The 57671-nt window shown below is 70.8% G+C and carries 45 protein-coding genes and 3 pseudogenes (1 of these 48 running past the window's edge); 27 read left to right on the top strand and 21 right to left on the bottom strand.

Annotated features, from left to right (window positions below; all coding sequences use genetic code 11):
- Positions 1 to 832: the beginning of a WD40 repeat domain-containing protein gene (locus tag ACWDUZ_RS27640; protein WP_451634516.1), read on the bottom strand. 1505 nt of this gene lie to the left of the window's left edge; 832 of the gene's 2337 nt are visible here — the first part of the coding sequence; it begins with the start codon at positions 830 to 832; the stop codon falls past the left edge of the window.
- 230 nt (positions 833 to 1062) lie between these two features.
- Here ACWDUZ_RS27640 and ACWDUZ_RS27635 point away from each other — a divergent pair, with 230 nt between their 5' ends.
- From ACWDUZ_RS27635 to ACWDUZ_RS27625, 3 genes are all read left to right on the top strand, one after another.
- Positions 1063 to 1248: a hypothetical protein gene (locus ACWDUZ_RS27635; RefSeq protein WP_451634515.1), complete on the top strand. Its 186-nt coding sequence runs from the start codon at positions 1063 to 1065 to the stop codon at positions 1246 to 1248.
- 52 nt (positions 1249 to 1300) lie between these two features.
- A complete protein-coding gene (locus tag ACWDUZ_RS27630; protein ID WP_451634514.1) occupies positions 1301 to 1450 on the top strand; it encodes a hypothetical protein in 150 nt (49 codons plus the stop codon).
- 94 nt (positions 1451 to 1544) lie between these two features.
- A complete protein-coding gene (locus tag ACWDUZ_RS27625; protein ID WP_451634513.1) occupies positions 1545 to 2132 on the top strand; it encodes a hypothetical protein in 588 nt (195 codons plus the stop codon).
- Here the strand turns inward: ACWDUZ_RS27625 and ACWDUZ_RS27620 are convergent.
- Complete coding sequence (locus ACWDUZ_RS27620; protein WP_451634512.1) at positions 2080 to 2550, bottom strand: universal stress protein; 471 nt, start codon at positions 2548 to 2550, stop codon at positions 2080 to 2082. The genes ACWDUZ_RS27625 and ACWDUZ_RS27620 overlap by 53 nt on opposite strands.
- 287 nt (positions 2551 to 2837) lie before the next feature.
- On the opposite strand from ACWDUZ_RS27620, the gene ACWDUZ_RS27615 reads away from it, so the two are divergent.
- The gene (locus ACWDUZ_RS27615; protein ID WP_451634511.1) at positions 2838 to 3521 is read left to right on the top strand and encodes a CBS domain-containing protein; all 684 of its coding nucleotides are present in this window, start codon (positions 2838 to 2840) and stop codon (positions 3519 to 3521) included.
- Positions 3522 to 3625: 104 nt separating this feature from the next.
- Here the strand turns inward: ACWDUZ_RS27615 and ACWDUZ_RS27610 are convergent, their stop codons facing one another.
- From ACWDUZ_RS27610 to ACWDUZ_RS27600, 3 genes are all read right to left on the bottom strand, one after another.
- Positions 3626 to 3787 (bottom strand): helix-turn-helix domain-containing protein, encoded by a 162-nt coding sequence (locus tag ACWDUZ_RS27610; RefSeq protein WP_451634510.1) that lies wholly within the window; start codon positions 3785 to 3787, stop codon positions 3626 to 3628.
- A complete protein-coding gene (locus ACWDUZ_RS27605; RefSeq protein ID WP_451634509.1) occupies positions 3778 to 4026 on the bottom strand; it encodes a hypothetical protein in 249 nt (82 codons plus the stop codon). The genes ACWDUZ_RS27610 and ACWDUZ_RS27605 overlap by 10 nt, the downstream gene beginning before the upstream one ends.
- A 487-nt stretch (positions 4027 to 4513) precedes the next feature.
- Positions 4514 to 5125: a TetR/AcrR family transcriptional regulator gene (locus tag ACWDUZ_RS27600; RefSeq protein WP_451634508.1), complete on the bottom strand. Its 612-nt coding sequence runs from the start codon at positions 5123 to 5125 to the stop codon at positions 4514 to 4516.
- Positions 5126 to 5282: 157 nt separating this feature from the next.
- Between ACWDUZ_RS27600 and ACWDUZ_RS27595 the strand changes: the two genes are divergently transcribed.
- From ACWDUZ_RS27595 to ACWDUZ_RS27570, 6 genes and pseudogenes are all read left to right on the top strand, one after another.
- Positions 5283 to 5870, top strand: a complete 588-nt coding sequence (locus tag ACWDUZ_RS27595) for an ester cyclase (protein ID WP_451634507.1) — start codon at positions 5283 to 5285, stop codon at positions 5868 to 5870.
- A gap of 80 nt (positions 5871 to 5950) precedes the next feature.
- Positions 5951 to 6892 carry a LysR family transcriptional regulator gene (locus ACWDUZ_RS27590; protein WP_451634506.1) on the top strand — a complete coding sequence of 314 codons (942 nt, stop codon included), beginning with the start codon at positions 5951 to 5953 and terminating at the stop codon, positions 6890 to 6892.
- 130 nt (positions 6893 to 7022) lie between these two features.
- On the top strand, positions 7023 to 7736 hold the full coding sequence (locus tag ACWDUZ_RS27585; RefSeq protein WP_451634505.1) for an SDR family NAD(P)-dependent oxidoreductase: 714 nt from the start codon (positions 7023 to 7025) through the stop codon (positions 7734 to 7736).
- A 32-nt stretch (positions 7737 to 7768) separates the two neighbouring features.
- Complete coding sequence (locus ACWDUZ_RS27580; RefSeq protein ID WP_451634504.1) at positions 7769 to 8098, top strand: nuclear transport factor 2 family protein; 330 nt, start codon at positions 7769 to 7771, stop codon at positions 8096 to 8098.
- A 27-nt stretch (positions 8099 to 8125) separates the two neighbouring features.
- Positions 8126 to 8947 (top strand): annotated as a pseudogene (locus tag ACWDUZ_RS27575) (IS5 family transposase).
- Between the two features lie 170 nt (positions 8948 to 9117).
- Positions 9118 to 10773: an N-6 DNA methylase gene (locus ACWDUZ_RS27570; protein ID WP_451634503.1), complete on the top strand. Its 1656-nt coding sequence runs from the start codon at positions 9118 to 9120 to the stop codon at positions 10771 to 10773.
- Between the two features lie 22 nt (positions 10774 to 10795).
- Here the strand turns inward: ACWDUZ_RS27570 and ACWDUZ_RS27565 are convergent, their stop codons facing one another.
- The 5 genes from ACWDUZ_RS27565 to ACWDUZ_RS27545 form a co-directional block, all read right to left on the bottom strand.
- A complete protein-coding gene (locus tag ACWDUZ_RS27565; RefSeq protein ID WP_451634502.1) occupies positions 10796 to 12931 on the bottom strand; it encodes a UvrD-helicase domain-containing protein in 2136 nt (711 codons plus the stop codon).
- 36 nt (positions 12932 to 12967) lie between these two features.
- On the bottom strand, positions 12968 to 14221 hold the full coding sequence (locus tag ACWDUZ_RS27560) for an McrC family protein (protein WP_451634501.1): 1254 nt from the start codon (positions 14219 to 14221) through the stop codon (positions 12968 to 12970).
- The gene (locus ACWDUZ_RS27555) at positions 14218 to 16032 is read right to left on the bottom strand and encodes a DUF4357 domain-containing protein (RefSeq protein WP_451634500.1); all 1815 of its coding nucleotides are present in this window, start codon (positions 16030 to 16032) and stop codon (positions 14218 to 14220) included. The genes ACWDUZ_RS27560 and ACWDUZ_RS27555 overlap by 4 nt, the downstream gene beginning before the upstream one ends.
- Positions 16033 to 16110: 78 nt before the next feature.
- On the bottom strand, positions 16111 to 18210 hold the full coding sequence (locus ACWDUZ_RS27550; protein WP_451634499.1) for a GmrSD restriction endonuclease domain-containing protein: 2100 nt from the start codon (positions 18208 to 18210) through the stop codon (positions 16111 to 16113).
- A 367-nt stretch (positions 18211 to 18577) separates the two neighbouring features.
- Positions 18578 to 19384: a hypothetical protein gene (locus ACWDUZ_RS27545; protein WP_451634498.1), complete on the bottom strand. Its 807-nt coding sequence runs from the start codon at positions 19382 to 19384 to the stop codon at positions 18578 to 18580.
- A gap of 355 nt (positions 19385 to 19739) precedes the next feature.
- Between ACWDUZ_RS27545 and ACWDUZ_RS27540 the strand changes: the two genes are divergently transcribed.
- Both ACWDUZ_RS27540 and ACWDUZ_RS27535 read left to right on the top strand, forming a co-directional pair.
- A complete protein-coding gene (locus ACWDUZ_RS27540) occupies positions 19740 to 21050 on the top strand; it encodes a hypothetical protein (protein ID WP_451634497.1) in 1311 nt (436 codons plus the stop codon).
- Positions 21051 to 21213: 163 nt separating this feature from the next.
- On the top strand, positions 21214 to 22311 hold the full coding sequence (locus tag ACWDUZ_RS27535; RefSeq protein ID WP_451634496.1) for a hypothetical protein: 1098 nt from the start codon (positions 21214 to 21216) through the stop codon (positions 22309 to 22311).
- An 83-nt stretch (positions 22312 to 22394) separates the two neighbouring features.
- On the opposite strand, the gene ACWDUZ_RS27530 is transcribed toward ACWDUZ_RS27535, so the two are convergent.
- From ACWDUZ_RS27530 to ACWDUZ_RS27520, 3 genes are all read right to left on the bottom strand, one after another.
- Positions 22395 to 22835, bottom strand: coding sequence for an ATP-binding protein (locus tag ACWDUZ_RS27530; RefSeq protein ID WP_451634495.1), 441 nt, complete (start codon positions 22833 to 22835; stop codon positions 22395 to 22397).
- 88 nt (positions 22836 to 22923) lie between these two features.
- Positions 22924 to 23391 carry a hypothetical protein gene (locus ACWDUZ_RS27525; protein WP_451634494.1) on the bottom strand — a complete coding sequence of 156 codons (468 nt, stop codon included), beginning with the start codon at positions 23389 to 23391 and terminating at the stop codon, positions 22924 to 22926.
- 84 nt (positions 23392 to 23475) lie between these two features.
- Positions 23476 to 23700 (bottom strand): DUF397 domain-containing protein, encoded by a 225-nt coding sequence (locus tag ACWDUZ_RS27520; protein ID WP_451634493.1) that lies wholly within the window; start codon positions 23698 to 23700, stop codon positions 23476 to 23478.
- 319 nt (positions 23701 to 24019) lie between these two features.
- Between ACWDUZ_RS27520 and ACWDUZ_RS27515 the strand changes: the two genes are divergently transcribed.
- Together ACWDUZ_RS27515 and ACWDUZ_RS27510 are read left to right on the top strand one after the other, a co-directional pair.
- Entirely contained in the window at positions 24020 to 24910 is an 891-nt protein-coding gene (locus ACWDUZ_RS27515) for a helix-turn-helix domain-containing protein (protein ID WP_451634492.1), read from the top strand.
- An 8-nt stretch (positions 24911 to 24918) separates the two neighbouring features.
- Complete coding sequence (locus ACWDUZ_RS27510) at positions 24919 to 25110, top strand: DUF397 domain-containing protein (protein WP_451634491.1); 192 nt, start codon at positions 24919 to 24921, stop codon at positions 25108 to 25110.
- Positions 25111 to 25155: 45 nt separating this feature from the next.
- Here the strand turns inward: ACWDUZ_RS27510 and ACWDUZ_RS27505 are convergent, their stop codons facing one another.
- From ACWDUZ_RS27505 to ACWDUZ_RS27490, 4 genes are all read right to left on the bottom strand, one after another.
- Positions 25156 to 25599 (bottom strand): hypothetical protein, encoded by a 444-nt coding sequence (locus ACWDUZ_RS27505; RefSeq protein WP_451634490.1) that lies wholly within the window; start codon positions 25597 to 25599, stop codon positions 25156 to 25158.
- A 184-nt stretch (positions 25600 to 25783) separates the two neighbouring features.
- Complete coding sequence (locus tag ACWDUZ_RS27500) at positions 25784 to 29893, bottom strand: Eco57I restriction-modification methylase domain-containing protein (protein WP_451634489.1); 4110 nt, start codon at positions 29891 to 29893, stop codon at positions 25784 to 25786.
- Entirely contained in the window at positions 29893 to 32847 is a 2955-nt protein-coding gene (locus ACWDUZ_RS27495) for a helicase-related protein (protein ID WP_451634488.1), read from the bottom strand. Before ACWDUZ_RS27495 ends, ACWDUZ_RS27500 begins: the two co-directional genes overlap by 1 nt.
- A gap of 58 nt (positions 32848 to 32905) precedes the next feature.
- On the bottom strand, positions 32906 to 39322 hold the full coding sequence (locus ACWDUZ_RS27490) for a protein kinase domain-containing protein (RefSeq protein WP_451634487.1): 6417 nt from the start codon (positions 39320 to 39322) through the stop codon (positions 32906 to 32908).
- A gap of 451 nt (positions 39323 to 39773) precedes the next feature.
- On the opposite strand from ACWDUZ_RS27490, the pseudogene ACWDUZ_RS27485 reads away from it, so the two are divergent.
- The 4 genes and pseudogenes from ACWDUZ_RS27485 to ACWDUZ_RS27470 form a co-directional block, all read left to right on the top strand.
- Positions 39774 to 39972, top strand: a pseudogene (locus tag ACWDUZ_RS27485) (nucleotidyl transferase AbiEii/AbiGii toxin family protein); the annotation flags it as partial.
- Positions 39973 to 40368: 396 nt separating this feature from the next.
- The gene (gene panD / locus ACWDUZ_RS27480; protein ID WP_189902425.1) at positions 40369 to 40788 is read left to right on the top strand and encodes an aspartate 1-decarboxylase; all 420 of its coding nucleotides are present in this window, start codon (positions 40369 to 40371) and stop codon (positions 40786 to 40788) included.
- A 36-nt stretch (positions 40789 to 40824) separates the two neighbouring features.
- Entirely contained in the window at positions 40825 to 41169 is a 345-nt protein-coding gene (locus ACWDUZ_RS27475) for a GNAT family N-acetyltransferase (protein WP_451634486.1), read from the top strand.
- Between the two features lie 5 nt (positions 41170 to 41174).
- Positions 41175 to 41876 carry an aspartate/glutamate racemase family protein gene (locus ACWDUZ_RS27470; protein ID WP_451634485.1) on the top strand — a complete coding sequence of 234 codons (702 nt, stop codon included), beginning with the start codon at positions 41175 to 41177 and terminating at the stop codon, positions 41874 to 41876.
- A gap of 743 nt (positions 41877 to 42619) precedes the next feature.
- Here the strand turns inward: ACWDUZ_RS27470 and gndA are convergent.
- Positions 42620 to 44059 (bottom strand): NADP-dependent phosphogluconate dehydrogenase, encoded by a 1440-nt coding sequence (gene gndA, locus ACWDUZ_RS27465; protein ID WP_451634484.1) that lies wholly within the window; start codon positions 44057 to 44059, stop codon positions 42620 to 42622.
- Positions 44060 to 44375: 316 nt separating this feature from the next.
- Between gndA and ACWDUZ_RS27460 the strand changes: the two genes are divergently transcribed.
- A complete protein-coding gene (locus ACWDUZ_RS27460) occupies positions 44376 to 45680 on the top strand; it encodes a transglycosylase family protein (protein WP_451634483.1) in 1305 nt (434 codons plus the stop codon).
- On the opposite strand, the gene ACWDUZ_RS27455 is transcribed toward ACWDUZ_RS27460, so the two are convergent.
- Entirely contained in the window at positions 45670 to 46983 is a 1314-nt protein-coding gene (locus ACWDUZ_RS27455) for a DMT family transporter (protein WP_451634482.1), read from the bottom strand. The two genes, ACWDUZ_RS27460 and ACWDUZ_RS27455, sit on opposite strands and share 11 nt — an antisense overlap.
- A gap of 229 nt (positions 46984 to 47212) precedes the next feature.
- Here ACWDUZ_RS27455 and ACWDUZ_RS27450 point away from each other — a divergent pair, with 229 nt between their 5' ends.
- The 3 genes from ACWDUZ_RS27450 (at position 47213) to glgC (ending at position 50565) form a co-directional block, all read left to right on the top strand.
- A complete protein-coding gene (locus ACWDUZ_RS27450; RefSeq protein ID WP_451634481.1) occupies positions 47213 to 47950 on the top strand; it encodes a (2Fe-2S)-binding protein in 738 nt (245 codons plus the stop codon).
- 180 nt (positions 47951 to 48130) lie between these two features.
- Positions 48131 to 49294: a glycogen synthase gene (glgA, locus tag ACWDUZ_RS27445; RefSeq protein WP_451634480.1), complete on the top strand. Its 1164-nt coding sequence runs from the start codon at positions 48131 to 48133 to the stop codon at positions 49292 to 49294.
- A 50-nt stretch (positions 49295 to 49344) separates the two neighbouring features.
- The gene (glgC, locus tag ACWDUZ_RS27440; protein ID WP_451634479.1) at positions 49345 to 50565 is read left to right on the top strand and encodes a glucose-1-phosphate adenylyltransferase; all 1221 of its coding nucleotides are present in this window, start codon (positions 49345 to 49347) and stop codon (positions 50563 to 50565) included.
- Positions 50566 to 50654: 89 nt separating this feature from the next.
- Here the strand turns inward: glgC and ACWDUZ_RS27435 are convergent, their stop codons facing one another.
- A complete protein-coding gene (locus ACWDUZ_RS27435) occupies positions 50655 to 50825 on the bottom strand; it encodes a hypothetical protein (protein WP_451634478.1) in 171 nt (56 codons plus the stop codon).
- A gap of 303 nt (positions 50826 to 51128) precedes the next feature.
- Between ACWDUZ_RS27435 and ACWDUZ_RS27430 the strand changes: the two genes are divergently transcribed.
- Positions 51129 to 53744 carry a PA14 domain-containing protein gene (locus ACWDUZ_RS27430; RefSeq protein ID WP_451634477.1) on the top strand — a complete coding sequence of 872 codons (2616 nt, stop codon included), beginning with the start codon at positions 51129 to 51131 and terminating at the stop codon, positions 53742 to 53744.
- Positions 53745 to 54125: 381 nt separating this feature from the next.
- Complete coding sequence (locus tag ACWDUZ_RS27425) at positions 54126 to 55511, top strand: wax ester/triacylglycerol synthase family O-acyltransferase (RefSeq protein WP_451634476.1); 1386 nt, start codon at positions 54126 to 54128, stop codon at positions 55509 to 55511.
- Positions 55512 to 55625: 114 nt separating this feature from the next.
- Here the strand turns inward: ACWDUZ_RS27425 and ACWDUZ_RS27420 are convergent.
- Positions 55626 to 55727 (bottom strand): annotated as a pseudogene (locus ACWDUZ_RS27420) (AraC family transcriptional regulator); the annotation flags it as partial.
- A gap of 136 nt (positions 55728 to 55863) precedes the next feature.
- Here ACWDUZ_RS27420 and ACWDUZ_RS27415 point away from each other — a divergent pair.
- The 3 genes from ACWDUZ_RS27415 to ACWDUZ_RS27405 all read left to right on the top strand — a co-directional run.
- A complete protein-coding gene (locus tag ACWDUZ_RS27415; protein ID WP_451634475.1) occupies positions 55864 to 56073 on the top strand; it encodes a hypothetical protein in 210 nt (69 codons plus the stop codon).
- Positions 56074 to 56218: 145 nt separating this feature from the next.
- Positions 56219 to 57109, top strand: coding sequence for an RNA polymerase sigma factor SigJ (gene sigJ / locus ACWDUZ_RS27410; RefSeq protein ID WP_451634474.1), 891 nt, complete (start codon positions 56219 to 56221; stop codon positions 57107 to 57109).
- 182 nt (positions 57110 to 57291) lie between these two features.
- Positions 57292 to 57671: alcohol dehydrogenase catalytic domain-containing protein (locus tag ACWDUZ_RS27405; protein ID WP_451634473.1), on the top strand; the 380-nt coding region annotated here is incomplete at its 3' end.

Raw genomic sequence — 57671 nt, 5'->3', positions numbered from 1 at the left:
CCCTGACCGGGGTGTGCGTGGCGGTGTCCCACAGCCGGACGGTCTCGTCCGTGCTCGCGGTGGCCAGGAGCCGCCCGTCCGGGGAGAACGCCACCGACCAGACCTCGTCGGTGTGGCCGCTGAGGGGGTCGCCGACAGGAGCACCGGACACTGTGTCCCACACGCGCACCGTGTGATCGGCGCTCGCGGTGGCCAGCAGCCGCCCGTCGGGCGAGAACGCCACCGACGCCACCCCTTCGGTGTGACCGGCGAGTGGCTCCCCGGCCGGAGTGCCCGAACGGGAGTTCCACAGACGTACGGTGGCGTCCGCGCTGCCGGTGGCGAGCAGCCGCCCGTCCGGGGAGAACGCCGCCGACACGACCGGACCCGTGTGCACCAAGGGCGCGTAGGCGAGGTCGTAGCGGGGGGAGGACGCTTCCGTGGTCGAGATCTCCGGTGGCGCGATCGTTGGTTCCCGCCGCCCGGCAGGAGTCCGCCGCCGGGCCGGCCGTGCCGACGCGACGGCGACCCACCTGGCACGCCAGGGCTCCAGCACGGGGGATCTACGGTCGGGCGGTGTACACTCCTGTCCGTACTCGTCCCAGGACAGCAGCGTACGGACCAGCAGCATCAGCTTGTCCACGCCGACGTACTTCCCGCCGAACGCCGCACTCTGCGTGGCGATGGGCAACGCCGCCTGCTCCCGGGTGAACAGTTTCCGCGCGCGGGCCTCGATGGCGCGCAACGACGGATTGCCCCGCTCCACCCTCAGGCGGCCCAGGTGAACCGCCTGGTCCCGCAACGCCTTCTCGTACGTGCCGGCCCGGTCGGTGGCGTCGACGTCCTCTGCCATGGACTCCGTCCCCCCGCGTTGTGCCGAGTCGTCGGCAGCGTAAGGCACCTGCGAGCGCTCAGCACCGAACTTGACGGAACAGTCCCGCACAGCCGGTGCCGGCAGCGGTCGTGCGAGGGGCGTTCGGCCGAACACCCGGCTCGTGCCGAGGAGTCGGGCGAGTGATCGGCGTTCACCGGATCCGATCGGTCAGTGCGGGTGGGAGCGGTGCCGAGGACCAGGGTCGAGGCATGTCCACTCCACCTGACACCTTCCTGTCCCTGCACACCGCCGTCGTCCTCCTGGCCGCCGCCGTCCTCGGCATGGTCATCGGCTCCCTGACGGTCCTCACCGGGGCCCCGATCGCGGCGGCTGCCCTCGCGGGTCTGTCCGGCGCCGGCGGCAGCATTCCGGTCCTGCGCACCCTGATCGGATGACCGCGGGGCCGCCGACGGTCACCGCTGCCCGGGTCCAGACGGGGAAGACTCAGTGATCCTCCTCGTCGTCCGGGTCGTCATCCTCGTCGTCGTCGGTGTCGTCGTCATCCTCGTCCGTATCGAGGAGCGTTCGGAGTCCTTGGGTGGCTGCTCCGGGACCTGTGCGATGTCAGGGATCCTCGCCACGGGCAGTCGCGGTTGACGGGGACGGTCCGGTCCGTGACAGCGTCAACCCGAGCAAGTAACCGAGCAGTCCGTATGCGGATCCCATCGGAGAGAGAACGGGAAAGCACATCGTGAAACCCACCGACCACTTGGTCAGAATCCTCTGTGTGGACGGTGCGGGCCTTCTCACGGCGGACACCTACGGTCGTATTCACAGACTCGACGAGAAACTGCGGCTGGTCGCGTCGTCGCCCTTCGTCCGGCAGGGCCGGCCGCTTCACGGCCTGGCCGCCGCGGACGGGTGGGTGATCGGCAAGGACCGTATGGGCGCGGTGTTCCGGTGGTCCCTGGACACCCTGGAGCTGGTGGACCGGCTGGACCCGGCGACGGTGTGCGACCGGTCGGGACTGCTGCCCCGGGAGGAACCCTCCCCGTGCAGTTCCCGCGGCATCGGCGTCCGGCAGGACCGGGTCTTCGTCACCAGTGGCCACCACCGCCAGATGCTGGTGCTGGACCAGCGCACGTTCGAGGTCCTCCGGATCCGGCCGAACGCCTGCGGGGACAGCCCCATGGAGTGGGCCTGCACCGAGCACCCGACCCGGCACGCCGTGTCGGACAAGCGCGGGCACCTGCGGTTCGGTTCGTGCGCCGGTGGGCCGCGCCGCCTCACTCGGCCTGTGCAGGGGAGTCCGCCACCTCGACCTCCGCCCGCACGATGACGACCGGACACGTAGCGTGCATCGCGCACTGCTGACTGACGGAGCCCAGCAGCGTGCGACGGAATCCGCCCATGCCCCGGCTGCCCACCACGAGGGCCTTGGCCCCCTCCGCCTCACTGAGCAGCACCTCGACGGGATTGCCCTTGATCAGACGCTTGCGCACCCGGGCGGCACCGGAGTCACCGACAACCTGGTCCACCTGGTTGACCAGGCTCTGCTCGGCCATGGTCCGGTCGAACGTGGGGTCCACCGCCGGCCCGGCCCACCCGTACGCCCACGGCACCTCCCAGGCCGCCACCGCCACCACGTCACCGTCGATCAGCTCGGCGTACCGGACCGCCCACCGAAGCGCGGCATGCGACGCGGGCGAGCCGTCGACACCCACCACGACGTGCGAGGACGAGCCCGGGTCCGCCATGACATGCATCCCTTCTGCTCCCGTACAGGTCCACACTGGGCGATGCGGGGGCCGTTCGCCATACGACCGCGGCCGACAGGGACAGCGGAACCGGGTCACCCGTGAGTGACGCCGCCGGCAGGGTACCCGAGCCCTGCGAAGAGGGCAGCCGACGCCGAGGACTGCCGCTTCTTGATCTGGATCGGGGACCGTCCACTGCAGACCGGCTCAGGAAGCGACGACAACCGAAGCCGGGAGGGCGCGCCCCGTTCTCTTGCGCGCCGCTCAGTCAGGAAGGAGCTGGGATGATGACCGCCCAGCACAGCACGGTCGGCGAGGTGATGACACGCGACGTCGTCACCATCCGTCCGGACACCCCGTTCAAAGAGATCGCATCCGTCCTGTCCCGCCACGGCATCAGCGCCGTGCCCGTGGCCGACGATCAGGGCAGACCCGTGGGAGTGGTGTCCGAGGCCGACCTGCTTCGCAAGCAGGTCCAGCAGCCCGCCGCCGGGCAACAGGCTCCGCCGGCATGGCCCCGGGAGAAGTCCAAGGCACGAGCGGAGAACGCCGCCGGGCTGATGACCACACCCGTCGTCACCGCTCGCGCCGACTGGCCGGTGGCCCAGGCGGCCCGGACGATGGACCGCCACGGAGTGAAGCGGCTCCTGGTGGTGGACGACGCCGACCGCATCGTCGGCATCGTCAGCCGCTCGGACCTGCTTCACGTCTACCTGCGCACCGATGAGGAGATCCACGAGGAGATCAGCGACGACGTCCTCGAGGGGATACTGCGGCTGAGCGAGGACGAGGTGCAGGTGCAGGTCCACGACGGCGTCGTCACCCTGCGCGGCGAGGTCGAGAACCGGAGCAGCGCCCAGCTCGCCGAACGGCTCGCCGGCGGCGTCGAGGGCGTGGTCTCGGTCAGGCCGCTGATCGACTACGCCATCGACGACAGAGCCGACAGGGACCGGCCCGGGGCGGGGACGTAGGGCGTCAATCCCGGACACCGTCCCGGCTGGATGCGCGGATACTGGGGTTCTGCCGCGGGCGACGGTGGAGCAGCGCTCATCGATTGCGGGCGCATGGCCGTCGGCTATCGGCGCGACGGTCGCGCGGGCCAGGTTCCGGATGACCGGTAAGCGCCAGGCGTCACGCCCAGATGCCGCACGAAAGCCCTGCGCATCGACTTGGGTGAGCCGAACCCTGAGCGGCGCGCCGCCACCGCCATGGAGTCGTCCCCCGTCTTCAGCAGCACCCGGGCGGCTTCCAACCGGACCTGCTCCACATACCGGCCGGAGTGGTTCCCGCCTCTTCGGTGAAGAGCCGGGTCATATGACGGATGCTGACGCCGGCTCTGCGTGCCATGGACGACACGGTGTGATTGGCTCCGGGTTTCTCGGCGACCTGGTCCAGCACGTGGCGGAGCGTGTCGTGGCGGGAGTGCGGGACCTGCGAGCGGACGTTGAACTGGGACTGGCTCCCGGGGCGTCGCATGAAGACGACCATGTCTTCGGCGGACTGCTCGGGCCATCCCGGCACCGAAGCGTTCTTCGACCAGGGCCACGGACAGATCGATGCCGGCGCTGACGCCTGCCGAGGTCATCATCCGCCCGTCCGGCACGAAGATGGGGTCGGGTTCGACCCGTACGGACGGAAAACGCTGCGCCTTCGGGTCGTGCCGAGACCACGACTTGTCTACTCCCTGCCGGGAGGCAAAGGCTCCCGGTCCGCCGCTTGGACGGCCTCGGGTGCGACGGGGCTCTCGCCGGGCGGGCCGCATGTGTCGACACGGAGGGACAGGTCCGCCTCGTGACGGCCGGTCGTCGAAGGACACGCACCGTCAGAGGACACGCATACGAAGGGGCCGAAGCGCGGGCGGCGTGGAGCCGACGCCCGCCTGCCGCCGGACGGTGCCGACACCCGCCCGCCGCCGGACGGACGACGTGTCGCCCCCTGTCCCGCCGCCACCCCGAAGGCGGTGTCAGCGCAGTGCGGCGACCGCCGTGCGACACAGGGCGTCCTCCGCGCGGTCCCAGGACCAGCCGCTCTCGACCACCAGGGTGTGCCAGCCGGTGGGGCCGAACCAGTGCCAGAGCAGATCCGCCGTCTCCTCGACCGGGTAGGACGGGGGTGGAGTCAGGCTGTGCAGATGGCGGGCGGTCGTGCGCAGCGCGTCGCGGTAGTCCGCGGTCGCGCGCTCCCACAGGGCCTCGCCGTCCTCGTGGACGGGCACCGCCTTCCGGATCGCCTCGTGCACGGTGAACTGACTCTCGTTGCCCGTCCGCGTGCCATGAGCCAACGCTCGCAGTACCGACTCCGGCGTCCGCTCCGCGAGCAGCGCTCGCATCGCGGACTCGTGACCCGAGGCGTCCACACCCTGGTCGACGATCCGGTTCAGGATGTCGCTCTTGCTCCCGACGCTGGCGAAGACGGTCTTGGAGGCCACGCCCGCCGCCGCTGCGATGTCGGCGACGGTCACCCGTCCGTAGCCGCGCTCGGCGAACAGTTCCGTGGCCCGGCGCAGGATCAGCTCGCGCGTGTGTGCGGCGGCCTGTTCCCGCAGGGGGGAGACGTAGGAGCGCTTGGACGACATGATCACGATTCTATCGCCAGGAATTCATTAGGTGTGCTGTAACCTCAATACGGTGCGCGGTCGAACCCGGACACGGATGCGCGGCCATGCCGCCGGTCCCGCGGCCGCCGCCCCCGCGTGATCCTTACGACCACAGCCCACGAGAGGCAGCCGCATCATGGGAATGGACCCCACGGAACTGGCCCACGGACTCTTCCGGGTCCTCGAGACAGGTGACGCGGCACTCGCCGCCGACGTGGTGCACGAGGACTTCCGCAACCGCGAGGCGACCGTGGCGCCCCCGGCCTGTGCCCTGCCCGGCCCGGCCGGCGTACTCGCCTCGAGCGCGTGGATGCGCTCCGCGTTCAGTGACCTGCGCTTCCCGGTGCTCGGCACCGCTCGCGACGACGACCAGGTCTGGGTGCGGCTGCGCATGCGGGGCCGCCACACGGGCCCCTTCGTCCGCTACCGCGACGGCGCACTCGATCAGGCCATACCCCCCACCGGGCGTGACATCGACTTCGAGCAGATCCATGTACTCGGCCTCCGGGACGGCAAGGTGGTGAGCCACGAGGCCGTACGCGACGACATCACCATGCTCGGCCAACTCGGCGTCTTTCCGCCGGTCCCGGCCACGGCACTGCGCATGATGGCCTGGCGTATCACCGGGCGAGCCGCACGCGCCGCCACCCGTGTCACGGCCGATGCCGCCGATGCCGCCGAGGCGGCCGCACTGCCGCACGACATACCGGCGGAGAGCCGCTGAGTGCTGCGCTCCCGGGGCCGCGCTGACGGGACGACCGGTCGCCTCGCCGCCAAGAGGCGCGGCCTCCCAGCGCGCGTAGCATGGCGCGCGTGGAACTGCGCCAGCTGCGGTATTTCGTCGCCGTCGCCGAGGAGCTGAACTTCGGCCGGGCCGCCGAGCGGCTGCTCATCGCGGGCCCCTCGCTCTCCCAGCAGATCAAGGCGCTCGAACGGGACCTGGGCGTCCGGCTGTTCGACCGTGACAGCCGCTCGGTCTCCCTCACGCCGGCCGGCGCCGCACTGCTACCGCGCACCCGTGACCTGCTGGAGCGGGCCGACGACCTGAGGCACCAGGCCGGCCGACTGTCGGGCTCGGAGTCGGTGCGGCTCGGTTACGTCAACTGGCTTCCACCGGACCTGACTTCGCGGACAGCCGGGGTGGTCCAGGTGCACCTGGACGCCTGGGTCGCCCCCTCGCACACCCAGGCCATGCGGGTCGCCGACGGCAGCCTCGACCTCGCCGTCTGCTGGGTGCGCGCCGAGGACCTCGAGCGGCTCGGGCTGCGGGCACGGCTGATCGGCGCCGACCGCCTCTACGCCGTAGCGAAGGGGGGCGACACCGGCGGCCCGTCGCAGGATGTGGCGGCCCGGGACACCGACGTGCTGATGGACGACGACATCACCTCCTGGGCGTCCTGGAACGTGTACGCCGAGGAACTGACGCAGGCCACCGGGGCCCGCGCGGTGCACATCTCCGACGGGGCGATCACCGGTCCCGCCTTCTTCGACCACGTCCGCCGCTGCACCCGCCCCGTCCTCAACTCGCCCAAGGGACAGACCGCGGCGCTCCCGCCCGACCTGGTCCGCCGCGAGATCGTCGCGCCGAAGGTCTACTGGACCTGGTCCCTGGTCTGGCGTGAGAGCGAGGACCGTCCCGGAGTCCTCGCCGCCGTCGACGCCCTGTGCGACGGCGTCGGTGACCTCGGGATCCATGCCCCGGAGACCTGGCTGCCCGCCGGCGATCCGTACGCGATCCGGGGCTGACGTGCGCCGGGAGGTTGTGCCTCCCGGGCGCTAGGAAGCCGGTCCTTCCCGTGCCGAACGGCCCCGGCCTACGGTGAAGCAGTCGACCGGTCGGCTAGTGATTCGGTCATCCCCTTCCGAAAAGGTCAGCATGAGCACACAGCACCAGAAGGTCGCGATCATCTCCGGCGCCTCGCAGGGCATCGGCGCCGCCCTCGTCCAGGGCTACCGCAAGCTCGGCTACGGCATCGTCGCCACCTCGCGCACCATCGCCCCCGCCGCCGACGCCGACGTCCTGACCGTTCAGGGCGACATCGCCGACCCGGCGACCGCCGAGCGGGCCGTCACCGCGGCACTCGAGCGGTTCGGGCGCATCGACACCGTGGTCAACAACGCGGGCATCTTCGTCGCCAAGCCCTTCACCGAGTACACGGCCGAGGACTACGCCACCGTGACCGGCATCAACGTCGCCGGCTTCTTCCACCTCACCCAGCAGGCCCTCCCGCACCTCCTCGCCCAGGGCGGCGGGCACATCGTGAGCGTCACCACCAGCCTGGTGGACAGCCCGGACGCCCGGGTCCCCTCCGTCCTCGCCTCGCTGACCAAGGGCGGCCTGCAGTCCGCGACCAAGTCCCTGGCGATCGAGTACGCCACCCGAGGCATCCGCGTCAACGCCGTGTCGCCCGGCACCATCAAGACCCCCATGCACCCCGAGGAGACCCACGAGTACCTCGCCGCCCTGCACCCGGTCGGACGGATGGGCGAGGTGAGCGACATCGTCGACGGAGTGCTCTTCCTGGAGACGGCGCCGTTCGTCACCGGCGAGATCCTGCACGTCGACGGCGGCATGAGCGCAGGGCACTGACCGCACACCGAGTCCTGGCCCAAGGAGTGGACATGACCGCCACGACCGACGACGCGGAGATCCTGAGCGGAGTGCTCGACCGGTGGAAGGCCGCGGTCGACGCGCACCGGCCCGACCGCGTCGCCGCCCTCTTCACCGAGGACGCCGTCTTCCAGGGGCTGCACCCCTACAGCGTCGGACGCCAGGGCGTCGCCGGCTACTACGACTCCCAGCCCCCCGGCATGAAGGCGGCGTACCGGATCCTCGAGACCCGGCGGCACACCGACGACCTCCTTCTCGGCTACCTCGCCGCCGAGTTCTCGTTCACCGACCGGCCCCCGCTGGACGTGAAACTCTCCGTCCTGGGGCCTGTCGTCGAATGATCTTGAGCAGTGGATCATGGTCGGCTGATGCGTCACCATGAACTGTCCGATGTCGAATGGGAGTTCGTCCGGCCGTTGCTGCCCGTGTCGTCGCGTGGGCGCAAGCGGCTGGACGACCGCAGGGTCCTCAACGGGATCGTGTGGAAGTTCCGTACAGGCACGGCCTGGCGGGACGTGCCCGAGTGGTACGGGCCGTAGGCCGCGCTGTACACGCGTTTTCGCCGGTGGGCGGTGGACGGCACGTTCGAGCGGATGCTCCGCGCCGCCCAGGTCCGGGCGGACGCCGCCGGGGACATCGACTGGCTGGTGTCGGAACTCCACGATCGTCCGCGCCCACCAGCATGCCGCCGTCGCCCGAGAAGGGGGTCCGCAACCCGGCGCCCGGACGCTTCCGAGGCGGCCTGACCAGCAAGATTCACCTGGCCTGCGACGGCGCCGGCCGCCCGCTCGCCTTCACCGTCACGGGCGGCAAGACCAACGACTGCACCCAGTTCATCGCCGTGATGGAGGCGATCCGGGTGCCCAGGACAGGTCCGGGACGGCCCCGGGCGCGGCCCCCTCGCACGTCCTGGGCGACAAAGGCTACAGCTCCAGGGCGATCCGAAGCTGGCTGCGTCGGCGCGGGATCAGCCACACCATTCCCGAGCGAGCCGACCAGGTGTGCAACCGGTTGAACCGTGGCAGCCATGGTGGACGGCCCCCGGCCTTCGATCGCGATGCCTACATGCGGCGCAACGTGGTGGAACGGTGCTTCAACAAGCTGAAGCAGTGGTGCGGAATCGCCACCGGTCCGACAAGACCACCGAGTCCTACCAAGCAGCAGTCACCCTCGCAGCCCTGCTGATGTAGCCGTGACATTTGACGACAGCGCCTAGCAGGAGAAACCTTGCTGGCCAGGGCAGGAGCATTGTATCGGGCCTCAGAACAGCTGAATACACGCGATAGGCTCAAGGGAGCCGTGTACAATGTCAATAGAAGATTCCCTGCAGCGCGAATTGTGGTCCGTGTACGCTGGGGATATGACGGACAATGCCGCTTCATCGGTCGGCCCTCTTATTACCGGTTCCGAGATCGCTCGGTTGGCGGGGGTCACCCGGGCCGCTGTCTCCAACTGGCGTCGGCGCTACGACGACTTCCCGGCGCCGGCGGGGGGCGCAGCGAACAGTCCGCTCTACGCGCTCGCCGAGATCCAGGCGTGGCTGGACAAGCATCGCAAAGGCCAGGAGGTGTCACCCGAGGTCGAACTGTGGCAGGCGATGCGGGCTGCGTACGGAGAGCAGATGGTCACGGGACTTGCCGGGGTGGCCGGGACGCTGGCCGGAGAGCATGAGCTGGGGCTGCCGGACGACATCGCCATCCGTGTGCGGAGGCTCGCCGTGACCGAAGGGTCTGTGGACCTCCTGAACGGGCTGACGGAACGTTTCATGGATTCCGCCCGGCGTGCGGGATCGGACCAGGTGACCTCCGAACGCGTGGTCCGTGCCGTGCGTCACTTCGCTCCTGAACTACCGAGCACTGCCACGGTTTTCGATCCCGCATGCGGGATCGGAGTGCTCCTCCTGTCCGTTGCGGCCCAAGCGGAAGCGCGCTGCTGCGGTCAGGAGGCAGACGCTGACAGCGCTCGCTTCGCGCAACTCCGCGCCGAGTTCCTGGGGCGATCGAGTGTGCGCATCGTGGCAGGTGATTCCCTGCGCGCGGACAAGTGGCCGGATCTCAAGGCGGACCTGGTCGTCTGCGACCCCCCTGCCGGCGTGACCGATTGGGGCCGGGAGGAACTGCTGCTCGACTCCCGCTGGGAACTGGGCACCCCCTCCAAAGCCGAGGGCGAGCTCGCCTGGCTCCAGCACGCCTACGCACACACGGCGCCCGGCGGCAGGGTCCTCATGGTCATGCCCGCCTCGGTGGCCTACCGCAAGGCGGGCCGGCGCATCAGGGCCGAACTCGTCCGCAGGGGCATCGTGTGTCAGGTGGTCGCCCTCCCACCGGGTACGGCGACCTCCCACGCCCTGCCGGTTCACCTGTGGTGTCTGCGGCGTCCCGCGAACACGAACGCCGGTGACGGCAACCGAACGGTGCGCATGGTCGATCTGACCGACAACGACCCCGACGCGGGTCTGGAGCCGCGTCCCGACCAAGTCGCGGACGTCCCACTGATCGAGCTCATGGACGACACGGTCGACCTGACACCCGGCAGACACATGAGGGCGCTCCACCGCGACTACCCCGGTGAGTACGCCGCCCTGCGGGAGGAACTGGCGGAGGAACTCGGCCGGCTCGCCGCCCTTCTGCCCCAGCTCGGCCCCGGCGACGGACCGGGTGCACTGGACGTCGCCACGACCAGCGTCGCGGAACTCGCCCGCGTGGGTCTGGTCGCGTACGACGGCACGGAACCGGTCTCGACCAGTGACCAGCTCGACACGGACTATCTGCAAGGCTTCCTGCGCAGTTCCGTCAATGCACGCAGATCCACCAGCGCCAGCGGAACCTATCGTCTGGACGGCAAGGGCTCACGCGTTCCTCGCATGGGCATCGACGACCAGCGCCGCTATGGATCGGCCTTCCGGGCCCTGTCCGAGTTCGAGGAGAGAATCCGCAAGGTCGACGAGCTGAGCCGTCGGCTCGCGGACATCGCCCGCGAGGGGCTGGCGACCGGGGCCCTGACACCGGAGAAGTGAGGCCAGGGCGCCGGCCGGGGCGTCACGCGACGTGCTCAAGGAACGGGCTCGCGGCGCCGCTCCACGTCACACTCAGCGCCTCCCGGGCACGCGTGCATGCCACGAAAAGAAGACACCGCTCCCGGAGCAGATCGGCTTCATGCTGCTGGGCGTCCGCCTCGCGCGGGGTGATCTCTCGAGCGAACGGGACTGCTCCCTCGCCCACACCGAGCACGGACACCGCCCGGAACTCCAGCCCCTTCATCGCGTGCATCGTCGCCAGCCGCACCCCCTCGGCGTTCTGCGCGGTATGGCCCTTGACCCGGAGCACCGGTATACCGGCGGCCTTCAGCTTCTCCTCCGCGGCGTCCAGGGAGAGGTTGAAGCGTGCGCACACACCGATCTCGTGCGGGGCCAGGCCGTCGTCCAGCAGCTCCCGCACTCGGTCCACCAGGGCCTCCGTCTCTTCCTGGCGGGTGGCGTAGCCCAGCGCCTGGGGGTGGCCCCCGTGCAGCAAAGAACGGTATCCGGCGAGCGAGTCCGTGCCCTCGCCCTCCAGCGCGTCGACCGTGACGGGCGCCAGGAGCCGCGCCGACCAGGCGAGGATCTCCTCGGTCGACCGGTAGTTGACGCGCAGGCGGAAGCTGCGGCCGGCCGTGGCGATGCCCAGGGAGCCCAGTGATACCCGGGAATCGTAGATTCGTTGGTGCGGATCGCCGGTGATGAAGAGATCGTCGGGACCCGGGGCCACGGCGGCACGCAGCACACGCCACTGCGCGGGGTGCAGATCCTGCGCCTCGTCGACCACGACATGGGCGTACGGAGCGGACCCCTCGGCGAGGAGATCAGCGGCGCGTACGCAGATGCCGAGGTGCGTGGTCTCATCGCGGTCCCGCAGCAACTGCTCAAAACGCTCGACGCCGCTCCACACCTCCCGGCGGCGCGCCGGCCCGAGACCGGTGCCGCGTCCCCGACGGCTCGCGCCGAGGTAGGCGTCCAGATCGCGGAGGTCCTGGCCGAGGACGACGTGACGGTACTCCTGCGCCAGGAACCGGGCGGTGAACGCCAGGTCGAGCTGCTTGACGACCTTCTCCCACAGCTGCCGTTGGTTCCGGTCCCCGACCGGTATGGGTGCGTTAGCCGACCGTGCCCGCACCACACCGTTGGCGAAGGCGTCCACGGTGGTCACGTCGACCCGCGCCAGCAGCTTCTCGTCCTCGTCGAGCAGCAGGCCGAGCATGTCGCGCAGGCCGGCGGCGAGCGCGTTCGTGTACGTGGTGAGCAGGATGCGGCTGTCATCGGAGCGGCCCAGCAGGTGCTTGACACGGTGCAGGGCCGCCACCGTCTTGCCCGTTCCGGGGCCGCCGGTGACCTGGACGGGGCCCCCGAACGAGGTGCGGTAGGCGACGCGACGCTGCGAGGGGTGGAGGAAGACCCGCCAGGCCGCGAACGGCTTGTCCAGGGCCTCCTCCAGCTCCTGCGGGCCCGTGACCAGGCGGATACGCGCGGGAGTGTTGGCGATCACCGTGGCTAGGTCCTCGACCGGCTCGGCGGGCGCGTCGGCGGGCCGGCGGACGGCCACGACGTCCCGGTACACGTCTTCCGGGGAGAAGCCTTCGGCGAGGTACTGCAGCACCTCCAGCTGGTCCTCCGGCAGGAGCGTGGAGAACGCCTCCAGCTGGGCCTTGTTCGCCAGGGAGCGCGCGGCGCGCAGCACCTGGTCGTCGATGCCGAGTTCGCGCAGCGTGCCGTCGGAAAGGTGCTCGAAGAGCAGCCGGGGAGCGGTGCGGGCCGCGGTCTCGTACACCGGGGTCAGCTCGTCGAGGGCGACGGCGTTGCGCACCTCCAGGGCCCGGGTCGCCGAGTTCGCGCTGTAGAGGCGCTTCGCCGCCCAGGTGTAGGCGTCGTCGTGCGGCAGCACGTTGACGAGGAGGAAGACGTCGCTGCCATCGTCCGGAGCCAGGACGACACCGCGCCAGAAGTCCGTGACGCGGATGGTGCGCATGCGTTTGTCACGGGCGTTCTCGACGGACTCCAGGTGCAGTCCCTTGTCGGCGTTGAGTTCGGCGGCGCTCATGGCCTGGAACTTCGCCATGGCCTTGCGCACTCCTGCTCTGACGGGCTTCTCCAGGGACTCGTAGCCGTCCCAGAAACTCTGGGCGAAGGCGAGCTGGGGCATACGGTGTCTTCCTTTCCGTCGGGCCGGTGGTCGTGATCACGTGGGGGAGCAGGCACGGGTCAGGAGGGCGGCGATGTCGCGCAGGGTCGACAGGAGCTGCCGCGGTTCACGGGCGAGGTCGACGCTGTGCCGGTACAGCCGCAGTCCGCCTCCGTCCGCCCCGGCCGCGGTACCGCGCACCTCATGGAAGCGCGTGGGCTCCCGCCCGGCCGCGTAGACCAGGTGTGCCTCGCGCAGGCCGAGCACCGTGGCGTACGCCAGGGCCTGGTACAGGTCGGCGTTGAGACGGCCGTCGGCCTTCTCCACCTTGTACTTGGCATCGACGACTGCGACCGGTGTCCGGCCGTCGCGGGTGCGCACCACGAGGTCGGGACGGATCCGCACGAGGCCGGCGGTGTCCAGGTGGTGGGGGTCCTGCGGACGAGGAGCCAGTCCCCGCTCCTTCAGCGCCGCGCTCAGCGCGACGGTGACGAAGTCCTCGAACAACTGGTTCATGTCGAAGAGGAAGCCGTCCGCGGTGAGTGGATCCGCCCCCGGCGGCTGGTGCTCCGGCGAGGAGCCGCGCAGTACGGCCTCGCAGAGCCGCAAGGCAGGCTGGTAGCGGGAGTTGAGACGGGAGGGCTGCCAGCGGGGCAGCTCCTGCCCCCGGACAAGCGGCAGCGCGTCGGCGAGACGGACCCGCTGGTGCGCCAGCCGCCGCCGCACGGGCCCGGGAACGCCGGGCAACCGCAGCAGCCGCTCGACGGCGCCCCGCAGGATGCGGTTCTCGGCGGTGTCAGCGGTGTAGGCGTCGTACGCGATCTCCACGGGGGGCGTGCGGCCGAGGTGCCGCCGGATCTGGTCGGCCTCGCGTAGCCGCCCGCGCACCACCGACGAGGACTCCTCCACCTCCCGGTAGCCCTGCAAAACCCCCTGCCGCAGCGCCGCGTCGACCCGTCGCTCCACGGCGTGGGCGAGCGCGGGCACCACGTCGTCGTACGCGCCGGTGTCCACGGTTCCCTCCCGGTCGTCGCGCCAGGCCCGATCCGGGTCGAGGCTGAACCCGAGCAGGAAGAAGATCCGGCTCACCGGGGTCTTGGGCATGATGCGTACGACCGGGCCGCCAGGCGTGCGGAGCGCGCCGACCCGGCTCCCCGCCCGCAGCAACCAGTGACCGTCCCGAGCCGGGTCCGGTGTGACACTCTGTAGTACGCCGGAGGCGGCGAGGGCCCGGCCGGCCGAGGCGCCGAGCGGCACGGAGACGGCGGGACCGTACTCGCGCAGCACCACGTCCGGCAGGGGAGCGGTCATGCCCACCGCTCGCGCAGCGAGTCGAGGCCGTACCGGGCGGCGACGTTGATGCCCTCGCCGTAGTGATGCTCTTCGAGCAACGGAAGGATCTTCGTGCGCCAGGTCCGTTCGAGGCCGCCGTCGCGGTACACGCCCGGCTTCATCAGGTACGAGGGGCCGATCGCGAAGTCCGCGTCGTCGATCCGGGAGTTGAGGGCGTCGAGAAGGCGGGCCGGCTCGGCGTCCCGGCCTTCCCGTTCGAGCCAGCGTCCGAGAAGCCCGGCGGTCGGCTCGGTGCGCGGGGACAGCTCCACGAAGGCGAAGCGGCGCCGCATGGCCGCGTCGACCAGCGCGATCGACCGGTCGGCGGTGTTCATCGTGCCGATCACGAAGAGGTTGGGCGGCAACGGGAAGTCGTCCCCGGAGTAGGTGAGCCGCACGGACCGGTCCCGGTACTCCAGCAGGAAGTACAGCTCGCCGAACACCTTGGCCAGGTTGGCGCGGTTGATCTCGTCGATGATGAGGAAGTGCGGGACGTGCCGGTTGCCCTCGCGGGAGGCGAGGTCGGCGAGCTCCCGCAGCGGGCCGGCGGTCAGCCGGAACGCTACTTCCCGCGTCTCCGGATCCTCGACCGGCCGGAACCCCTCGAAGAAGTCCTCGTAGGCATACGACGGATGGAACTGCACGATCTTGACCTGTTCCGGGCCACCGCCGAAGTACTCGGCCAGCTTCATCGCGAGGTAGGTCTTGCCCGTGCCCGGCGGACCGTAGAACACCAGCTGCTTCTCGTCGAGCAGGAGCTCGCGCAGCTCCTCCAGCCACGCCCGGTCGTGGACCAGGAGCTCGTCGGCGAGTGTGTCGCTGATCTCGGGCAGGGTCAGCTCCTTCGGCGTGAGTCGCTCTAGGCTCTCCGCGACCTCGGCCTCGTCAGTACCGGCCGCCTCACCGTCCAGCCCGTCCAGAGCGTCCAGGACGCCGGTCAGATCGACCACGTCGTGCTGCACGGACAGCTTCTGCCGCAGTTCTCCCGGCAGTTCGTCGTACGCGTGACCGGCCGTCCGCCAGGCGACCGTCCGGCGCAGGTTGGACAGCCCGCCGGGCGACGTGGTCTGCACGGCGTCCCCGGTGATCCGGCCGAGGTACAGCCGGTCGTCGTCGTAGGTCGCCACGGTGTCCCCGACGCGCATCTGCGTCAGAAACGCGTGCAACTCGTCCACCAGGCCCTGCTTCTGGTGGTACGAGGCCGCCCCTTCGTAACCCTCCTCGACGAAGCGGCGCAGCGCGCTCTTGGTCGGGTCGGACTCCTCCAGCGGAGGCAGGTGCGCGCCCGACAGCGACACGAAGCCCTCCTTCAGCCACAGTTGCCGCACCAGGTTGTGACCCGAGACGTTCGAACCGCGCACCAGCCACGCCTTGAGCGGCGGCCGCCAGCCGGTGGACAGGTAGTCGGAGAGCGGATGGCCCTCGTCGGTGCGCCAGGACTCCGGACCGGAGGCGTCGTAGCCGTACACCAGCGCGGCGGCCGCCGACGAGGAGTTGCACTCGATGTCCCGGGTCACCATCCAGCGCGCGAGGGCGTCCTGGGACCGGCCGGGGACGGCCGGGGCGTCCACGAGCGCGCCGTCCGCGCGGAGTTCCGTCCGGAAACGGCGCGCGTGGCGGCCGAGCCCCGGCCTCTCGTCGGCGGTCACGAGGGACCCCTCCCGCAGCAGGAACTTGTTCGTCCCGTTGCCGCCGAACGGCGTCAGCAGATACCCGCGTGCCTCGGCGCCGTCCTGCGGCAGCTTGATGCGGAAGTCGGGTGCGCCGGGAAGACGGTCGGGCTGGGGCATGGGATGACCTTCCGGAAGGGCGGGCCTGTGCGGAACAGGCTACGCGTTGACGCCGTCAACGTGTTCGGGTGAGTGAGCTCAGTTCTCCTCGGACAGTGCCGCGCGCAGGTCGGCCAGCGTCACCTGGCCCTCAGGAGTGTCGGCCAGCCAGAAGGTCCAGCCGTTGGTCCCCGCTCCCACCGCGTTGGCGGCTCCGGACGGGGTGTCGTGGATCTGCTCGTCGATCCGGATGCGGCCCTGCTCGTCGACGACGGCTACCTGCTCGCGCTCCTCCCACGCGGGGGTCAGCACGGTCCCCGCGCTGATCAGGCCGGCGTCCAGGAGTTCCGACAGCTTGATCCGGCGGGAGGGAATCCTGCCCGCCGTGCGCTGCTCGGGCACGACCGACGGAGGGCTGTAGACGGGGCGGTAGGAGTCGCTCTCCAGCTGTCCGAAGGCGTCGCGGACGACCTGCGCCATCAGAGCACGACGGGCGGTGAGGAAGGTGTCGTAGTCCATCGACGGCCAGTCGTCCGGCAGCGCGTGCAGATAGCGCTGACGGGCCAGGACGTCGGCGGGCAGCCCCTTGGCGGTCAGTTGCGCGGGCCAGTACTGCGACGGCGCCTGGTCGGAGATGGTGATGTTGTCGCTCCACTCCAGCAGCGCCATGTTGGCGATCTGGTTGATGCGCGTGCTCGTCGTGATCCTGAGCGAGTTCTGCAGGTACTTCCGGGGGAAGAGGTGGTGACGCTCGACGCCCTTGCGCGCGAGGATGGCCGGGTCGAGCCGGGTGCGGACCTTGACGTCGGACAGCAGGACGTCCGCGTCCAGGATGTTGAGGGCCGCGATGTACGCGAGCAGGGCGGGGGACTTTGCGGCGGAGCTGTTCAGCGTGTTGGGCAGGGTGATGGACCAGAAGTCCGAGGTGAGGGTCTCCCGGACGACCCGGTCGAGGGTCGTGGTGTAACCGTCCGCATCGCCGTGGGGGACGTCCCGCAGCAGGGCGAGATCATGCTCCATCTGGGACTCCACCGACCCGGTGTAACGGCCGGTGAGCTGGGCCATGAAGAACCAGCGCGCGATGACGGACCGGAGCCGGTCGAGAGGGACGTCGTAACGGACGCGACCGATCAGCCAGAGCGCGTAGCTGTACAGCAGGGCGTTCTGGCTGGAGATCATCTTCTCGCCGCGGAAGCCGGCGCGTTCCAGGCAGAGGAAGAACTCGTGCCAGTGCTGGATGTCGAGCACGTGCTGTTGTGCCTGCTGGAGCTGTCCGAAGCGTGCCTCGCGCTGCTCGGAGGACAGTTTCCCCGAGGCGTCCCGTCCGCGCAGGGTCGCGTACACCTGCTTGAGCACGGCGGAGTCCAGGCCGACGGCCGCGACCACACGCAGCAGCTGGGGAGGCTTGGGCTTGATGTACCAGTTGAAGGGTGACGCACCGTGGAGCGCGGGAGTACGAGACTGCCGGCAGAACTCCTCCAGGGCGCGGCGTCCCTCCTCCCAGAACACGGAGGTGAGCGTCAGGATGAAGTCGGCCTGGTCGAGCTTCACGCCTTCACTGTTGATGCGGACGAAGATCTCCGCGACCTGTTCCTCGTCGATGTCGGCCGAGAGCACCACCCCCTTGAACGGGTAGCTCTCCAGGTCGTGCAGACGGTCGAGGGCGTCCTGGATGCGGTCCTCCTCGGCCTCGGTGAGGGGACGCTTGTCGTTGAGGCGGGCGAGGAAGTCACGGATGACCTTGCGGCGTCCTGTGGCGGTGTCCCACAGCAGGCTGATGTCCGGGAGGTACTCGGGGTCCCTCTCGATGGCCGCGTCCGTGACGGCGAAGGTGTCGTCCGAGGGGCGGAAGGCGAGCCGGACGCGCGTGGTGCGGTAGTCCTCCCGCACCACGGGCGTACCGGTCATGACGGCGAAGAGCGAGGTGAGGCGCTGCTGGCCGTCGACGATCAGCCGGCGAGCCGCCTCCTGCTTGGACCCTTCGCCGATCTGCCGTGCGCCGGGCTCGATTCCGGTCTCCCAGAAGAGCAGGTAACCGACCGGGAAGCCCTTGTACATCGAGTCGAACAGCTCCCGCGCCTTGGCCGGCTGCCACACGTAGGGCCGTTGCAGGTCGGGGAGGGCGATCTCGCCGCGACGGATGTCGGTGATCAGATCGGCTACCTGGTGGGTCGTGTCCTTGAACAGCACGGTGGCCATCGGCCGGGTCTCCTCGGGAAGTATGGATGGAACTGGCGGACCAGGGGATCAGCCGGTCATGGTGAGCAACGCGGCGGTCGCAGTTCCGGTACGTCGGCAGGTGCCGATCCGGCCGCTTCCTCGCCGGTTCCGGCTTCGTCGTCCCGGCTGCGCAGTCGGCCGAGGGCCCACTTCAGACCCGCCCCGGCCAGGGTGAAAGCGAGGACGCCGGCAGTAGCCTCCACTCGCCCCTTCGTCCTGTAGTGGCCTCGTAAGTCGTCAGGCCCGCCCAGCTCCCCTGCCTCTTGGGTGAGCCGTGTCCAGTCGTTTCCCATGACTCCACTCGATCCGTCCGGTGGCCCGACTGCCCGTCGGGCAGCCGGCTCTCTCAGCCGCGCCCGGGGCGCCGATGCCGCCAGTACTGGTGGACCTTCAGCACCTCGTAGCTCCAGGCCATCTGTTGCTGCGCCACTGTGCCCGAGCACGGCAGGCCGAGCTGCTCCGCGATGACCGGAAAACGGGGATGCATCTGCCGGTCGCCGACGGTGAGGAGAGCGCAGAGGAGAGGTTCACCCTCCCGACGCTCCTCGTCCACCAGCCACAGGATGACGCTCTGGTCGTCCCGGTGGAGCCGTGGCAGTCCGGGGATGCGTTTGCTGATACGCGACCAGGTGGTCGTCGCGCTCATGCGGGCGCTCTGTTCCAGCAGAGGGCGGAGCTCGGTGGCGATCTCCGACAGCTGACCGGTTTCCAACAGGGGCGGTTCGTCACGACGGACCGGTGTCCGAGCACCGGAACCAGGCGTCGGCGAGGTCGCGCGGTGCGCTGCGGTCTCCTTGGCGGGCTTCGCCTCCCGACGCGGCACGTGACCGTTCGCGCGCTTCGCGGCGGAGCGGCGCCCCGGACGCGCCGTGGAGCGCTGCCCGGCCGGGGGTTCGTGCCGGACATCGGCCGCCGCCGCGCGCCGGCGCCCCTCCTCCAGCCAGGACGCGGAATTGATCACCTTCTTGAACGCCTGGAGTTCTTCCCGCTGCTTGCGGGTCTCACTGGGCGGCGCCTCGGCCACCTGGGACCAGGCCAGCCCGTAGAGGTCGGTCGCCTCGGCCACCGCGTATATGTCCACGGCGCGCTGCAGGTCCAGGAGGATGTGGTTGACGTTCCGGTGGAGGCGAGCGACGTCCATGGCGGTGCGCACGGGGCGCCCCGTGGTCCTGCGACGGAAGTCCGTCTGCCAGCTCGAGCCGCCGCTGAGACGTACCCGGTTCCGCGTCAAACCATCCCCCCACCGGTGACAGGCTGTGCGTCTCGTCCACGGCACGGACGAGAGGGTCGTCCCCCTCGACGACACCCGCATACGCAGACAACGCTAGATTGATGCGTTGGCAGTGTCAACAGAGCGCATGCTGAGTGGTGTTGCTCGCGCGCCGCGCCGACCGGCTGTGCCGAGAGGCGTTCGACGAGGACCGAGTGACACACGGTGTGCCGATTCGGCTATACCGTTCTGCTGGGACGTCAGACGCAGGCTGACGTGGGGATGAGTTGGGGGGACGTTGATCGACTACCGCAAGGCGCCGAACGTTCCGGTCTGGACGCTGGCGACACGCGATGTCCAGGTACCGGCAGTCATCGGGGACGGGCCGATGACGGCGGAGCGGCTGAGTGAACTGCGGGGTGTGCTCGCGGCGCTGGCAGACCAGCCGATCGCCACGCTGGAGGCGCACCCGCTGCCCGACAAGCTCGACCGCAGCCGGGGCATCCCACTCGATGCCGCCAGCCCGCTGGCGCAGCACCTGTCGCAGCTCATCACCGAGTCGGCGAAGACGTCCGCCGCGACGGCCTCGGGCGAGATTCTGTGCCGCGTGGTGGTCCCGTCGAAGGTCGCCGCCGAGCTCGGACAAGGGCTGGTTCGCTGGATGGAGCCGAAGGGGGCGACGGGCGGGTTCTACGGCACCCTCGTGAATTCGGCGACGGGCCAGATCGTTGCCAAGCCGACGCTTGTGCCGGTCAGTGGAGCGGCAGCGGCGGGCACGGTCGGTGGCGCGGGCGCGACCGCCGGCGCCGCGGCCGCGGGCGGCACGGTGCTCACCGTGGCCGCTCCGCTCGTGCTCATGGCGGTGGCCGTCGGGGTGAGCGCGCACGCCGACCGCAAGCGGCAGCAGGCCATCGAGCACATCACGGACCTTCTGGAGCAGCTCCAGGCCGACAAGCTCGACGACGAGCACAGCGCACTCAACGGCTGCCGTCCCGCCGTCGACAAGGCCACGGCCATCCTGCTCGACCAGGGCAGGCTCGGTGTCTCGCTGGGCCTCGACTCCGCGGTGCACGCCATCGACACGGCGCTGAGCAAGGCCGACATCCGTCTCGCCCGTTGGCGGAGCGCGCTCGACAAGCTGCCCGCCGGCGAGCCCGTCGAGATGGGTACGCTGACCGAGGCGTTCCCCGGCGTGGACGAACAGGGAGGTGTGTTCCGCACCCACCTCGAACTGGCCTCGCTGGCGATCGCGTTGAAGCGGCGCATCAACGTCCTCCAGGCGGTCGAGCGGGCCCAGAGCGAGCCCGACAACCTGTTTGAGAGCTTCGCCCGTGCCCTCAAGGACGACGAGCAGCGGCTTGAGGAACTGGAGAAGGGCATCGCCGGCGTGCTGCTGCGTCTGTCGACGCTGGAGCTGGCGCGCCCGAGCAGCAAGCGCCCCGTTTTCACGACTGGTGAGGTCGACCGGCTCCTGCGCTCGGCGTACCAGCTCCGCAGCCTGGGCGACGGCGTCGTACTCAACGGCCGCCCGGGGGACGTGGCGATCGAGATCGCCCGCGACCGGGACGGCTCGGTGGTGGTGTTCCCGGCGCTGCCCGCGGAGGCATAGCGCTGCGGAGGGGAGGGTGAGGGTGCGCGGCTCCGGCACGATCGTGTGTGTGGCTCGGCGGGGAAGTCTGCCCGACGTGCGTCGCATCCTCGCCCGAACGCATGCTGGTCAGAGTTTTGGCGTTCTGAGGAGTGATCAGGTGGATGGTGCTTAAGGTCACCGCATGGTGGGGTTGAGAACGCTGAAGGGGTACCTGCTCGAAGAGGTGCTCGCCTGGCTGCTGAGATCGAGTGGATACCGTCTGCTGACGGAGGCGGACGACACGGCCAGGCCCCCGTGGAAGGTGCTGGAAAAGCGCAAACACGGGCTGGTGGTCAGGGGACGGGGGGCCTGGCACCAGGCGGACGCTTTGGGTGAGTTCCCGTACGTCCCTCCGTTCTCGCTCCCGATCCGTCTGTTCGCCGAGGCCAAGTTCACCAGCCCCCCGGTCGGACTCAGTGTCGTACGCAACGGCCACGGTGTCGTGCACGATCTGAACGCAGGCGACGTCACCACGCTGGGCAATGGTGCGCGTCCTCGGCGCCCGAGGACGCGCTACCACTACAGTTACGCGATCTTCTCGACGTCAGGGTTCACGCAAGACGCGCAGGAGTTCGCACTGGCCCATCAGATCTCGCTCATCGATCTGTCGCTGCCTGACTTCAACCCCCTGTGCAAGCTGGTGAAGGACGCAGCCGAGGCGGTTTACGACGTGACCAAGTCGATGCCTCCGAGTCAGCGGCCCGCCGTGTACAGGATCCGCAACTACGTACGCCGCCACCTGCTGGACATGTACGAGGACCCCGTGCCCAGTTCCGCCGCGGTGACTCGTCCGCTCGACACGCTGGTGGCCGACCTGCAGCGTCTGCCTCTCGGACTCGTACTCGCCTTTCCCGCGGCTCCCTTCGTCCTCGGGCTCGTCTCCGACGACCTCGAGTATTTCTTCAGATACGCGCGGGCACATCCCACTCATGCAGTGCGCGTGCGCAGGAGCCAGCGGAGCGCAGGGCATCCCCTCTGGTTCCTCGAACCCCGTGAAGGACGTGCCTACACGCTGACCTTCAGCCTCCCGGAGTACGTCGAGGACTGGATTCTCGACCAGGAAGAGGGGATCAGGTCCCGCACCCGTCGGACGGCGCGTGACCTGCTCTCCGCCATCACTGTCTACTGGGTCGAGGGCGCACACACTCACACCTTCCGGCTTCACTACGACCCGGACGAGCTCCGTGAGGTCAGCGGAAGGCCCAGAACACCGTTCAGCGACTTGGACCTCCTGTACTGATCCCGAGGGTGGTCGGCTTGGTGTGATCGAGGTCGTCTGCCGAGGCCGGGTGGGAAAGCCGGCACGGTCGGTCGGCGAGGTGATCAGGGGCTGGTGTCGAGCAGGTCCGCCCGGACGGTCTTGCCGCTGGGCGGGTAGGGGACGCAGTCCCAGTGGTCGGCGAGGGCGGTGACGAGGGTCAGGCCGCGTCCGGTGGTGCCGAGTGGGTCGGTGTCCGTGGGGCGGGAGAGTGGGCGGAGGTCTCCGCGGGCGTCGCTGACCTCGATACGGAGGCGGCCGGCCGCCGGGTCGAGGGTGAGCGTGAGCCGGAAGCAGCGCCCCGGCACGCGTCCGTGCAGGACGGCGTTGGCGGCGAGCTCCGCCACGACGAGTTCGGCACGCTCCGTGAGGTCCTGCGAGACGTCCCAGGAACGCAGTTCGGTCACCGCGAGGAGCCGCGCGAGACGGGCGCCGCGCCGTGTGGAGGACAGGAGCTGGGTGAAGGTGCCGACGGGGGCGCCGACGTGAGGTGTTGCCTGGTTCATGGCGTCAGCGTGGCGGGAGTTGACGGGCGGAGGCGAGACCCGAGCCCCGTACGCTGAGTGAGCGTACGGAGCTGGAGCGAGCGGTCTTCTACGCGCAGGGGCACGGCAGTTCGGGGGCCGAGCGGTTCGGGGAGCACGTCACCACGGCGAGGGCGAGGTACGAGGGGCGTTCGAGGTAGTGGCCGTACGACACGTCGCCGCCCGCGTGTAACCGTTCGGCGGCGGAGTCCACCAGCCGGGCCAGGCGCGCGGTGTCCCGGTCGTGCTCCGCGGCGAACCGCGGGGCGTACTCGGCCAGGCGCTCACCCAGCCAGGCCGCGGCCTCCTTCGCCTCCTCCCAGGTGCCCCGCACTAGAGAGCGCGGCTTGACGAGCCAGTACGCCGTCTCCAGGGGCGGGAGGTCCGACGTGCGGAACTCCGCGGCGACCTGGCGGTAGCGCTCGATCAGTTCCGGCCTGCTCCCTGCTGGGGGCGGATCAGGGTGCGGAGGCCGTCGTAGGGCCTCGTCGTCGAAGCGCGTCTTCGGGCCGGTCCAGAGGTAGGCGTGGTGGTGCACGGGCTGCTCCCGGAGGGCGGAGCGCCGGCCGGACGCGGGGAGGGGCCCGGTCCGGCCGGCGACAGGGGAGGGGAGGGAGGAGGGTCAGGCGCCGAGGCCGAAGCGGGCCGGGTCGATACCGGCGGCGTCCAGTTCCTCCGTGGTGAACCGCAGGGGCGCAACGCCCGGCCGCTTGCTGTCGCCCAGCGCCCAGGCGTCCTCACCGATCCGGGCCAGCGTCACGCATCCCTCGGTGCAGGGGCCGCCGCACGCCTTCGTGAACGAGGCCGCGCTGATGTCGAGCGCGTAGAGGTTGGTTCCGTTCTGCATGACTGCACCTTCCAGCTCGTCTGACGCGGCCGGGTCCGGCCGCGGCCGCCCGTAGGGGGCGGGAGGGCACGGAGGGGGCGTGCCGCCTGGGTGTTTCCGCAGGTGAGCGGTGGACACGGACGGCTCGTCCCGGATCTCCGTGACCTCAGAGTGGCGGTCGGACGGGGCGGGGACGAGTGTGGCACCCCGTACGCTGAGTCAGCGTACGGACACGAAGAGTGGACGGTACGTCTGATGATCCGTCAGGCTGGGGGCGGATGCGGGCGGCGTGAGAGGCGGCCGGCGCAGCGCGGTGCGGAGGCGAGGAAAGGGGCGGCGGATGGACGTGGTCGGGGTCGAGGGGGAGGCGGCGGCCGGGAGCGCCGGCGGTGTGCGGGCGGTTGCGACGGGGCCGGTGGGGGAGTGGGAGCGGGAGCCGCAGCCGTCGGACAGCCTGCGGACGTTCGGGGCGGTCGTGCAGGCGCTGCGTGAGCACGCGGGGCTGAGTCGGGCGGACCTCGGTGCGAGGGTGCAGTACTCGAAACACACGGTCGAGTCGGTAGAGTTGGGGCGCCGGATGCCGGACGAGGCGTTCGTGGAGCGCGCGGAGGAGGCGCTCGGTAACACGGGTGCGCTGCGGAAGGCCGCGCGGCATCTCACGCGGGGGGAGGCGGGACTGGCGGCGTGGTTCCGGCGGTGGGCCCGGCTGGAGCGGGAGGCGGTGAGTCTGTGTACGTATGAGTGCCGGTTGGTTCCGGGGTTGTTGCAGTCGGAGGCGTATGCGCGGGCGGTGTTCGAGGGCACAATTCCGTTGCGGACGGACGAGGAGCTGGAGATGCAGCTCGCCGCACGGATGGAGCGGCAGGCGACGATGAGGGAGCGGCCCACGGTGCCGTTCAGCTTCATCGTCGAGGAGCACGTGTTCCGACGGCAGTTCGGGGATGCCGAGGCGATGCGTGGGTTGGTGGACCATGTTCTTGAGCTCACGGCTCCGCGTAACGTGACGCTCCAGGTGGTGCCGGTGGAGGCGCGGTTGCACGCGTGTCTGGATGGACCGTTGCAGATTCTGGAGACCTTGGAGGGGCGGCGGCTTGCTTACTCCGAGGGGCAGAAGAACGGGCGGCTGATCTCCGATGCGAAAGAGGTGACCGTGCTGTGCCAGCGCTATGACACACTGCGCTCGCAGGCCCTGAACCCCACAGACTCCCGGGACCTGTTGGAGCGACTGTGAGGAGAGCTATGAGCAGCGGTGCGTCGGAACTCGCCTGGTTCAAGTCCAGCTACAGCGGTAGCGAAGGCGACAGCTGCGTGGAGGTCGCGATCGCCGAACAGGACGTCCACGTACGGGACTCCAAGGACGTGACCCGGCCGTCCTTCGCCGTCGGCCGCGAAGGCTGGGGACAGTTCGTACGGTTCGCGTCGGAGCGATGAACGACTGGGGGCGTGCCGTCCGCTGGAGTAGCGGGTGGCACACCCTCACCGCGTTCGGGATCCCTTGCTCTCGTCTGCGGGGGCGTAGCCCAAGGCTGCGCGGTCTATGTAACGCTTGCTGAATCTGTCAACCGGTTTGCGCTTCGCCCTTCGGCGGCGGGACTTAGGCTCGGGCTTCGGGGCCAAGTCAGGCTTCGGAACTGGCTGTGGCTTGGGCTTCGGAGCAACCTTGGACTTCAGGATCGGGTTCGGCTTGGGCTCCTTTTCGCTCTTGGGCGTTGCCTTGCCACCTGTTCCGAACTTCCTCCGGAGCTCGGCGAGCTGTTTACGCTCCTGAACGGTTCGTGAAGCCGGAAGAGCTTCGACGAGCGCTCGGGCGCGGCTCAAGAGGTAACGGGCTTCGGTCCGGTGCTTGGTGGCACTAGCCATCTGTAGCCCTTTGATGGTGCGTTGCAGCGCCTGAATCTTCCCTTCCTGCTTCTTCGGCAAGGGGAAGTCACTGCCGCTCGAACGCCGCTGACTGGCGGCGCGGCCATGCCAGTCAGTACCCGAGGTCAGGACGACAGTCGAGCGAGGGTTGCTGGTCTGGCTTCTACGTACCACGTGCGTTGGTTCCTTGGATGAGCGAGGGTACTCCTGGGGTGGCCGTGGGCGCGGCCACCCCAGGAGTGGGTCAGTCGTGGCGCGGTCCCTGACCGGGGGGCGGGGTGAGGGTCGACTGGTAGGTACCGGACTCGCCCTCGGTGAGCGGGTTTTCCAGGGTCAGGCCGGCGGTGGCCATGCGGTCGTACTCGGCGAGGATCAGGTTCTTGGTGCGGAACTCTCCGTACTTTTCCTCATCTTTTCGCTTGACAATTGGAAACGTATCAAGGATGTACGACACATCGTCGCGGTTAATGCCGTACAGGTGGAAGAAGAGAGCGTCCAGCTCGCAGCGTATATGAGCCCGGCGTTCCTCGTCCCAGTGGAAAGGGAGGCCGTCGTCGCCGAGGTAGGCGGCGAAGGGGGCCATATCGTAAGCAGTATAGGCGAGTTCGAGAACGCGGGGGGTTACGACATCCATGTGAGGTGAAAGCTGCTGCGGGGTGAGGACTGGGAGTTGTTGGGCCGTGAAGAACGAGAGATGTGTTCCGCCGACCTTCTGCCGTACCGTGAAGTCCAGTGCGAAGGACGAAAGGCATCCCACGAGGCCAGCAACGGGGCCCCGAGACGGGAACATCAACAGCGTTGCATTAGGTGCGGCGACGCGAGGAATCACGGTGTTGATCATCGTGCGTTCATCTGTAGCTCGGCAGATGTCACGCCAACTGAGGAGCCAGTCGTGAGTCCAGCCGCGGTTCGTCAGTCGTTGATTCACGCCATCCGCTTTGACCTCAGCGCCATGCTTGTCGACCATTCCGGTTGGAATTTCGTGTTCGGCAGCCCAGTAGCGAGGGTGTGCAACGCTACCCGGATTCATTTTTTCTGTCAGACTGAGATCCCGCGTTTGGCCCTCGCGGGTGTAGGTGGCCCAGCGGTGGTTGAAGTGATGGAACATCTTTGCCTCGTACAGCGGCAGTAGTCGCTCGTTGCCCCGGACGAGGAGGTTGCCGTCGAATTGCCACCCGTCGGTAAGCATCGATTCAAGCGTCTCGCCGTTCGCTGCGGAAGGGCGAAAGAGGTGGGAGTCGTGCGACATGTTGAACAACCCCTGGTTGAAGGACACGCCCCACGGATTGCCGTTCTCCTTCTCGGACTCATTAAGGAGGACTGGTGCACGGTGATAGATGCCGAGCGTGATCTCAGCGTCTCGGCGGGAGCGGAAGATGGGGCAAGTTCCCGTATTGGGGTTAAGTAGCTTGATTTCCTCAGGGGTGAGAAGGAAGATATTTTCGGGGGAGTCCAACTCAAGCGGGTCGTGAAGGAAAAACGCGAATCTGGCTGCGGGTACTTGGAGGCTTCGGCCAGTGAACGATAGAACGCAGAACTTCATGCGTGAGTCTACTGCGGGAAAGAGACCGCCACGGTTCTCGAAGTCGAACAGTGCAGCCAGGGACCTAGTTGATACCAGGTGCTTGAAGAAGTATTGCGTACGAGCGTCCGTAGCGATGCCGGTCGGGGCGACGACACCTGTACGACCTCGATCAGCGGTCAGGATGCGGTCAACCTCAGCGAATAGCGCGTATAGATTGAGGTTGCCCTGCCCTGTCAAAAGGTAACGACCTGAGTTTCGTAGGAAGTGACTCTCGCCGAGGACCTTACGCTTCGCGGCCTCGTGTTCGTCGTAGAGGTCGACGGTGTCTGGGCTATCCTTGAGTGCCTCGATCTTCTTCTTGCGGGCAGCGGTATTATTGGTGGCCGCGATGTCGGGCGCTCGTACTGCGAAGAATTCAATTTCGGGCAAGTTCACACTATCCCATGGCGGATTCCCCACCACCACGTCGAACCCACCAGCCCAGCCCGTCTCCGGCTGGACGCCCAGACCTGACTCTGGAACCGAAAACACCTTCGGGAACTCCAGATGCCAGTGGAAGAACCGGTATTGATCCCGCAGACTCATGATTTCGGCGTGCGTGGCGTCCGGCACTGCCGACTGGTCGCGGTTTCGCAGCGTCCGGAACACCTGATCGGTAGGCGCCTCCGGTACCCCCTCCCACTTCGGCCAGACGAACGCGGAGCACCATGCGTCAGCGGCATGCAGGTCCTGCACGTACGTCGTGGACTCGACGTAGGCGCGGTAGGCGGACTCCTGCGCCCGCACCTGCTCCAAGGAGTCGGCCGGGGCCGCGGTGATCCGGGCCAGCTCGGCGGCGTACTGGTCGTTGCCAGGCGGGACGTCCGTGTCGAAGGTCAGCTCGTCCTGCCCCGCGCGCTGTGCCTTGTTCCGCTTCACCAGCGCAGCCGCGTACTTCTTGTCGTCCCCCTCGACGGGCTTGAACGCGTCGTCCGGAACCCCCTCCGCCAGCAACTTCGGCGTCGCCCCGATAAGCCCGTTGCCGTGCTTGACATGCGCGTCGAGGAACCCGAGCGGCTTACCCGGCTCCAGCGCCTCCAGCCACAGCGACACCTTCGCCAGTTCGACGGCCATCGGGTTGAGGTCAACGCCGTAGATGCAGCGCGCGACGACCTCATGCAGCGCATGGCGCACGGCATCGACCGTAGGCTCCGGGTTGCGCTCCCGCACCGAAGCCACCCGCTTGGCGATGCGCCGAGCCGAAGCGACGAGGAAGTGCCCGGAACCACAGGCCGGGTCGCACACCGTCAGGGACAGCAGCTCGTCGACGATGTCGTCGGTCGGGTCGGGACGGCCGGCCTCCGTGGCCCGCTGCTCGCCCCGCTTCACCGCGTCGTCTATGACCGGATCCAGCGTCGTATCCAACAGGCACTCGATCAGCGACGACGGCGTGTAGTAACTCCCCGTCGTCTTCCGGCTGTTCCCCGCGACCCCGATCAGCTCGAAGGTCCGCTCCGTCGCCGAGTGCTTCGGCTCCAGCTCCAGCAGCGACTCGTAGACCGAGCCCAGCTCCTCCGCGTCCAGGTGCCGGTAGTCGACGGACCGCCACCGCCGCGCACCCGGGTCCCGCACCTGCGCCAGGTGCCGCACGGCAGCCAGCAGCGACTCGTTGGACAGCTTCAGCCCGTCCAGCGGCGCGTCGGCCTCCGTGTGCGTGAACAGACCACCGAGACCGGGCAGCCCCAGCTCAGGACGGCCCTCCTCCTTACCCAGCGCCTCAAGAACGATCCGCAGCGCCTCGTACTGGTCACCGTGTGCCGTCCCCTGCCGCCGCCGGGCCCGCTCCCGCAGCCGCGCCGACGAGAAGTACCGCTCGTACGCCTCCCGCTCCCGCTCACTGGCGTTCGGGTCGAGCAGTGCGTCCCGGTCCTCAGCAACGAACACGAACAGCAGCCGATACACCAGCCGCAGCAACGCATCCCGCAGCGCCTTCGGGTCCACGTCCTCCCGCAACCGCACGTTCTCCGGGTGCCGCAGGAACCCGGTCCCGAGCACGGTCAGCGCGTTCTGCACGCCCAGCCGCAGCTGGTCCAGCGCACGCGCCCCTGACGTGACGGCCTCCGTACGCCACTTCTCCAGCCAGCACCCAGCCGGCGCAGCCCCATCCGGCACAGCGAACCGCGACGCGTGCAGCACGCAGTACAGCAGGACGAACTCGCTGAACAGCTCCCCGTCGAAGATCGCCTCGAGGTCGAACTCGACGTACGCCGCCGTCGCGAAGGACGACGAGTCCCGCAGCAGCCGCAGCCGGCGCCCGTTGGTGAGCACCGCCCACAGGTGGGCCTCCGTACGGTTCAGGCAGTCCTGGAGCATCGACTGCGCCGGGACCTGACCGGCCGCGGGCCGCTTGTCCAACTCCTGGTTCCACGCCACCAGGTGCACCAGCGCCGGACCATGCCGGTGCGACACCGGGAACCGCTTCTCCACATCCGAGTCGGCCGGAATGCCCGCCGCCCCGACCTCCGTCAGCGCGCCGAAGTCCAGCTTGCGGAAGAGCTGGGCGAGCCAGTCGGAGCCGGCGCGGCCCGTCGGGTCGGCGGACGGCGCGCCCGTGACCGGGTCGGAGGGCAGCGCGGCGCGCAGCTCGCGCCACAGTGGCTTGAGGTACTCCCAGGCGCGCTCGGCCTCGTCCCGCACGGGGACGGAGGCCGGCAGGCCGTAGTCGGCGGGCTTGGTGCCCGGCAGGTTCCGCGCCTCGGCGATGCGCAGCAGCATGTCGGCGGGGAGCAGACCGCCGACCGTGGTGACGGCGGTGTAGGCCAGGGCGGTGCGGGTGGCGGCGGCGGACATCAGGCTTCGGCTCCGGACACGGTAGAGGCGGCGGGGGCGGCGGGCGGCACGTAGACGTACACGCCGAGGACGTCGGCGGGCTCCTGCGGGACGACCTTCAGGCCGCGGACGATCTCTTCGTTGGCCTTGCGCACGCGGCGGTGCGAGGCGTCGAGTTCGGCGGCCAGGCGGGTGCCGTACTCGGTGAGGTGGTCGGCGAGGCCGGGCAGGCCCTCCAGCGCGCGGGTGATGGCCTTGCGGGCGGCCAGCTCGTGGGTGTTGGCGGTGGCGCGGGCGCCGAGCAGTGCGGCGGCCGCATCGTCTTCCAGCCAGCGGGCGCGCTGCGGCAGACCCTCGTAGGCCAGCAGCCGCGCGTCCTCGGCGACCACCTGCCGCTCACCCGAACGGGACGGCAGAGTGAGGTGGAAGCGGTAGCGGACCAGCAGCAGCGTGGTGCGGACGCTCACCGCGTCCGTCGTCACCACACCGCAGCGGCGCGCCGGGCGCGGACCCTGCGCCTTCGCGTCCAGTGCCGAGTCCAGGACGTACAAGGCGACGGCCCCGATCGCCGGGTCGGTCCGGACGAGGGCGGCCTCGCCGCGGCCGATCGCCGGCGTGGTACGGAACGGGATCGCGCGATCCTCCTCGACCAGCCGGTTGCCCAGCGTGGCCGCGAGCGCGTCCCGCAGTCCCGCCGGGGTGCCGCCGACCTGCGCCGTGAAGTCACCGCTGCCGTCCCGCGGATCGCGCACGAGCGCGTCCAGGTCCCGCAGCGCCTCCAGCGTGAACTCGCGCACCTCCTCCGCACCGCCGAGCGCGGCCCGTACGGCGGCCACCTCGCGGGCCACCTCCTCCGGGTGGATGGCACGCTGCGCGTACTTGGAACGGGACGTCTTCTCCCGCTCGGCCGCCGACGTCCACTCCCGCTGGATGCGGTCGAACGACTCCTGGTGGGCGTCCATCTCGAACAGGCTCTCCTGGCTGCCCTGCCGGCCGTGCAGCAGCAGCCACTCCACCACGGCGTCCGTGACGCCGCTCGCGGTCTCGTCGGGCACGGAGACGGAGATGCCCAGGTCCTTCTTGATCTGCCGGTGCTTCTTGAACAGCACCTCCAGGACCTTGCCGTCGATGCCGTTGTCCTCGCCGTACATCGTGATGACGCGGACCTGGTCGCGCTTCTGCCCGTACCGGTCGACGCGGCCCTCGCGCTGGTCGTGGCGGGTCGGGTTCCACGCCAGGTCGTAGTGGACGACGGCGTCGAAGTGGTGCTGGAGGTTGACGCCCTCGGAGAGACAGTCGGTGGCGATCAGCACGCGCCGCACGCCCGGGTCGTCGCCTGCCTCGGCGGCCTCGGCGGCGAGCTGCTCGATCCGCTCCAGGCGCTGCTGCGGGGAGAGCGTGCCGGTCACGGCGGCGATCTTCGTCTTCTTGCCGAGCTTGCCGTCCAGCTGCGCGGCGAGGTAGTCGGCCGTGGGGATGTAGCGGCAGAAGACGATCGGGTGGTAGCCCTGACCGATCAGGTCCTTCAGGTGCTTGGTCAGCGCCTTCAGCTTCGCGTCCCCCGCCGGACCCATCAACTCCTCGGCGCGCCCGGCGAGTTCCAGCAGCCGCGCGCCCGCGTCCTCCGACTCGGCGGCGCCGGGCGCGACGTCCATGCCCTCCAGCCGGTCGTTCTCGGCGGAGTCGGCGGCCACCGGGGAACCCAGCACGTCCGCCTCGTGCGCGGTGCGGGCGGTGGCGGACTCGGAGCGCGTCTTCAGGGTCTGCGCGGCGGCGGCCGGGGACGACACCATGGAACGCAGCAGGGCGATCACCGACCACCAGGCGATGCGGGCCTCCCGCTTGCCCTGCTCGCCGGCCGCGTGCACGCGGTCCGCGGCGTAGGCGATCGCGTCGTCGAGCAGCGCCCGGTAGGCGGGCGTCAGCTTGTACGGCTCGTCCTTCGTCCAGCGGTCGGACGGGAACACGGTCCGCTCCGCCAGCGAGTCGTCGGCGAGGCCGTCCTCCTTGGTGAGGTAGTCGCGCACGTCGGCGCGCTTGCGGGCCACGAAGTGCTCGGCAAGCTTGGCTCGCCCCGCCGGGTTCTCCAGGTCCAGCGTCGCCAGTTCGGGCCGCACCAGGCCGAGCAGGTTGCGGAACGCGGACTCCTTGCCGGAGTGGGGGGTCGCCGTCAGCAGCAGCAGGTGGCGGTCGGCGTCGGCGGAGACCTTCCGCAGCAGCTCGTAGCGGAGCTGGTTCGTCGCGGAGGACGCGCCGCCCTGCGCGGGGTCGTCGGCGGCCACGCAGGTGTGCGCCTCGTCGACGATCACCAGGTCGGGGCAGTGCTTGACGAAGTCCTCACGGTGGCGGGTCGACTTGATGAAGTCCGTCGAGATGATCGTGAACGGGTGCCGGTCGAACAGCGACTGGCCCAGCTCCAGGTTCCGCTCCAGGCGCGACACCGTGGACGCCAGCACCAGTTCCGCGTCGATGCCGAACTTCTCCCGCAGCTCGCCCTGCCACTGCTCGGCCAGCGCGGGGGAGCACAGCACCGCCAGCCGCGTCGCCTCGCCCTGCGCCAACAGCTCCCTGGCGATCAGGCCCGCCTCGACCGTCTTGCCGATACCGACGTCGTCCGAGATCAGCAGCCGTACCGTGCGCTGCCGCAGCGCCATCAGGAGCGGCACCAGCTGGTAGGCGCGGGGCTCGACGGCGATCGACGCCAGCGAGCGGAACGGGCCCGCGCCCGACCGGAACCCGATGCGCAGCGCCGTGCGCAGCAGACCGGCGGCCCGCTGGTCGCCCAGGTCGTCCGGGCTCGGCGCGGCGAACTCGGCGGGGCGCACCTCCTCGAACGAGGGGAAGACGGCCGCGATGTCGTCCTCGCTCCCGCCCAGCGGGCGCAGCACCAGCATGTCGGGGGCGCTCTCGGGCAGCACCACCCATTCCCGGCCACGGGCCGCGACCAGCGAGCCGGCTGTGTACGTGAGGCTCATGGGATGTCTCAGTTCCTCGGGTCGATACGTCGGGAGGTCGAAAGGGGGCGCGGGACGGTCAGCGCAGGTGGAAGTAGGCGGCGTGGTGCTCGACGACGGCGTCCCAGTCCGCGTCCGCCGGGAAGCGCAGCACGTCCCAGCCCGCCTCCTCCAGGCGGTAGCCGGCCTCCACGTCACGGGAGGAGTCGGCAGGGCGGTCCGGGGTGTCGACGAACACGGCGAGGTGGACGCCCTCCAGACGGAACACCAGGTCGGGCCGCGCCGCCGCCCCGTCGACGAACACGTCGACCTCGTCCGGCAGCCGGTAGCCCTTCGCCTTCAGCCAGCCCACCAGATCGCCCTGCGCGACGAGCGCCGCCAGGTCCGTCTCCAGCGGCGTCGGCACGGACACGGGGGAGTCCCCGGCGGCGGCGGGAGCGTCCCCAGCCGTCGTCGTGGTGCCCGCACTGGCGGCCGCCGCCGGGACGAGCCTGCGGAACGCCTCGCTGCGCGACTCCCCCCGGTCCTCCCGCTCGGTACGGGCGCCGGCCAGGCGCAGCAGCAGCGGGCGGGCGGTGTGCCGGCTCAGCTGCCGGTGGTGCCCCTGGTTGGCGTACGTCAGCAGGCAGGTGTAGCAGCCGCGGGCGCACTTCTCGCGCTTTGCTCGGACGCACTTCTCGTCCTTTGCAGGGCCGCCCAGGTCCTTGCCCGTGTCCGGGTCGAAGTGGCAGATCTTCAACGCGGTCCGGGCGGCCTTCGCCAGGGCGTCCTTCTCGTGCTGGATACGGCGCAGCACGCCCGCGCCGCCCTCCGCGGCCTCCGTGAACAGCAGGCGGCGGCGCGGCCCGTCGTCCGGGGGCAGCAGCTCCGCCGTCAGCTCGGAGTCCTCCAGCTCGAACGCCGCCTCGATGCCCCGCTCCAGGGCGTACAGGAACGACAGCGCCACCGGCTCCGGCTGCGGCTCGTCCAGCGTCACCACCAGGATGTTCCGGCGGTCCTCCACGTACGGCAGGACCCGCTTCTTGCGGCGCTTCTCGTTGCCGTCCTCGTCGACCACCGGCATGCCGGTGCCCTCGATGGCGTCCGCGGCAGCCCGGTCGTTCAGCCAGCGGCCGTCGCCCAGGTCCAGCCAGTAGCCGTCCGGCTCGCCCTCCTTGTCGCGGACCCGGCCCAGGTTGGTGATGCGGACGGTCGCCGAGTCGCCGTAGTCCAGGTCGAGGACGGGCGCGCCGTCCCCGTCGGCGACGTGCGAGGTGAGACGGCCCTTGCGGGCGCCGTGGTCCTGGAACGCGTACGACGTCTCCAGGCGGAAACCGGCCCTGCGCCGCTCCTCCTCGTCGGAGGAGATCCGCTCGCGCGGGGTCGTGTACACGGTGTGCAGCTGGAGCAGGCCCGTGCGCTTGCCGCGCAGCGGCTCGCCGCACATGGCGCACAGGTCGGAACCGGCCCTGACGTCGTGGTGGTAGCCGCAGCCGTCGCAGCGGCGGGCCTCCGCCGTCGCCAGGTCGCCCGAGGCGTCCGGGGGCAGCTGCACCCGGGTCACCTGGTAGCGGGCGCCCTCGTGGTAGATGAGCGCGCCGGGGCCGAACTCGCGGATCGCGAGGAACCGGGGCCGCTGCAGGTAGTCGCCGTCGGCGTTGCGGCGGTTGCCGGAACGCGGGATGTACGCGGCCAGCGGCAGCCTCGGGAAGCTGTAGCCGGGCAGGAACCCCTCGGACGCCAGATAGCGGTACGGGTTGAAGTCGCTCATCACCGACTTGCTGTCGGTGGAGCGGTTCAGCAGCAGGTTCGTCTGCGTCTCCGCCTCCCGGCGACGGGTGCGCGCCCGCGCCTGCTCACCGGGGGAGAGGGTGTGGTCGACGACCCGCTTGTTCTGCTCGTACTGGTCGATGACGGCAGCCCGGAACAGGTCCCGCCACCGGTCGAACGCCGCGTCGAACTTCGCCGGGGCGCGCTCGATCCGGTCCTCGATCCACTCGTCGTACCACCAGGTCGTCGCCTCGAAGTCCGCGATCAGCGGCGCGAGGACCGTGCGGGCCGCGGCGACCGCACGGCGGCGGGCGCCCTCGTCCAGGGACAGGTCACGGATGCCGTCCAGCAGCGGCAGCGGCATCTGCGGGTCGGGACGGTCGCCGCCGTCCGGGTCGTAGGCGACGTCGACGACGTCCGGGATCGCGGCGCCGAGCTTCATCCCGGTCTCCGCCAGCCAGATGCCCTGGAGGTGCGAGCGGACCAGGTCCTCGTTGGCGAGGTCCAGGCGCGGCGGGGCCACCTGCCCCGACACCATGTCCTGGGAGCGCCGGAAGTAGTACTGGTCGTGGCTGTTGCCCGTCGCGCAGTACGTGGTCACCAGGGCGGGCTGGCCGGAGCGGCCCGCGCGGCCCGAGCGCTGCGCGTAGTTCGCCGGGGTCGGCGGCACGTTGCGCATCATCACCGCGTTGAGCGAGGAGATGTCCACGCCCAGCTCCATCGTCGGCGAGCAGTACAGCAGGGGCAGTTCGGCGTCGCGGAACTGCCGCTCGCGCTCCAGCCGGTCCTCCGGCGTGACCTGCGCGGTGTGCTCCCGCGCGAACAGGCCGGCCAGCTCGGCCGCCGCCGTGCGGTACAGGTCGCGGAAGAAGGGGTTGACGCGGGGTCCCTCGCCGCTGCTGTAGGTGCGCGCCAGCGGGTCGACCGCGCCCCGCTCGCCGTCACCGGCCCGCCAGATCAGCGCGGCGGCCGCCACCCGGTAACCGGTGCGCTTCTCCGACGCGCGGCGGCGGAAGGCCGGCCCCGAGCGCTCCGGGGTCGCCTCCACCTCGCGTACGAGTTCGGCGTCCCGCAGTACCTTCAGCAGGTCCTCGATGACGCCCTGCACATCGTCAAGGGAGGCGGACGCCTCACGCAGCGCGGGCAGGTTCCGCCGCAGGTACTTGCCGAACTTGCCGCGCGCCGACAGGAACAGCGCGGACCGCTCCATACCCGGCCGCGAGCCGTACGGGTAGGCGGTGCCGACGGTCGGCTGGTCGGAGTCGCTCAGCACCCACGGTCCGGTCAGGCGCTCCTCGCTCGCCCGCTGCAAGGTGTCGAAGTCGTCGCGGAAGTACTGCACGTCGATGGCGAGTTCACGCCGCATGTAGTCGAGCAGCGTGCGGCCGATCTCCTCGCGCAGGGCCGGATCGGCGTCACGCAGCACCGCGTGCGCGGACTGCCAGCGGTCCGGCTGGGCGGCCACCCAGTCCAGGTCCTCGTAGTCGATCCGCAGCAGACCGGTCTGCTCCAGGTTCGGCATCGTGATGCGCCAGCCGCGCTCCAGGTCCCGGTAGAGGCGGTACCCGACGACGTCCCGGAACACCTTCGCCGCCCGGCGCTCCATGGACGGAGGCAGGTGGGAGCCCGTCGCGTAGTCGCGGGGCGTCAGGCCCATCACCTCGGTGACGGCCTCGGCGAGGTCGTCGTGGCGCAGCCCGTCCTCACCCGCCTGCACCGCCGCCTGGTACAGCGCGCCGCGCAACTGCGTCACCTGGGCGAAGTCGTTGAAGTGCCCTGCCTGCAGGGACGCGTCCTGCCGGTTGTCGACGAAGGTGAGGAGCTTGCGCGCCTCCTTGCCGAGGCTGTCCTCGGGCACTGCCCGCAGGGACTTCACGATCGACGCGGAGATCAGCGAGGTCGCCGACGAACGCCCCTCCTGGTCCAGGGTGGCCAGCTTGGCGAAGTCCCGCCCGCGCGTCTGCTCGTAACTGACCTGGCAGTGCACGCAGAAGAGGAACGGCGCCGGCACGAACGCCGCCACCAGGCCCTCACCGGACTCGTTGCCGTGGGCGTCCACGACGACGCGCTTCGGCAGACGAGGGCGGTAGGACTTCTTGACGGTCATCCCGCCGTTCGCGTCCGGCTCCAGCCACGACTCCGGCAGCCGGCGGTCGTCCACGGCCTTCTGCGGGTCGGCCGGCCACTCGTAGTCCTGCCCGGGCATGCCCAGATACAGGTAGCCCTCGCCCTCACGCCCCCCGGAGGCGGAGGTGTCCCGGCGCGGCTCGTAGCGGAACGCGCCGCCGTCCTCGGTGCGCCAGACCGTCAGGTACTCCTGCCCGCACTCACGGCAGAACGCCAGCGGGAACAGCGGCTTGCCGCCGCTGTCCGGCTGCTCCAGCTGATAGGTGCGGGTCAGCGGCCGGGTGAGCGGGTCCTCCAGCGTCGTGTAGACGGTGTCGCCCTTGGACAGGAACTGGTGCAGCCGGAACGCGAACAGCGGCCGCTCCGTCACCGGGTGCTTGGCCTGCGCGCCCGCCTCCAGCGTCGTGCGGATCGCCTCGCGCACGGCCTCCTCGGCGACACCGGACACGGCGGACAGCTCCGCCGCCGCCTCCTCGACGGTCGCCGGGGCACGGCGACGCAGCCGGCCCGTGCCCTCCTCCTGCTTCAGCCCGAACCGCGACTCCACCCAGCGCGCCAACGGGTCCTTCGTCAGTGCCTCGTACGACCGGGGCGCCGAGGGCACCCGCAGCCGCTCGGCGGGCACGGACTCCGGCGCCTCGTCGGTGGCCCGCACCAGGGTCTCGCCGATGACCCGATCCGGCAGCACCGTCGTGCCGAACAGCCGCTTGGCGACCTTCGCCACCTCACGCCGCTGGTCGTCCCAGGTTCCTTCGGTGGACATCGTCGCCGAGGTGCCGATGCACTGGAGGGACTCCGACGCCCGGCAGGCCTCGCGGACCCGCCGGATCAGGAACGCCACGTCGGCGCCCTGCCGGCCCCGGTAGGTGTGCAGCTCGTCGAAGACGAGGAACTGCAGCCCTTCGGCCATGCGGATCAGGCTGGACCGGTCGTCCGGCCGGGTCAGCATCAGCTCCAGCATCACGTAGTTGGTGAGCAGGATGTCCGGAGGGTTCTTGCGCAGCTCACGGCGCTCCTCGGTGGACTCCTGCCCGGTGTACCGGGCGAAGGTGACCGGCTCGCGGCCCTTCCCGAAACCGTGGCGCAGGTACTTCTCCAGCTCCCCGAGCTGCGAGTTGGCCAGTGCGTTCATCGGGTAGACGACGATCGCCCGCACCCGGCGCTCGGCGTTCGGTCCCGCCGCCTCACGCTCCTTCAGGACGCGGTCGACGATCGGCACGATGTACGACAGCGACTTGCCGGAGCCGGTGCCGGTCGTCAGTACGTAGGAGTCGCCCGCCTGCGCGGCCTCGATCGCCTGGCGCTGGTGCAGGTGGAAGGTCAGCGGCCGTCCGTCCGGACGCGACGAGGTCTCCTTCTTGCCCGCCTGGAAGATCTCCGCGCACTTCGGGTGCAGGACGCCGTCCCGCACCAGGTCGGTGACCTGGCCGCCGTCGGCGAAGAACGGGTTCAGCGACAGCCATGGGTCGGGCCACTGCGACTTCGCCCTCAGATCGTCGGCGACGAAGCCCTCGATGCGCGCGTCCCGGATCACCGTGCCGCTCTTGGTGAAGCTCTCGTACTCGGTGATCAGGTCGGCGTGGATACCGAAGACGTCCATCGCCTCCGGCAGGCGCGGCTGCCTGCGCGGCGCGGGCGCGGGTACGGCGGGGGCCCGCTCGGGGAGCAGGGCGCGCAGCCGCGCCACCGGGTCCATCTGCTGCCAGTGCGGAGCGAGCAGGGCGGCCGTGGCGTCCTGAGCAAGCGCGAGCGGGACCAGCGCCTCACGGACCGACGCGGCGTTCTCCGGGCGGTGTTCGGCGTCCTTCTCCAGCAGACGCTCCACCAGCCGCACCAGACCGGCGGGCAGATCCGGACGCACCAGCGTCAACTTGGGCGGCAGCTCCCGCAGATGCTGCTCGGAGATCTCGTAGTGGGTCCGGCCGGAGAACGGCGGACGGCCGATGAGCAGTTCGTAGAGGATGCAGCCGAGCGCGTAGAGGTCGGCCGAGGCGGAGACCTGCTCGGCGCGGAACTGCTCGGGCGCCATGTAGCGGGCTGTGCCGAGGCTGACGCCCGTGCTGGTCAGGCGCGTCTGGTCGGGGTCGTCGACGATCGAGCCCATCCCGAAGTCGAGGACCTTGACGGTGCCGTCACCGGTCAGCATCACGTTGGCCGGCTTCAGGTCGCGGTGGACGACCCCGGCGGTGTGCGCGGCGGTGAGTCCGGACGCGATCTGAGCGCCGATGGCGGCGACCCAGGAGACGGGGAGCTGGGGCTCCTCGTCGATGAGGTCCGCGAGCGGACTGCCGTCGAGCAGCTCCATCGCCAGATACGGCAGGCCGCCGCCGTCCTCGGCGTCGTCCACACCGCCGTCGATCAGGAGGGTGAGGTTCGGGTGCCCCTGGGAGAGCATGCGCATGATGCGCACCTCGCGGCGGAAGCGGGCGGTCTCCTTGCCGGTCCCCGAGGTGTCGATCGCGCCTCCGGTCCGGCTGCGCAGCAGGGTCTTGACGGCGACCTGCCGGTGCGGGGAGTCCGGGGCGGCCTCGAGGTCCTCGGCCCGGTGCACCTCGCCCATGTTTCCGCGTCCGACCACGCCCGTGATGCGGAAACGTCTGCCGACCGTCTCCAGGTGCACTGCCCCTCCCCATTTCACCCGTTGCGTGCGCGGTGGGTGTATCCCGCAAGGGAGGCTATACCGTCCCGGTTGAAGAGGATCGTATATATGCGTTGACGTTGTCAACATATTGCGGGGTTGATTTGTAGCGACGGGCCTGGCGGCTGCCCGCGGGTCGTCAGGCGGGCGTGTCTCATCGGTCGTATGGCTCGCGGTCTGCCAGGGAGCGGCTGGCGGGTCGGCCCGGAGTGGTCGCCGGGTTTGCAGCAGGACAGTGCCGACGGGCAAGCGGCGGCGGGACTGCACCGGACACGGATGATGGGAGCGCGGCCGCGACGGGGCAGGCGACGCGCGCCGTCCCGGCTCTTCTGCCTGCGGACATGTCTGCCTCGCTCAGCCGACCGCATTTGCCTCGTCCCGCTCGATCGCCCGGTGAGTCATACCTGGCACTCCCAGCAGTTCCATCTGAGCCGGCGGATACGCCGTGCAGCCCCACGGCCTGATCGAACGCTTCAGCCGTGACCTTGACGTCGCCACCGGAGAACCCCGCTCCGATGCAGGAGATCGTCGCCCCACTCACAGCGGGGCTCAGCGCGCGCTGACGGCAGACCACTTACGTCCAGACCGATCCGCTCAGCGGCCGGTTCCTCGTCACCGATCCGGACACCGGAAGGCTTCCGGCTGGAGCTGGCTCAGTCGCAGGTCCGCTCGACCGCCTAATGGTTCGGGACCGGATGAAGCACGGGCTGCCGGGTGCGTTGAACGACTTCCAGGTCGATGCGGAGGATGGCTCCGTGCTCGACGAAGTGCTTACCTGGCGCGTCGTCAGTAAGTCAGCATCTGGTCGGCATGAGTTCTCGCAACTCCGAGACAGGTTGCTCGAGCCGGTGCTTGGTCGCCGATGGTGCAACAGCCTGGTCTTGCGCGTAAGCGCAGGCGAGGAGCCTTCTTGCCCGAGTGAAATCGGTGTTCCTCGAAATCTTCGACTCCAACGTGCGCCGGTGTACAGTGAACAACGCCCTTGACCTGCAAAAAGCAGGCAGGGAGCCGTCTTTCAGGAGTTCGACATGCTGCGCACCATGTTCAAGTCCAAGATCCACCGCGCCACCGTCACCCAGGCCGACCTGCACTACGTGGGATCGGTCACCATCGACGCGGACCTGCTCGACGCCGCCGATCTGCTGCCCGGCGAGCTCGTGCACATCGTGGACATCACCAACGGATCCCGGCTGGAGACGTACGTCATCGAGGGCGAGCGGGGATCGGGGGTCGTCGGCATCAACGGGGCGGCGGCGCACCTCGTGCACCCCGGAGACCTCGTGATCATCATCAGCTACGCTCAGGTGACCGACGCCGAGGCGCGGACGCTGAAGCCGCGGGTCGTGCACGTGGACGCCGACAACCGGATCGTGGAGCTGGGGGCCGACCCGTCCGCCCCCGTACCGGGCACGGACCAGCAGCGCAGCCCCCAGGCCGTACCGGCCTGACCGCCGCCGAACGACACGTCCAGGAGGTACCGGCCGATGAGTGGCATCGACATCCGCGACGACCGAGCGGCCGGCCGCCTCGAGGCGGTCGCCGACGGTGACGTGGTGGGCCGGATCGAGTACTTCCTCCTGGACGAGCCCCGGCGTGCGCTGGTGCCCGTGCACGCGATCGTGGAGCCGGCCCACGAGGGCAAGGGCATCGCGGGCTCGCTGACGCGAGAGCTGTACGCCCTGGCACGGCGTGAGGACACCACCGTGGCCCCGCTGTGCCCCTACGTCGTCACCTGGGCCGAACGCCACCCGGAGGAGGCCCCGGCCGCCGATCCCGAGCTGCTGGAAGCCGCACAGGCCTGGCTCGCGGCGCATCCGGAGCGGTTCTGAACGCCGTGGGCGGCCCGACGTCGGTCGCTCTGCTGCACACCTCGCCGGTGCACGTCCCGGTCTTCGACGCGCTGCGCGACGAGCACCATCCGCACCTGCGGCTGCGGCACTTCGTCGACGAGCAACTGCTGTGCCGGGCCCGCCGGGAGGACCCGGACGCGATGGCGGACGAGGTGCGGGCGGCGCTGGACCGTGCCGTCGCCGGGGGCGCCCGCGCGGTGCTGTGCACCTGCTCGACCATCGGTGGTGTCGCGGAGACGCTCGGCGCGGGAGTTCAGGTGCCGGTGCTGCGGGTGGACCGGCCCATGGCCGCCGCGGCGGTGGCCACCGGGTCCCGCGTGGTCGTCGTCGCCACGGTGGAGAGCACCCTGGCACCGACCGTCGCGCTCATCGAGGACGAGGCGCGCCGCGCCGGGCGGTCCGTCAGTGTCCGTCCCGTTCTCGTCGACAGCGCCTGGGAGCGCTTCGAGGCGGGCGACACCGAGGGGTACGTCCGCGAGGTGGCGAGCGCGGCCGACGCGATCGGCCCCGCCGACGCCGACGTGATCGTCCTCGCCCAGGCCTCCATGGCACCGGCCCAGCGCCTCACCACCACATGCGTCCCGACCCTCTCCAGCCCCCGCCCCGGACTCGCGGCAGCGGCGAGGGCGAGTGAGACCCCGCGGCCGGGCTGGAAGCCGGTGCCGTCCGGGGGGTCCGGCCGGTAGATCGCCTATCGCCTCCGGGCCCACGGGATGCCCGAGCGGCCGGATCGCGGAGGCAGCCGAGCCTTCGGGGCCGGCCCAGCCTTCGGTCGCAGCCGAGCCTTCGGAGGCGGTCGTCACCCGACGGGCGTCCGTCACCCGACGAGCGTCCGTCACCCGATGAGCCTCCCTACCGCCCGAAGGCCGCCGAGTTCGGGCAGCCGACGCACGCCACTCGCGGCCGAACCCACGCCCGCGCCCCATGAGCCCAGCCGAGTCGTCGGGCTCGTGCCCCCGGGTGACTGGCCGGGCGGGCGTCGGGTAGGCGGGGGAGTAGTCCAGAGCCGATGTCGAACGACTGGCTGGAGGACGGACGCCATGACGAACCCCTACCCCGACCCTGTCTCGCCGCCACCCACACCGGGCCCGGACCCCCAGCACCCCGAGCCGCAACCGGCCCCCGAGCCGCATCCGGTACCGGAGCCGCATCCCGTCCCCGAACCGCCCCCGGCACCGGGACCACCGCCGGGCCCCGCGCCGACCCCGCCCCCTGAGCCGACCCCGCCGGGTCCCGTGCCCACACCGCCACAGCCCGGGCCGCCGCCCGAGCCCTCCCCGTCCCCGATTCCACCGGGTCCGGAACCCGTGCCGAATCCCGAGCCGGGGCCGCCCCTCAGCTGAGAGGCGGGAATCAGAGGCCTTTCCCTCGCACGCCGACGGTGGGCGCCCACCGGGCCGCCCACCGTCCACTCCGTGCCAGCCCGCTCCTACGCGCTCACCTCCGAGCGGTCACCGCCCCACAGCGTGTGGAAGGACCCGTCCCGGTCCGCGCGCCGGTAGGTGTGCGCGCCGAAGAAGTCACGCTGGCCCTGGGTGAGGGCGGCCGGCAGCCGCTCGGCGCGCAGGGCGTCGTAGTAGGCGAGTGCCGCCGAGAAGCCGGGCGTCGGCACGCCCTGCCGCGTCGCCGCGACCAGCACCTCGCGCCAGTCGTCCTGGGCCGCCGCGATCTCCTGGGCGAAGGTCTCGTCGGACAGCAGGCTGGGCAGATCGGGCCGGCCGTCGTACGCGGCGCGGATGCGGTCCAGGAAGGCCGCGCGGATGATGCAGCCGCCGCGCCAGATGGCGGCGACGGCCCCGAGGTCGATGTCCCAGCCGTACTCCTCGCTGCCCGCCGCGATCTCGTGGAAGCCCTGCGTGTACGAGACGATCTTCGAGGCGTACAGCGCCTGCTCCACCCGGTCGGCGAACGCCGCCGCCTCCGACTCGGGCAGCGGGGAGGACGTCGGGCCGGCCAGGGAGCGCGAGGCCTCCCGCAGCGCCGCGTGCCCGGACAGGGAGCGCGCGAAGACGGCCTCGGCGATGCCCGACACCGGCACGCCCAGGTCGAGGGCGATCTGCACCGTCCAGCGGCCCGTGCCCTTCTGCTCGGCCTGGTCCACCACCACGTCCACGAACGGCTTGCCCGTCGCCGCGTCCACGTGGGACAGCACCTCGGCGGTGATCTCGATCAGGTACGAGTCCAGCCGTCCCGTGTTCCAGGTGCGGAAGATCTCCGCGATCCGGTCGGGGGAGTACCCGGCCACGTCGCGCAGCAGCTGGTACGCCTCGCCGATCAGCTGCATGTCGGCGTACTCGATGCCGTTGTGCACCATCTTCACGAAGTGACCGGCACCGTCCGGGCCGATGTGGGTGACGCACGGCGCGCCGTCCTTCGCCTTCGCGGAGATCTTCTCCAGCATCGGGCCCAGTGAGGCGTACGACTCGGTCGAGCCGCCCGGCATGATGCTCGGCCCGTGCAGCGCGCCCTCCTCACCGCCGGAGATGCCCGTGCCGACGAAGTGGATGCCCTGCTCGCGCAGCTCACGCTCGCGGCGCCGGGTGTCCGCGAAGTGCGCGTTGCCCCCGTCGATGATCATGTCACCGGGCTCCAGCAGCGGAGCGAACTCCCGGATCACCGCGTCGGTCGGCTCGCCCGCCTTCACCATGATCACCAGACGGCGCGGCCGCTCCAGCGCCGCCACGAACTCCTCGGCGGTCTCGGCGGGGACGAAGTCGCCCTCGTGGCCGAACTCCTTCACCAGCTCGTGCGTCCGCTCCACCGTCCGGTTGTGCAGCGCGACCGTGTAGCCGTTGCGCGCGAAGTTTCGGGCGAGGTTGCGGCCCATGACCGCGAGCCCCGTCACGCCGATCTGGGCTGTTGTGCTCATACCGCCTGCTCCTCAAGGAATCCGGTGGATCATCGGCTGGAACCCCTTCGACCATCCTGGCGTGCCCGCACGGTCACCGCACATCCGCGCCCGGCCCGCCGGGCGGCACGTCCACGACATCCTTCCTTACGTATCGCACCGGTACGTCGCCTCAGCGCGGACACGACCGAACCGGTCGGTGAAACCAGCCGATCCGGCCAACGGAAGCCCCGTATCGGCCACTTGTGCCGTCGATGCGGCTGACAGCCGTCTTGTCATGGCTCGTTCGCGGCATCTACTTTTGCCCCTCCTGACGCATGGCGAGGGGGCTTTCGACATGGCCGCACGCGGCCGGCACCGCCGGTACCAGCCGAACAGGATCAACCGCGCGTCGCTCACCGTCACGGCGGGCGGCGCCGGCATGGCCCTCCCGCTCGTCGGCGCCGGTGCCGCACACGCGGCCGACGCCTCCACCTGGAACAAGGTCGCCGCCTGCGAGTCGAGCGGCAACTGGAGCGTCAACACCGGCAACGGCTACTACGGCGGCCTCCAGTTCACCGGATCCACCTGGGAGGCGTACGGCGGCACGCGGTACGCGCCGCGCGCCGACCTGGCCACCCGGGACCAGCAGATCGCGATCGCGGAGAAGGTGCTCGACGGCCAGGGCCCCGGCGCCTGGCCGGTGTGCTCCGGGCGGGCCGGACTGACCCGCGGCGGCGGCGACCCCGACGTCCACCCGGACGCCGCGGCGGCCCGGTCCGCGCACAGCCGGGACGGCGCGAGCACCGCGGACACCGACGGCTCCGGCCGCGGCAGAGGCTCCAGGGGCCACGACGGCTCCGACGGCGCGGGGCGCGGCGGGAGTTCGGTGCGTGACGTGCGGCCGCAGGCCACTCCTCAGTCCCGCGCCGGACGGGCCGAGATGTACACGGTGGTCCGCGGTGACACCCTCTTTGGGATCGCCGAGGAGCGTCACGTCAGGGGCGGCTGGCACCAGTTGTACGCGGCCAACCGCGCCACGGTCGGCGACGACCCGGATCTGATCCTGCCGGGCCAGCGGCTCTCCCTGCGCACCGGCCGGACGGCCCAGCCGGCCCGCACGGGCCGACCCGCCACCGAAGAGAGCTCCACTGCCACGCGTCCGCCGCGCCGGACCGGGACGAAGCCCCCCACCAGGGACGACCGGAGCGAGACGAGCAGGACCGGTCGCCCCCACACCGCCTCGCACACCGCCTCGCACACCGTCGTCGCCCCCGTACGCGGCCCGCTCGGCACGGGCTACCGCGCGGCGGGACCCCACTGGTCGAAGGGCTACCACACCGGCGTCGACTTCGCGGTGCCCACCGGGACGTCCGTGCACGCGGCCGGAGCGGGCCGGGTGGTGGACGCCGGGTGGGGCGGGGCCTACGGCTACCAGGTGGTGATCCGGCACGCCGACGGCCGCTACACGCAGTACGGGCACCTGTCGGCGATCTCCGTACGGGCCGGTCAGACGGTCACCGCCGGGCAGCGCATCGGGCGGTCGGGGGCCACGGGCAACGTGACGGGCCCGCATCTGCACTTCGAGGTGCGGACGGGGCCCGGTTTCGGTTCGGACATCGACCCGGTCGCCTATCTCCGGGCCGGCGGCGTCACGATCTGACGCGGGCGCCGGCGCCGGCGCGGCGCCGGTCCAGGAGGGGCATCGTCACGTACGCCCCGCCGTAGAACCTCACGTACGCCGCGCCGTAGAGGGGGACGCCGCACAGCGGGCCGGCCCAGTACGGGCCGCCGTGGAACGCGCCGGAGGACAGGGACCCTTCGCCGCCCGGCCCGGGACCGGACTCCGCCGTGGCCACGGGACCTGCCGCCCTGGCGTCAGCCGTCGTGGCGCCCACGGCCCCGGCGCCCCGCGCCGCCCCGACGCCCGCGGCCTCGGGCGACGGAGCGGCGGGCACGAAGGTGTCCGTCGGCTCCGTGCCGGCCTGCCCGGCATCGGGAACCTGGGGCGGCCGTGTCCCGTTCCGCACCGCCCCGGTGGCCGGTACCTCCTCCAGGACCCGCTCCTCCGGCGTCGGGCCTCCCGTCGACGGCAGACCTCCCGGAGCCGTCTCACCGGACGGCAGCGACCGGCCCGCGCGCACGAGGCGTTCGGTGGTCAGCAGGATCAGGCCGCCGGTGGCCACCACGCCGCAGCCGAGGGCGAGCGCGGTGCCGGTGGTGCCGTGACGGAAGGTCTCCCCGAACATCGTGATGCCGACCGCCGCCGCCACCACCGGGTTCACCACCGTCAGCGTGGCCAGCGGCGCGGCCAGTCCGCCGCCCCGGTACGAGGCCTGCGACAGCAGCATGCCCGCCGTGGCCAGGACGCCTATCGCGGCCAGGGACGGCAGATCCGCCGCCGAGACACCGTCGCTCCAGTCCACCGCGACCGTCTTGGTGAACACCGAGGACATGCCGAAGGCGATGCCGGAGCCGGTGGCGAGCAGCACGCTGCGCACCGCCGGGTGCCGGTGCGCGGCCCGGCCCGCGACCGTCAGCGCCACCACCGCACCACCGGTGACCACGGCCACGGCCAGACGCTGCGCGGCGCCGAGCGACTGCGTGTCGGACGCGCCCACCAGCGACAGCAGACCCGCCAGACCCACCGTCGCCATGACGGCGCCCCGCCAGGCCGCAGCCCCCGCCCGGCGGCCGACGAAGAGGGCGGCCATGGGCAGCGCGAACACGATGGTCAGGGCGCCCAGCGGCTGGACCAGGCTGAGCGGGCCGCAGGCCAGCGCCACCACATGCAGCAGCGCGCCGAGGCCGTTCAGCGCGACCGCCGCCCACCAGGCGGGCCGGCGCAGCGGCGCGTACTGCTCGCCGGGAGCGGACACCGCGACCCGCTCCTGCACGATCGCGCCGCCGGCGTAGGCGACGGCGGACACGAGGGACAGCAGCACGGACACCGCGAGGGCGCTCATGAGCTGCTCCTCTGCGGGACGCGGGGGCGGCGGGCCCGGCGCGGCGAAGGGTCGGCTTCCATGGTCTACAAGCCTGCCGTGCTGATCTCCTCGCGTCGTCGTCCCTGAGCACGCAATGGGTCATACTGCCGATGGAGTACGGATCACGCTCCGTCCTCCCGTGGGTGGGCGACACAGGGTGGACGCCCCCTGGTGGATCCCCGTAAGGGCCTTGGTAGTACTGCTTCTCGTGAACCTCGACCCGGATCTCGCCGGCCTTCGTTCCCTCGGCGGCTTCTTCGTCCTGCGCACGGGCGAGCCGCCGTGCGCCGCGCTGCCCGCCCTGGCCCATGCCTACGGCGACGCGGCCGGCGGCAGTGCCGAGCATCCCCTCGCGGTGCGCGTCCGCACGGTGGCCGCCTCCCTCCGCGCCCCCGAGCCGCGGGTCGCCGCGTCGGTGGCCCAGCAGGCGCTCATGGCCCGGCTGTGGTCGGCGGCGCTCGGCTGTGCCGTGCTGTACGGGCGCATCCCCGACCTCGACCCGCGTCTGCTCCGCTGGGACCCCACCGGCAGCGCCCCCGACGACCTGTGGCTGACCTCGGTGCGCGGGCTGCCCGCCGACGCGGACACCCTCGCGGACGCCGTCCTGCACGGTCACCTGCGGCCCCTGTCGGCGGCCCTGCGCGCACGCCACCGCCTCGCCCCGGGCCTGGCGCGGGGCAACGCCGCCTCCGCGCTGGCCGGCGCCGCCCGCCAACTGGCCCGGCTCGCGCACGACCACGGTCGCCCCCGGGCCAGCGACCACGCCCGGGATCTGGCCGCACGGCTGCTCGCCCACCCGTTGCTCGCCGGGACGGGCACCCTCGGCGACACGGGCTTCCGCCGACGCAGCTGCTGCCTGTACTACCGGGTCCCCGGCGGCGGTGTCTGCGGCGACTGTTGTTTCACACGAGCCCCGCGCTCTTCCGCGCGCGCCGCATCTGGGTGACCATGAGGGCGACCGGCGGGACACACCCGGCGATCAGCGACCGACAAGCGATCGACGACGAGCGACCGGCAAGCGGCCGACGACGAGCGAGCGACCGACGAGCAGCGGTCTGCGGACGACGGCCGGCGCACGCGACCGGCCACGACGAGACGACGGGGCCGCCGAGACAGGGGGTTGCGGGTGCGAGTGGGACTGCTGACCCGGGAGTACCCGCCGGACGTGTACGGCGGTGCGGGCGTCCATGTCGAGTTCCTGGCGCGGGAGCTGAGAGGCCTGGTCGACCTGGAGGTGCACTGCTGGGGCGAGGCGTCCTCGGCGGACAAGGCGGACGGCGTCGTACGCCACCGCCCCTGGCCGGCACTGGACGGAGCCAACGACGCCCTGCGCACCTTCTCCGTGGACCTCGCCATGACCGCCGGCCTGGACGGCTGCGACCTGGTCCACTCCCACACCTGGTACGCCAACCTCGCCGGCCACCTCGGCAAGCTGCTGTACGGCGTGCCGCACGTGGTGACCGCGCACTCCCTGGAGCCGCTGCGCCCCTGGAAGGCCGAGCAGCTCGGCGGCGGCTACGCGCTGTCCAGCTGGGCGGAGCGCACCGCGATCGAGGCGGCGGACGCCGTGGTCGCCGTCTCCGGCGCCATGCGGGAGGACATCCTCGGCTGCTACCCGGCCCTCGACCCGGCCCGCGTCCACATCGTCCACAACGGCATCGACACCGCCCTCTACCGCCCCGACCACGGCACTGAGGCCCTCACCCGGATCGGACTCGACCCGGACCGCCCCTATGTGCTGTTCGTCGGCCGCATCACCCGCCAGAAGGGCGTGCCCCATCTGCTGCGCGCCGTGCGGGACATCGACCCGGCAGCGCAGGTGGTGCTGTGCGCGGGGGCACCTGACACGCCCGAGATCGACCGGGAGTTCCGCGAGCTGTACGAGGAGCTGAGCCGGGTCCGCGCGGGCGTGCACTGGATCCCGCAGATGCTGCCGCGGCCGGACGTGATCCAGCTGCTCACCCATGCCGCGGTCTTCGTCTGCCCCTCGGTCTACGAGCCGCTCGGCATCGTCAACCTGGAGGCGATGGCCTGCGGCACGCCGGTCGTGGCGTCCCGCGTGGGCGGCATCCCCGAGGTGGTCGAGGACGCACGGACCGGGGTACTCGTCGACGTCGACGACGACTTCGAGGCGGGCCTCGCCCGCGCCCTCGACACGATGCTCGGCGATCCGGAGGGGGCGCGCCGGATGGGTGAGGCAGGGCGGCGGCGGGCGGTGACGGAGTTCGGCTGGGACGCGGTCGCGCGGCGCACGGTGCGGCTGTACGAGGAGATCCTCAAGCAGGCTTAGTCCTCCCTGCTCAGGGGCAGTACTGGTTCAACCGGGTGAGGGGAGCGGCCATGCGGCGTGGTGGACCTTCGGTCCTCGGGATCGTCCTTGCGGGCGGGGAGGGCAAGCGCCTGATGCCCCTGACCGCGGACCGCGCGAAACCCGCGGTCACCTTCGGCGGAACGTATCGCCTGGTCGACTTCGTCCTGTCCAACCTGGTCAACGGCGACATCCTGCGCATCTGCGTGCTGACCCAGTACAAGTCGCACTCGCTGGACCGGCACATCACCACCACCTGGCGCATGTCGAGCCTGCTCGGCAACTACGTCACCCCGGTCCCCGCGCAGCAGCGCCTCGGCCCTCGCTGGTACCTGGGCAGCGCCGACGCGATCCTTCAGTCGCTCAACCTGATCTACGACGAACAGCCCGACTACGTGGCGGTCTTCGGCGCCGACCACGTCTACCGCATGGACCCGCGGCAGATGCTCCGGCAGCACATCGAGGGCGGCGCCGGGGTGACGGTCGCCGGGATCCGGGTGCCGCGCACCGAGTCGTCGTCGTTCGGGGTGATCACGCCCGGTTCGGACGGGCGCACCGTCCACCGGTTCCTGGAGAAGCCCGCCGAACCGCCGGGTCTGCCCGACGACCCCGACCGGGTCTTCGCCTCCATGGGCAACTACGTCTTCACCACCAAGGCGCTGATCGACGCCCTGCAACGGGACGCCGAGGACGAGCGGTCGGTGCACGACATGGGCGGTTCGATCCTGCCCCAGCTCACCGAGCGCGGCGAGGCGCAGCTGTACGACTTCAGCACCAACCACGTGCCCGGTGAGACCAGCCGGGACCAGGGCTACTGGCGGGACGTGGGCACGCTCGACGCCTACTACGACGCCCATATGGACCTGATCGCCGAGCGCCCCGCGTTCAACCTGTACAACCGCGACTGGCCCGTCTACACGCACTCCAACCAGCTCTCGCCGGCCCGGTTCAACGCCGGTGGCATCGCGGGGGAGTCCATCATCAGCGCCGGCTGCCTGATCCGCGGGCAGGTCACCCGGTCCGTGCTCTCCCCGGGCGTCCGGGTCGACCCGGGGGCGGTGGTCCAGGGCTCCGTGCTGCACGACAACGTGCACATCGGCCGGGGTGCGGTCGTGCGCGGGGCGGTCCTGGACAAGAACGTCGAGGTGCCGCCCGGCGCGACGATCGGCGTCAACCCGGAGCGGGACGCGGAGCTCTACACCGTGTCCAAGGGCGGGGTCATCGCCCTGGGCAAGGGCCAGCGGGTGCCGTAGCCGCCGCAGGGAGGTGTTCCGGCCGGGAGCCGCGTCGGGGGAGACGTTCCCCGCGGTCGGCCGTCAGCCGCACAGCGGCGGGACGTGGTTCAGGGGTGACCGCGCCGGCCCGGTCCACCTCCTCGCACGGGCTGGACCGCACGCACGTACGCGGAAGTGAGGAAGTCCACCGCGTCGGGGTCGAGGTCCTCGGAGCGCTCGGCCACGGGGCCGTGGTCGCCGCCGCCCCGGGTGGCGGTCCGGCGCGAGACCTCGGGCATCCCGTTCACCTCCTTCCGCACGGGGAGTACGCGTCGTGCGGAAGGGCGCGACCTGGAAGCGACGCCCTCATGGTGCTGCTCCCCACGAGCCCGGGGTCCACTGGGATCTCCGGTGGCGCGCGCCGCGTCCGAAGCCTGCGAAGCCTGCCTGTTCCGGCCACACGCCCGGACGTTCTTGTCATGTCCCTGGACGTACGCGCAGGAGCGTGACAACGTTATTCCGCACCAGTTCGCACAATCCCGCACATCACGCTCAGTGATAGCGAACAAGAGCCGCCAGCTTCCTTCGCCACGAGGAGGATCGTGCGCACCAGACGTCTGAGAGACCGACTCGCGCTGCTGCTCGCAGCGGCCCTGAGCCTTGCCGCGTTCGCCGCGGCGCCCGGCGCGACCGCCGCCCCCGGTGACGACCCCGTGGAGATCCACGGACTCAAGGGCGAGTACTACACCCAGTCGGCCCCCGGAGCCTTCGACTTCGCCGAGCTCAAGGCCACCACCTTCGACCCCGCCCTGGACTTCGACAACCTCGAACCCCGCCTGGCCGCCGCGACCGGCAGGTCCGACGACGTCAGCGCCCGTTGGACCGGCCGCATCGTCCCGCAGCGGACCGGCGCCCACACCTTCTCGATCACCGGCGACAACGGCTTCCGCCTCTGGATCGACGGAAAGCTCACCATCGACCACTGGGTCGACGACTGGGACAGGGAACAGACATCCGCCCCCGTGGAGCTGACCGCCGGCACCGCCTACGACATCAAGGTCGAGTACTTCGAGCACTACGGCGGTTCCAACCTCCACGTGCGCTGGACCGAGCCCGGCGGCACCAAGGAGCCCGTCCCGCAGTCGGCGTTCCTGCTGCCCGAGGGCTACGACTACGACGGCGCGATCGCGACCACCGTCCTCAGCGACGGCCGCACCCTGAAGCTCGACTTCGCGCAGCGGCTCGCCGCCCCGCCCGCCGCGCTCACCGGCCATCTGCGGGCCGTGATCGGCGGCGCCACCTGGCCGCTGGGCGCCGTACGGCCCGACCCGGCCGACCCGCGCGCGCTGCTGGTGGCCCTGAAGGAACCGGTCGTCGGCAACAGGACCGGCACCGCCCGGGGCGCCGCGGACGTCCGCTACGACGGCCAGGGCGGCCTGACGTCGGACGACGGCACCGCCGTGAGCGCCTTCTGGAGCAGCGGCCCCAACCGCTCCACGTACGAGCTGCGCACGAAGTGGGCCGGCCAGGTCGGCCCGGACAACGCTCTGCCCGAGTATCCGCGCCCGCAGCTCACCCGCCCCGACTGGCAGAACCTCAACGGCCGCTGGCAGTTCGCCGCCGCCGAGGCCGGCGAGCAGCCGCCCGTGGGGAAGACGCTGCCCGAACGGATCCTCGTCCCCTACCCGGTGGAGTCCCAGCTCTCCGGTCTCGAACGGCACGAGGACCGGATGTGGTACCGGCGCACCTTCACCGTCCCGGCGGGCTGGCACATCGGGCACGGCAAGCGGCTCAGCCTCAACTTCGGCGCGGTGGACTGGAAGGCCGACGTCTACGTCAACGGCACCAAGGTGGCCGAACACCAGGGCGGCTACGACAGGTTCAGCGCCGACATCACCGACGCGCTCAAGCCCGGCCGCACCCAGGAGCTGATCGTCGGCGTGTACGACCCGACCGACGCGGCCGGCGGGGAGAACCCGCCGCTGGGCAAGCAGCGCCTGGACCCGAGCGGCATCTGGTACACGCCCACCTCGGGCATCTGGCAGACCGTCTGGATGGAGCCGGTCGCCCCCGACCACGTCGACTCGCTCGTGCTCACCCCGGATGTCGCGCACGGCACGCTGGCCGTCGCGGCCCGCGGTGTCCGCGACGGCGTACCCGTGACGGCGACGGCGTACGACGGCAGGCGCCCGGTCGCCACGGTTCGCGGGCGCACCGGCGGCCCGCTCACCCTGACGATCCACGACCCGCACCTGTGGTCGCCCGACGACCCGTTCCTGTACGACCTGAAGGTCCGGGTCGGCGCCGACGAGGTCGGCAGCTACTTCGGGATGCGCTCCATCGCCGTCGAGAACGTCGACGGTGTCCCGCGCACGGTCCTCAACGGCAAGCCGATCTTCATGATGGCCACCCTGGACCAGGGCTTCTGGCCCGACGGCCTGTACACGGCGCCGACCGACGAGGCCCTGGCCTACGACCTGAGGATCCACAAGCAGCTCGGCTTCAACGCCGTCCGCAAGCACATCAAGGTCGAACCCGACCGCTGGTTCTACTGGGCCGACCGGCTCGGCCTGATGGTCTGGCAGGACATGCCCGCCATGACCGCGGGCGTCGACCCGTCCGCGGCGGCTCGGGCCGAGTACGAGCGGGAGATGAAGGAGATGATCGACGAGCACATCAGCAGCCCGTCGGTCGTCATGTGGGTCACCTTCAACGAGGGCTGGGGCCAGTACGACGAGGCCCGCATCGCCCGGCAGGCCAAGTCCTGGGACCCGACCCGGCTGGTCAACGGCATGTCCGGCGTCAACCTGGGCAGCGACGGTGGCGCCGGCGACGTCATCGACGAGCACGGCTACCCGTCACCGGCCCTGCCGCCGCACCCGGACGGTGAGCGTGCCCTGGTCAGCGGCGAGTACGGCGGACTCGGCCTGGCGGTGCCCGGGCACGCCTGGTCGGTGCAGCAGAGCTACGTCGACGTCGACCCGGCGACATACACCGACGACTACCTGGCGAAGCTCGACGAGGTGCGCGCACTGGTGTGCCGCGGGAGCAACGGCGCCGTCTACACCCAGATCAGCGACGTCGAGGGCGAGCTCAACGGTCTGCTGACCTACGACCGCGCGGTGCTCAAGCCGGACGCGGCGCGGGTGGGGGCCGCCCAGCGGGCGCTCATCCGCGACGCGTCGCGGGCGGCACCCGCGGGATGCCCGGCCGGCTGACCCTCGGACCCGATCACGCGGGGGACGACGTCTCCACCGGAGGTCTTCCCGCAAAAGAGGGGCCCTGGCGCCTGCTTGCGGCGCTCCGCCCGAGCGTGGCGGGAGCGGTGACAGCGTCCACGCTGTCCGCCGTTCCCGCCGCCGCTGCCCGGGCCGCCGAACCGCGCGAGGTCCGGGTGCCGAAGGGTCCCGAGCGCACCGTGCGGGACGTCCGGGTGAACGGTCCGAGGTGACTTTCCGCCGTGTCGCTGGTGTCCCGCCCCGTCTCCGCGGCGTGGGACTTAATCTGGTGTTAACTGAGCGTAGCCTGATCGTACTTGACCGTAATCGGTTGCACGCGGTTGACTGCACCCTCACCCACCGTCGACGCGAGGCAAGCCATTGACTTCTGACCTGCTCGCTCCACTCGACCTGGCGTTCTGGAACATCGAGTCCGCCGACCATCCGATGCACCTCGGTGCGCTCGGGGTCTTCTCGGCCCACTCGCCCACCGCCGGGGCGCACGCGGCCGATCTGCTGGCCGCCCGTGCCGCCGCCGTGCCCGGACTGCGCATGCGCATCCGCGACGTGTGGCGTCCCCTCGGCCTGCGGCAGTCCCTCGGTCAGGGCCTGCGGCAGTCCCTCGCCCACCCACTGCGGCAGCCTCTGGGCTTCGGCGGCGCCACCCGCGAACCCGACCCCTGCTTCGACCCGCTCAACCACGTCCGGCTGCATGCCCCCGTCACCGACTTCCACGCGGCCTCCGGCCGCCTCATGCAGCGCCCCCTGGAGCGCAACCGCCCGCCGTGGGAGGCCCATGTGCTGCCCGGCGAGGACGGTGTCTCCTTCGCGGTGCTGTTCAAGTTCCACCACGCCCTCGCGGACGGACTGCGCGCCCTGACCCTCGCCGCGGCCGTCCTCGACCCGATGGACCTCCCCGAGCGCCGGCCCCGGCCCGCCGAACCCCCGCGCGGCCTGCTGCCCGCCGTGCGGAGACTGCCCGGGATGGTGCGCGGCGCGTTCTCCGACGTCGGCCGCGCCCTGGACATCGGCGCCTCCGTCGCCCGCTCCACCCTCGTCACCCGCTCCACGCCCGCCCTCACCGCCGAGCCCACCGGAACCCGGCGCACCGCCGGCGTGGTCGTCGACATCGACGACGTCCACCTGGTGCGCAAGAAGGTCGGCGGCACCGTCAACGACGTACTGATCGCGGTCGTCGCCGGCGCCCTGCGCAACTGGCTCGAGGAGCGCGGTGAGCGGTGCGACGGCGTCGCACCCCGCGCCCTGATCCCGGTCTCCCGGCGCCGTTCGCGCACCGCCAACCCGCAGGGCAACCGGCTCTCCGGCTATCTGATGGAACTGCCCGTCGACGTCCCGGACCCGTTGCGCAGGCTCGCCGCCGTGCGCACCGCCATGGACCGCAACAAGGACGCGGGCCCCAACCGGGGCGCGGGAGCCGTCGCGCTCCTCGCCGACCATGTACCGGCCCTCGGCCACCGGCTCGGCGGTCCGCTCGTCGGGCAGGCCGCCCGGCTCTGGTTCGACATCCTGGTCACCAGCGTGCCCCTGCCCGGCTTCGGCCTGCGGCTCGGCGGCCACCCGCTCACCGAGGTCTACCCCTTCGCGCCGCTGGCCCGCGGCCAGTCCCTGGCCGTCGCCATCTCCACCTACCGGGGCCAGGTCCACTACGGGCTCGTCGCCGACGCCAAGGCCGTCCCCGACCTGAACCGGCTGGCCCGGGCCCTGACCGAGGAGGTGGAGACCCTCATCACGGTCTGCGCTCCGTGACCTGCCGCCCCTCGCCGGCCCGGCGCGTGGTGCCGAAGTGCCGCTGATAGGCGGCGGGCTGAGCGACACCTCCCGCACGAAAACCCTCCGCATGCTCTCGTGGTTCGGGAATCCGGCAAGGGATGCCGACCGCGTCGCGGTATGTCCTTGGTCGAGCAGAGCCTTCGCCATGTCGAACCGGATCATCTCCACATACCGGGCCGGAGTCGTGGACACCCGGTCGTGGAAGAGCCGCGTGAGATGCCTAGGTGGTGCCGTCACGGACGTGGATCGCGTCGGGTTCGACACGGCCGGCCCGGCAGCGGGCGCGGATGTGGTGTGAACGGCGATCGCGGAGCTGGACCGGGGTCAGGTGGACGAGACCACCGCCGTCCATCCGCGGGACGACTTCAAGAACGAGTTCCTGCAGGCCTTCGTCGACGGTCTCAGGCACCGTCCGGAGACCACGAATGGTACTTTGACCTCGGATGTGCTGGAGCACTTTCATTCCCGGCTTCCGGCGTACGACCACGGTCGAGCGCATCAAGCGCGCTCCCTGGCGGAGCTGATCAAGGCGCCATGACGGCCGGCGCATCCGGGAGCAGCTGGATCAGGACGTACCACCGCCGCGCCCAAGCGGGCCGGCTCGCTGCTGCGGGGCTGTCCGCAGATCCTCGGGGCCGCAACGGCTAGGCTGCATCCGCAAGCTGGAGGAGGTCGCGATCCGTATGGGTGACGGGCACGGGCCCGGAGGGTCTGGGCAGCAGGATCCGCTCGGAGCCGAATGGGAGAGGCACCGGCCCGCGGTCTTCGGCGTGGCCTACCGGCTGCTGGGAACGGTGGTCGATGCCGAGGATGTCACCCAGGACGTGTGGCTGCGGGCGGCCGGAGCCGACCTGCGGGACGTCGGTGATCTGCGGGCCTGGCTGGTGACGGTGGCCGCACGACGGTCGTACGACATCCTCAAGAGTGCGCGCTTCCGCCGGGAGACCTATGTCGGGCCGTGGCTGCCGGAGCCGCTGCTGACAGGGCCGGACGCGTCGCAGCCGGTACTCGTCGACGAGTCCGTCAGCTCGGCGATGCTCCTGATCATGGAAGAGCTGAGCCCGCCGGAGCGGGTGGCCTTCGTCCTGCACGATGTCTTCGGTCTGGAGTTCGGCAGGATCGCCGACGTACTGGATGTCTCCGTGCCGGGGGCCCGGCAGCTCGCCTCGCGGGCGCGACGGCGGGTGGCCAAAGCGAAGCAGTCCGCACCGCAGGCGTCGAAGGCGGAGCGCGAACGCGTCCTGACGGTCTTCCGCGCCGCCTACGAGTCCGGGGACCTGGCCGGTCTGGTCAGGCTCCTGCACCCGGACGCCCTCTACGTCACCGACGGCGGCGGCAAGATCCCCGCGGCACGCAAACTCATCCACGGCGGCGAGCGCGTCGCCGCGGTCATGGTGCGTACAGGGCGCCAGTATCGCCCGGACCGCATCGACTTCGCCGAGGTCGGCGGCGAGCTCGCCCTCGTGTTCCACCGGGAAGGCCGGGTCTACTCGGTCGACACGGTCCAGATCACCAAGGGTCTGATCACCGCCTACCGCAGGGTCCTCAATCCCGACAAACTCATGCGCGTCTGACTGTCACACCCAGAGGGGCTGCCTCGTCTCCCTGATGAGAACGCAAGGCGACGACGCGCAAAGACGCGAGACCAGGTGAGATCGATCGCACAGCACTTCATACATCCACCTGCAGCCGCCCTGAGCCCTTCGCACGAGCGGGCCGTGCGCCCCGATCGTGCCTCCCCTCAGTGAGGACCTGTATGCAAGCCATAACGGTGCGGGACCGCAACGCCGGTCTCGCCGGGATGTCCCTGGTGGACCTCCCCCACCCCCATGCGGCCGAGAACGACGTCATTGTGCGGGTGCACGCCGCCGGCTTCACCCCCGGTGAGCTGGACTGGCCCGCCACCTGGACCGATCGCGCCGGCCGCGACAGGACGCCGAGCGTGCCCGGGCACGAGCTGTCCGGTGTCGTCGTGGAGCTCGGGTACGGCACCACCGGCCTGAGCGTCGGACAGCGGGTGTTCGGCCTGGCCGACTGGGCGCGCAACGGCACCCTCGCCGAGTACACCGCGGTGGAGGCCCGCAACCTCGCCCCGCTGCCGGCGGACATCGACCACACCGTGGCCGCCGCGCTGCC

The organism is Streptomyces sp. NPDC003393 (genome assembly GCF_053589015.1).
This window is presented reverse-complemented; position numbering and strand designations above follow the sequence as displayed.

Excerpts from the sequence above, each read along its gene's own strand:
- sigJ (WP_451634474.1), top strand. The coding sequence starts at position 56,219 with ATGGGTGACGGGCACGGGCCCGGAGGGTCTGGGCAGCAGGATCCGCTC.
- ACWDUZ_RS27585 (WP_451634505.1), top strand. The coding sequence starts at position 7,023 with ATGAGCACACAGCACCAGAAGGTCGCGATCATCTCCGGCGCCTCGCAG.
- ACWDUZ_RS27615 (WP_451634511.1), top strand. The coding sequence starts at position 2,838 with ATGACCGCCCAGCACAGCACGGTCGGCGAGGTGATGACACGCGACGTC.
- panD (WP_189902425.1), top strand. The coding sequence starts at position 40,369 with ATGCTGCGCACCATGTTCAAGTCCAAGATCCACCGCGCCACCGTCACC.
- ACWDUZ_RS27530 (WP_451634495.1), bottom strand. The coding sequence starts at position 22,835 with ATGAACCAGGCAACACCTCACGTCGGCGCCCCCGTCGGCACCTTCACC.
- gndA (WP_451634484.1), bottom strand. The coding sequence starts at position 44,059 with ATGAGCACAACAGCCCAGATCGGCGTGACGGGGCTCGCGGTCATGGGC.
- ACWDUZ_RS27500 (WP_451634489.1), bottom strand. The coding sequence starts at position 29,893 with ATGTCCGCCGCCGCCACCCGCACCGCCCTGGCCTACACCGCCGTCACC.
- ACWDUZ_RS27475 (WP_451634486.1), top strand. The coding sequence starts at position 40,825 with ATGAGTGGCATCGACATCCGCGACGACCGAGCGGCCGGCCGCCTCGAG.
- ACWDUZ_RS27605 (WP_451634509.1), bottom strand. The coding sequence starts at position 4,026 with ATGCGACGCCCCGGGAGCCAGTCCCAGTTCAACGTCCGCTCGCAGGTC.
- ACWDUZ_RS27580 (WP_451634504.1), top strand. The coding sequence starts at position 7,769 with ATGACCGCCACGACCGACGACGCGGAGATCCTGAGCGGAGTGCTCGAC.
- ACWDUZ_RS27565 (WP_451634502.1), bottom strand. The coding sequence starts at position 12,931 with ATGCCCCAGCTCGCCTTCGCCCAGAGTTTCTGGGACGGCTACGAGTCC.
- ACWDUZ_RS27600 (WP_451634508.1), bottom strand. The coding sequence starts at position 5,125 with ATGTCGTCCAAGCGCTCCTACGTCTCCCCCCTGCGGGAACAGGCCGCC.
- ACWDUZ_RS27535 (WP_451634496.1), top strand. The coding sequence starts at position 21,214 with ATGGTGGGGTTGAGAACGCTGAAGGGGTACCTGCTCGAAGAGGTGCTC.
- ACWDUZ_RS27620 (WP_451634512.1), bottom strand. The coding sequence starts at position 2,550 with ATGGCGGACCCGGGCTCGTCCTCGCACGTCGTGGTGGGTGTCGACGGC.
- ACWDUZ_RS27515 (WP_451634492.1), top strand. The coding sequence starts at position 24,020 with ATGGACGTGGTCGGGGTCGAGGGGGAGGCGGCGGCCGGGAGCGCCGGC.
- ACWDUZ_RS27510 (WP_451634491.1), top strand. The coding sequence starts at position 24,919 with ATGAGCAGCGGTGCGTCGGAACTCGCCTGGTTCAAGTCCAGCTACAGC.
- ACWDUZ_RS27460 (WP_451634483.1), top strand. The coding sequence starts at position 44,376 with ATGGCCGCACGCGGCCGGCACCGCCGGTACCAGCCGAACAGGATCAAC.
- ACWDUZ_RS27455 (WP_451634482.1), bottom strand. The coding sequence starts at position 46,983 with ATGAGCGCCCTCGCGGTGTCCGTGCTGCTGTCCCTCGTGTCCGCCGTC.
- glgC (WP_451634479.1), top strand. The coding sequence starts at position 49,345 with ATGCGGCGTGGTGGACCTTCGGTCCTCGGGATCGTCCTTGCGGGCGGG.
- ACWDUZ_RS27495 (WP_451634488.1), bottom strand. The coding sequence starts at position 32,847 with ATGAGCCTCACGTACACAGCCGGCTCGCTGGTCGCGGCCCGTGGCCGG.
- ACWDUZ_RS27520 (WP_451634493.1), bottom strand. The coding sequence starts at position 23,700 with ATGCAGAACGGAACCAACCTCTACGCGCTCGACATCAGCGCGGCCTCG.
- ACWDUZ_RS27555 (WP_451634500.1), bottom strand. The coding sequence starts at position 16,032 with ATGCCCCAGCCCGACCGTCTTCCCGGCGCACCCGACTTCCGCATCAAG.
- ACWDUZ_RS27550 (WP_451634499.1), bottom strand. The coding sequence starts at position 18,210 with ATGGCCACCGTGCTGTTCAAGGACACGACCCACCAGGTAGCCGATCTG.
- ACWDUZ_RS27590 (WP_451634506.1), top strand. The coding sequence starts at position 5,951 with ATGGCGCGCGTGGAACTGCGCCAGCTGCGGTATTTCGTCGCCGTCGCC.
- ACWDUZ_RS27435 (WP_451634478.1), bottom strand. The coding sequence starts at position 50,825 with ATGCCCGAGGTCTCGCGCCGGACCGCCACCCGGGGCGGCGGCGACCAC.
- ACWDUZ_RS27570 (WP_451634503.1), top strand. The coding sequence starts at position 9,118 with ATGACGGACAATGCCGCTTCATCGGTCGGCCCTCTTATTACCGGTTCC.
- ACWDUZ_RS27635 (WP_451634515.1), top strand. The coding sequence starts at position 1,063 with ATGTCCACTCCACCTGACACCTTCCTGTCCCTGCACACCGCCGTCGTC.
- ACWDUZ_RS27560 (WP_451634501.1), bottom strand. The coding sequence starts at position 14,221 with ATGACCGCTCCCCTGCCGGACGTGGTGCTGCGCGAGTACGGTCCCGCC.
- ACWDUZ_RS27595 (WP_451634507.1), top strand. The coding sequence starts at position 5,283 with ATGGGAATGGACCCCACGGAACTGGCCCACGGACTCTTCCGGGTCCTC.